Here is a 57473-nt window from a genome sequence, read left to right on the forward strand (position 1 = left end):
TCGTGACGATCGCGAGCCGCCCCTCATCCGCCGTGAGACGCGCGGAGTTAAATCACTGATTTGCCCGACGACGGAAGCGGATTGTTTTTCGCGCGAGGGGTGGACCGGGCAAATCATATTGATTGGCTTAAAGAAAATCCCGCCAACGATACGACGCCGTCACGCTCGGGCAAAAGCGCGAAGCGCGTCTTCGCGCAGATGTCCCGGGCATCCACGTCCTTTGCCTCCGCGCACGGGAGAGAACGTGGATGGCCGGGTCAAGCCCGGCCATGACGGAGGAGAGGATTGGGCAATGCGTCCCACTGTCATTCCGGGGCGATGCGAAGCATCGAGCTATGATGTCCAATTGCACATCAGAGAATCCATTTCTCCGCCTCCGCCTGCGGCTCGATAGATTCCGGGCTCGCGCCAAGAGGCGCGCCCGGAATGACGGCGGTGATTGTGGCCCCGCGAGCGGGCGGCTGATTGCGCCGCGGTGGTACAGTCAAAATTGGCAATCTTGGTACTGTTTTATGATCAGGGCGGACCGATCTATTTCCTGTAACCAGCGGCAGATAGGGAAGACGGGAGCTCGACAATGGCCGACGTTATTTCTGGCGTTAGGATCCCCGATAGCAAGATCGCCCGCGAGGCCGCCGAACTCGTGCGGCAACATGAAACCGAGTTGTTGTTCAACCACTCGGTTCGCGTGTTTGTGTTCGGTGCGATGAAGGGAATCCGCCAGAACCTAAAATTCGATTCTGAACTGCTTTACGTCGCAGCGCTGTTTCATGATCTGGGTCTTGTCCACCCTTACCATACCGAAACGAAGCGGTTTGAAGTCGACGGCGCCGATGCAGCCCGCGGATTCCTCAAGAGCCATGGCATCCCGGACCCGAAAGCGGATCTGGTGTGGGAAGCAATCGCCTTACATACCACGCCAGGCATTCCCCAATACATGCGGCCAGAGATAGCCCTCACGAACGCAGGTGTTCTAGTTGATGTCGTCGGCATTGGATATGACGACTATACGCCAGAGCAGCGCAACCAGGTCATTGCCGCGTTTCCGCGTGGTGATTTCAAGAATGAGTTCATCCAGGTTCAGACGTGCTCGGCCTTGAAGAAGCCCCAGACCACGTTCGGCACAGTCAATGTCGATTATATCGAAGATCGCGATCCCACATTTCGTCGGCCAAACGCCTGCGTTCGGATACGCAATACTCCGTGGCTTAGCTGAACCGTCATGCCATGAATTCACCCGCCGTGATGCCTACTATCTCGTAATCGAGCCGCAAGAGCGAGTTGAGAGATGCCAAACTTTGCTGATTTCCCGATCACACAGCGCTGGCCAGCGAAATATCCCGATCGCTTGCAACTCTATTCACTGCCGACACCCAACGGCGTAAAGGTCTCGATCATGTTGGAGGAGATCGGGCTGCCTTACGAAGCGCATCTGGTCGACTTCAACAAGGGCGACCAGCACACGCCCGAATTCCTTTCGCTCAACCCCAACGGCAAGATTCCCGCGATTCTCGATCCAAACGGTCCGGATGGTCAGCCGCTGCCTTTATTCGAATCCGGTGCCATCCTGCAATATCTCGCGGAGAAGACCGGCAAGCTTCTGCCGAGCAACGCAGCTCGCCGCTACACGACTATCCAGTGGGTGCATTTCCAGATGGGCGGGATCGGACCGATGTTTGGCCAGCTCGGCTTCTTCAACAAATTCGCAGGCCGTGAATACGAGGACAAGCGCCCACTTCAGCGGTACGTCAACGAGTCGAAACGCCTGCTGGGCGTCATGGAAACGCATCTCGCCGGGCGCGAGTGGATCATGGACGATGAATATACCATCGCCGACATTTCGATGCTTGGCTGGGTGCGCAACCTGATCGGGTTCTATGAGGCGCGCGAACTCGTCGACTTCGACAGTCTTCAAGCAGTGCCTGCTTGGCTCGAACGGGGACTAGCACGGCCGGCAGTGCAGCGTGGATTGAGTATCCCGCAGAGGCCGTGAGACGGTAGCTGGTCTTCTTGCCCCGCCAGACGCGTAGTTCGCTTTGAGCCACCTGTGGCGAGCGCGCGGCAGATCATGCTTTTCGCCTTCGCTCTTGGCGAAGGCGAAAAGCTGATTTCGCCCTACGTCATCACGCCGCCCTCTTGCCGCTGTCGGCGTCGAGGCCGGCATAGATGCCGCGCTCGAAGCCCGCAAAGGCTTCCAGGCATTTGCCGTCGGCGAACGGCAAGAGCTGCATCAGGATCACGCCGGTGACATCGCGCGCCGGATCGATCCAGTAATAGGTGTTGGCGAGGCCCGCCCAGGCGAGGCTGCCGGCGCTGCGTCCCTCCGGCGTCTTCAGAGTGTTGATGAGGAAGCTGAGGCCCCATTTCTTGTCCATGTCCGGATAGAGATCGACATGGTTGGACAAAGTGAGATCGGCCGAGATCATCTTGGTGACGTTCAGATCGCCCATGTGGTTCTGGCCCATCAGCGCCACCGTCTCCGGCTTCAGCACCTGGTTGCCGTTGCCGCGGCCTTTGCCCAGGATCATCTGCGTGAACTTGATGTAGTCGCCTGCAGTCGAATAGAGGCCGCCGCCGCCCATATGGAATTCCGGCTCCTGCTCGAGCTCGAACGGGATCGGTGCCAGCGTCCCGTCGGGGGCTCTCGCATGCATGCCGACAAGGCGCTGGCGCATCGCATCGGTGATCTTGAATCCGGTATCGCTCATGCCGAGCGGCGCGAACAGGTGATCCCGCAAGTAGGCGTCAAGCCGCTTGCCGCTCGCCGCCTCGACGGCCTTGCCGATGAAATCGATATTGATGCCGTATTCCCAGCGCGTGCCCGGATCTGTCGTCAGCGGCAACTTCAGCGCATCGTTCTTGCAGGTGGTGACGGCGGGCATCCCGGTTTTTGCGAGATACTTGCCCATGTCGTCGTTCCACATGTGGTAGCAGAAGCCCGCTGTGTGGGTCATCAGGTGGCGCAGCGTGATCGGCGTCCTGGCCGGCCGCAGCTTGGGCTCGCCGTCGGCATCGAAGCCTTCGAGCACTTGCGGTGAAGCCAGATCAGGCAGCACCTTGCCGATCGGTTCGTCCAGCGAGAGCTTGCCCTGCTCGACCAGTTGCATCGCGCCTGCGCTGGTCACCGCCTTGGTCATCGAGGCGATCCAGAACACGCTGTCCGTCGTCATCGCATCGTCTTTGCCGAGGTCGCGTTTGCCGAACGCGGTCTCGTAGATGATTTCGTTGCCGGTCGCAGCAATCGCGACCACGCCGGGGACTTCCTTCGCGTCGCATTTCTGACGGAGAAGCTGATCGATCTGAGCTTTGCTCTGCATGGGGCGCCTCCTGATTGTTGTTGTGGAGGCTTGATCTTCTTACCGTGTGGCGCGTCCCGCAAGCCGGCCGCTCGCGGATTTTGATGTCAGCGGAAATGCAGCGACGACAACCAGGAACCGTCCACGATAACGTGATTTGGTATTGCTTCCCGTCAATGGTTTCGTGATGTAACGCATTCTAATTCCAAGGCAAACTATGCTTCTGGTCTGAATGTTTTGAAGCAAATGGTTGCTTTCGAAGTTGCAGGATGTGGCGATGATCTCGACGTGGAGTGAGTGGAAACGGTATCCCCGGCCCGGCCGGGGCGAGAACATCGAAGCCCCGATCAGCCCCGGCCTTTACGAGGTCCGTTACGCCGGCACCGGCGCGTTGCACTCCTTCGAAGCGGTCGACAATGTCGCGCAGGCGCTGGCGCTGCTCCAGGTCGCGCCCAGGTCGTGGTTCGGCCGCCGTGACCCGGCCAAGTTGCCGGACCTCGAATATCGCACCTGCGCGACGTCCTCGAAGGCCGATGCCAAGGCGGCGGCGGAACGTATGATCGGGCGTCGCGAAACCTATCTGAACGGCGCGGCCTAGAGCTTCGGTTCTGATTGAATCAGAACCGAAGCTTGCTAGTTTTGGTGCGTTTTTTGCGCGGATAAGTCTACGCAGCGAACCGGTGTCCAGCCTCGGATCAAGTCCGAGGCTATGCTTCGCTCGAAAACGCTCCAGCGGCTCCCGCACACCCGCAAAATTGCTTGACGCATCCGCCCTCAGCGGACGATGCATTGCGACCGGTTTCGACTTATCTTTGGGCGACAACGCCCAGAAAATGCCAGGAGTGACGCCATGAATCCGCCCGTTGCCGCACGCGCTTCGCAATCAGGAACCTCGCTTCGCGATCGCCTGAAAGATCCTTCGCTGCTGCGCGAGCGCTGCTTCATCGATGGCGCCTGGGTCGGAACGCCCGTCTTCTCCGTGAACAATCCCGCTACGGGCGCCGAACTGGTGCAGATCCCGCAACTCAGCGCCGATGACGCCACCAAGGCCGTCGAAGCCGCCGAACGCGCGTTCCCGGCCTGGGCCAAGCTGACGGCCAAGCAGCGCTCCAACATCCTGCGCAAATGGTTCGAACTGATCATCGCCAACCGCGAGGACCTGGCGCTGATCCTGACCTCGGAACAGGGCAAGCCGCTGGCCGAGGCGCTGGGCGAGGTCGATATCGGCGGCGCTTATGTCGAGTTTTTCGCCGAGGAGGCCCGCCGCGTCTATGGCGAGACCATCCCAACCCAGCGGCCGGATGCGCGGCTGCTCGCGATCAAGCAGCCGATCGGCGTCTGCGGCGCGATCACGCCGTGGAACTTCCCGAACTCGATGATCACCCGCAAGGTTTCGCCGGCGCTTGCCGCCGGCTGCACCGTGGTGCTGAAACCTGCCAACGAGACGCCGCTGTCGGCGCTGGCGCTGGCGGCGCTGGCCGAGAAGGCCGGCGTGCCGAAGGGCGTGTTCAACATCATCACCGGCGATGCGCCGCCGATCGGCAAGGTCCTGTGCGAGCATCCTGCCGTGCGCTTCGTCGGCTTCACCGGCTCGACCGAGGTCGGCAAGATCCTGTACCGGCAGGCGTCGGTCGGCGTGAAGAAGCTCGGGCTGGAGCTCGGCGGCAACGCGCCCTTCGTGGTGTTCGATGACGCCGATATCGATGCCGCGGTCGAGGGCGCGATCGTCTCGAAATACCGCAACATGGGCCAGACCTGCGTCTGCGCCAACCGCCTTTATGCCCAGGACAAGATCTACGACGAGTTCGTGCAGAAGCTCTCGAAGAAGGTTGCCGCCATGAAGATTGGCGACGGCACCGAGCAGGGCGTGGTGCAGGGGCCGCTGATCAACATGGAAGCGATCGAGAAGGTCGAGCGGCACATTGCCGATGCGGTGAAGGGCGGCGCCAAGGTCGTCACCGGCGGCAAGCGCTCTTCGCTCGGCCGCACCTTCTTCGAGCCGACGGTGCTCTCCGACGTCAAGTCGGATGCGCTGGTGTCGCAGGAAGAGACATTCGGCCCGCTCGCGCCAGTGATCCGCTTCAAGGATGAGGCCGACGTGATCGCGATGTGCAACAAGTCGCCGTTCGGCCTCGCCTCGTACTTCTACTCACGCGACCTCGGCCGCGTCTGGCGCGTCGCGGAGGCGCTGGAATCAGGCATGGTCGGCGTCAACACCGGCCTGATCACGACCGAAGTCGCGCCGTTCGGCGGCGTCAAGGAGAGCGGCCTGGGGCGCGAAGGCTCGCATCACGGCATGGAAGAATATGTCGAGATCAAATACGTGATGATGGCGGGCGTGTAATCCGGCGTCGTCGGCACGAAGCCGCGTGGGGTGGGCAAAGCGAAGCGTGCCCACCATCCGCACTCCGCTCGTGGACGAAGTCGCGAGAATCTATCGGGCGTCAAAGCCAGGTGGATGAATGGATTCCGGGTTCGCGCTTCGCGCGCCCCGGAATGACAGCCCGAAGTCGCGTAGGGCGGGCAAAGCGAAGCGTGCCCACCTTCCGCATTCCACTCGTGATGGTGGGCACGCTTACACCTGCGTCTGTTTCAATGACGGTGCGTGAAAGTCGCTTTGCCCACCCTACAGGCTACTGTGAGACGGAAAAGTCGCTCTTTCCGGGCGGCCTTTTGCTGAGTGAGATCATACACACCCGGTAACACTCTGTTAACCAACGCAGCCTAGCCTGCGGTCATCGCCCGGTCATCATCAGCCGATTGCCGCCCGGTTCGTTCTAGGAGAACAGCCGATGTCCGTTGAGGCGCTGACATATGCCGCTCCAGGTGCCCGCCTGACAGTCCCGCCAGAGGCTGCTCGTTCGCTTGCCAAGCGACGTCAGGCAACATCGCCCATTAGCGGCGAAGATTGAGAACCAAAGTGGAAACAGACCGCAGGGCTTGTAGATAGCTGATCCTTACCCTCTCATTCCCGACTTGCCGGAGCAACGTGAGGCAAAAATGACCCAGACCATCGATATCAGGGAAATGAAGGCGCGCGTTGTCGTGTTTGGGGTCGGCGGCGCCGGCGGCAATGCCGTCAACAACATGATCGCGAGTGGGCTGAGAGGCGTCGACTTCATCGTTGCCAATACCGACGCGCAGGCACTCAGCATGTCGAAGGCCACGCGCATCGTTCAGATGGGCACCCAGGTGACCGGGGGTCTTGGCGCCGGCGCGCAGCCTGAAGTGGGCTGCGCTGCGGCCGAAGAGGCGACCGATGCGATCCGCGATCATTTGGCCGGCGCGCACATGGTGTTTGTCACGGCCGGCATGGGCGGCGGTACGGGCACTGGGGCGGCACCCGTTATAGCCAGGACCGCGCGCGAGCTTGGCATTCTCACCATTGGTGTCGTCACCAAGCCATTCCACTTCGAGGGTCAGCGCCGCATGCGCGTTGCCGAAGCAGGCATTGCCGAGCTGCTGAAGGCTGTCGACACGCTGCTGATCATCCCGAACCAGAACCTGTTCCGGGTCGCCAGCGAGAGAACCACATTCGCCGATGCCTTCGTCCTCGCCGATCAAGTGCTTTATTCGGGCGTGGCATGCATCAGCGATCTGATCGTCAAGGAAGGTCTGATCAATCTCGATTTTGCCGACGTTCTCTCGGTCATGCGCGAGAAGGGCAAAGCCATGATGGGCAGGGGCGAGGCTTCCGGCGAGAAGCGCGTGCTCAACGCCGCCGTGGCCGCGATCTCCAATCCATTGATCGAGGACCCCTCGATCAAGCGCGCCAGCGGCCTCATCGTCTCCATCTCCGGCGGCAGGGATCTGACGTTGTTCGAGGTCGACGAAGCCGCTACGCGCATTCGCGAACAGGCCGACCCGGACGCCAACATCATCATCGGCGCCACTTTCGACGAAAGCCTGGAAGGCATCGTCCGCGTCTCCGTGGTGGCGACCGGCATCGATAATCTTGGCCCGGCGCAGCGGGCGCAACGGGTGGAAAGCGCAGTTACCGAACTTGCGGGCCGGCTGCAGAACGACAACCGTCGCATTGCCAATGGGATCGAGCGTCGTGCACCGGTGCCTCAATCAGAGCGTTCGCCGCTCCGCCCGACGACCCGCCACCCTGAACCGGCAGCGCCGATTTCGGAACATGCGCGCCATGCGGCTCCGCAAGGCGTCGATCCGTACGGCCGCTCCGCTCCTGGGCGGAATTTGGTCGAGGAAAACCTTCTCGATATCCCGGCCTTCCTGCGCCGGAAGGCCACCTGAGCACGTCCAACTGCCGGAAGTAGACGGATTGCAAAAGTCCGTCACACGAGCATCGAGGGTCTTCCTTGAGGTGCGCAGCGCGCCGATGTTTTACGCGGCTGTGCTGCCCGGGTTCTCTGCTGCTTCTCTATTTCCAACCTCCTTGCTGCGCGACAGCCATGCTGGAAGACGGAGTAAGCCAAGCAGGCGATCGTTATTATCTTTTGGCAGCTCGGTCGGCGCCTCATTGGCCAGGCGCGGGAGATCCAGCGCAGCGTGGCCAACTCGCACCGCATCCGCGCGTCGGTCCAGTTCGCGCAACAAGGGATCGATGACGGCTTCGACTTCGGTCGCGACGGATGATAGAAAATTATTGAGCTCGCGAGCTTCGGGCACGACTGCCGCCGCCATCTCGGTCGCCTCGCAGAGCTCGCTGATGACAGGTGTAAACGCTTTGCCAGTTTGCGCGATTCGCTTTTTTATCGCTTCGATTTCGCCCAAAACGTGATTGCGTTCGCGCCGAACTCTTTCCTCAGAAAGGCGGGCCTCGATCTCGGCGATCTGAGCCGTCAGTGTCGTGACATCGGATGCAAGTGCGTCGCGCTTTCCGCGCGCGCGATCGAGATCGCGGCTGAGAGTGTCCACTAGATCGTTCTCTCCGGACATTTTTTGCTCCGCGTAGGACAGCCGTAACGCGAACCGTCAGCCTGGCAAAGGAACGTAAGATCGGCCGACAAAGGCATCGACTTCGTTCGCGTCGCCGGGGCGGTGGATCTAAATACCCCCCAAATCATTCGCATTAGGCGACCGTATGGTTAACAAGTGATTAATTTCCACCGGAGCCAAGCGCGAGAACCCCGGATTGCGCGGAGCCTGTCATCGGGCGCGCATTCGCGCGACCCGTTGGCTCCATCCGGGCTACGAACCTTGCTATCGCCGCAGCACCGCGATGGTGCGGTTGGCGAAGCTCAGGCGCTCGGCCATGATCGAGACGAAATAGGTCAGGAGCTTGTGGCTGAGCGCGGGGTCGTCGTCCCTGAGCGCTTCGAACTGATGCGTGTTCAGGACATAGAGCACGCTTGCGACCTCGGCCTGGATGGTGGCGCTGCGCCGCGTTTGCGAAACCAGGCCCATCTCGCCGATCGTGGTGTAGCGGCCGAGGCTGCGCACGCGGGTCGGGCGGCCATCATCGGCCGCAACCATCACGCCGACGCGTCCGTCCAGAATGAAATGCATGGATTCGGCGAGGTCGCCGGCGCGGACGATGGTCTCTCCGGCATCGACCTCGACGCGCTCGCAATAATGCATCAGCGCGCTCGCCTCCGGCTCGGAGCCGAGAATTTCGGTGAACCAGTCGCGCAGGCTCGCTTCCTCCTGCTCCAGCCCGCGGTGCTCGGCGATGATCTCGTTCTCGCACCATTCCAGCGCATGATCGAGCTCGGGCTCGATCCTGACCTCGCCGGAAATGAAGCCGCTCGCGCGCAACGTCTTTTCGGCCGCTGGCGCCAGATGCACCAGCAGCAGCTTGACGCCGCGCTCGTCGGCGCAGCGCTTGATCTGTGCAAAGCTGTAGGCTGCCGATGAATCGATGCCGGTGACGAGCTTGAAGTCGAACACCAGATAACGGCATTCCGGATGGCGCGCGAGCAGGGCCTTGACGTGCTGGTAGAGCCGGTTGGCCGAGCCGAAGAACAGATAGCTCTGCAGGTTCAGGCCCTGGATCGCGCTGCCATGGTCCGCCAGCAGGTCGAGATCATCGCGCGAGCGGTCCAGCGAGCTGCGATACTCGGTGCCGTCGAAACCATATTTGATCGATTCGATCCGCGCGGCGCTGAAGGCAAAGGTGGCGCAGCCGATCACGACGCCGATCAAGACGCCCGCGACGAAGCCCCATTGCAGGATGATCAGGATGATCGCGAGCAGCGACACATATTCGGTTTTCGACAACCGCCGTCGCGACTCGACGATCCATTTGTGGAGCTGATCGGCGCCGAGATAGATCAACAGGCCGCCGAGCACGAATTTCGGCATGTAGCCGAGCAACTCGGGCGCGACCGCGAGCATCAGCACCGAGAAGGCCGCGACTGTCACGCCGCAAAGGCGGCCAGTGCCGCCGCTGTTCAGACTGAGCAGCGAGCGGGTGGTGGAGGTGCAGCCGGCGTAACCGGCCAGGGCGCCGGTCAGGATGTTGGCAAGGCCGGTGATATTGAGTTCCCGTTCCAGGTTAGCCTCGCGATGCGCGGCGACCTCGATGCCGGTGGTGTTGAAGAGGGTGCTGGTTGCCGTCACGAACACGACGGCGACGAGATTGCCGAGCAGGTCCGGCACGGCATACCAGGGATAGTCAGCGAAATTCTCCGCGCTCCACGGCAGCATGAATCTGGTCGGAGGCGGCGGCTGAAAGGTCCAGCCCGCGGCCTGCGCCTCGGCGGGCGTGAGGCCGACGATCCAGAATGCGAGATGGCCGATGAGCACGCCGCCGACCAGGATCACCGGCAGCCCGAACGGGCTGCGCGAGCGGTGCCAAGTCAGGTACAGGATCAGCGCCATGGCGCAGGCGGCCGACAGCTCGGCGATGGTGACGACGTTTGCGAACTGAGGCAGCGTCGCAAACTTCAGCTCCATGCCCGTGATGACCCTGATGGCGCCGAGCACGAGCAGGCAGCCGGTGGCACCGAGGAAGCCGCCGACGACGGGATAGGGCACATAGCGGATGGCGCGGCCCATCCGCGTCACGCCGAAGCCGCACAGCACGATGCCGGTGATGATGGTGGCAAGCCCGAGCGTGATCAGGACCGGCGCCAGCATCGGCGCCGCCGGATTGACGGCCGCCACGCGCTCGACCAGCGCGGAGGCGAGGATCGCGGTCATCGCCGCGGTGGAACTCTCGGGACCCGCGACCGCAAATGGCACCGAGCTGCCGAGCGCGATCACCAGCGCCAGCACCGCCGATGAGATGAAGGTGGCGGCGACGCCGTAAGCGAGATAGGGCGACAGTGGGCCTGCGAAGATCAGGAGCGCATAGGACAGGCCGAAGGTGATCGAGAGCACGCTGGCGGCGCTGCCGCCGAGGATGTCGCTGAACGCGCGACCAATCCGCGGACCCGGTTTGACGTTTCGATGCACCACGCCTTACATTGCCCTCAACACCCGCGCCACTGGTAAACGAGCGCGGCCGGCCGCGACAACAAGATTCTTGTGTCAACGCGTGCATTCGTGGTTCCCGCGAAAGCCGGAACCGATAGCATATCCCTGCTCCACTTTCAGGAGCATCGGGATCAGGGGCAAGATCGGCAGGTGCTGTTTATCCAGGCTCTTGCAGGTTGGCGAGAAACCGAAGGGCTCGCTTGCCAGGCAGGAAGAAATAGCCGCCCCCCCGGACCCTGACGAAGTCAGTGATGTCTTTGATCCACATCGGGCCGTCCGGAGTAGGGATCGAAAAAATCTCCGACCCTTGTCGATTGCCGACCAGGGGATCGATTTCATTCTGCAGACCGTGGAAGCTCGGCCCCAGTACCCAACTCTGCTGGATGAATTCGAACTGACGTTCGATGTCAGCGTTCAGACACATGAATACAAGCCCAGGCTTGTCCAGTATGCCTTGCGCCTCGTACGGGCGTCCCACGCGAAGAATGCGATGGCGATTTACGATTCTTAGCTGCTCGTTGATCTGCTCGGAAAATTGCTGCTGGATTTGCTCCCTCGTGGCTCCCTCGGGCTCCTTTTCGATTCCGGAGACAAAGCTGTCGCGCGGATTGGCGCGGCGAATGTGAGCGCCGAGCGGACATCGCAGCCCGTTCGGATCTTCGATACGGAAGCTGAAGTCATTATCCGCCCGCCGACCTCGCCCTCTTGACCTCGAGGGGCCCGCCGTCGTTCCGGGACCGTCCGGATAGCGCACCAGGGACGTCCCATCTTGCCACCGGCCTACCATTTTTGCGGCGATCCATTCGCGACGCGTTGCGGAGATGTTTGTTGGCTCGCGGTTGCTGCTGATCAGCTGTTGCTCGGCAGCGTCCAGGAACTTGTGATATTCGGTGACATCCTGTTCGAGCTGCCGCACGACAAGAAACGTGCCGTTCATCCCCAGGTCGTGCCGGGCCGCTGCCGAGGGCTCGGAAAAGTCCGGCCGTTGTCGCAGCAGATCCGCGCCGGCGCTGGGAAGAACACTCTTCGGATCGTCGCCGGGAGCAACCGTAGGCGATGGAGGAGTGTACCCGAGGTTGTCGGGGTAGCCGAGAATGAACTCACCCGGCCCTACGAGGTGCGGAGCGTCTTCCGATGTCGTAGATCGGATGCCGCGGATAATGGGATTCGATATACCGTCTGCAAAGCCGAACGGCTCTTTTTGCCGCTGCGCGATCTGCGGTTCCGGGACCTCCTTGAATCTGATCCCGAAACCAACTCGCCCATGGCATCGTTCGATTTGATCAATATGCATACGCTCGAGATCACGCAGCTGCTCCGGGTCCCGCGCATAGATCAGCATCACGGCATCGACTTGCTTGCCGGCGTCAGTACCAGCGCTCATTGTCGCGGTTCGATCCGTGCTCTGATTTCCTGCACCCCAAAGCCAGTGTTCGGGATCATCAGCGCCGATATCGCCGAGGGTGCGCGCGCGCCAGGGTGCCGCATTTCCTTGCTGAAAAGCCACCGGGAATGTTGCCAGATGTTCTCCGGTCAGGCCGAGTTTCCGCAGTCCGCTCGGCGCGAACCCTACGACCAGCGCGTTCGATGCGTTCCGATGGTCGCCATAACTAATGTCATTGCTGACGCCGGTAAGCCATTTTCTACTCTCTTCCTTGTCAGGCGGCAGCCGCAGGAACAGGCATGTGCCGAAGCGCAGTCGGCCCAGCCCGCCGAGAACGAGAGTTGATATCTCCTCGAGTTGCAGTGCATTCGCAGGTCGTGGCGACGATCCGAAACACGACAGCCAATCGGCGGCGTCGGCTTCGGTCCGGGCCGCAGCGATGCCTTGGCGGATGGCGGCGTTGACGCGGATCCTGGCCAGCGACAGCTTCGGATAGGCAACGTACCAAAACCAGGAGGGATGCTGCTGGCGGCGCGTCCACCGCCGGAGCCGGTCGCCGTCGGTTGCGCCCTTCGAGAACAGATTCTCGGTTCTTGGAAATCCCAGCGTATTGCTCCATATGCCAGTCACTCCATCGTGTGCCTTCTCGATGAAGTCCTCCAGGTAGCTTTCCCAAGCCCCGTCGTAGTTCGACATAAAAAGCAGCTTGTTCGTTCCGGGCAGCAGAATCCAGCGTGCGAAATGAATGACGCCTGTCGATCCCAAAAAGCTCGGCCGGGAGCCGTATGCCGCGATGGCGCCGGCGCCCCAAAGTCCGACTCTTAGCGTCAGCCAGCGGAACCAGCCGGGTTTCATAATCGAGGATGCGGCCAGGTGATTTTGCGCGCCGAAGGTTTCACGCCTCATGAGCTTTTCGACGTGCTCTGCTGTCGGTGCGATGTCGTCGCAAACGTCGGTCTTCTCGCGATGGCGCAGCCAGGCATAGCCGGCGGCCGCTGCTACAAGAACAATGACAATGAGAGCGATCAGGATCGCTGCCAGGAAGCGGGTCGGGAGCTCGGGCACCACGAGCGACAGCAGGAAAATCAGCGCCGGGACGGCGATAACCAGCAGAAATGGCCACGCCAGACTGGCAATGGCGGACTTGGCCAAACCCCAGTAGAAGCCCCAGCTACTGAATCCGTTTGCCTGGAGGCAGGGAGCCGGCTCTTCGACAAACGCCCATTTTTCGCCGTTGTCCCAAAGCTTTGAACGTACGTCCTCGAGCACGCTCAATGCACTGCCTCCGCGAGGCCTGTCCTGGAGCATATCCTCTATCTGGTCTGCCAACTCCGCTTCTTGCTTGATACGTTGAACAGTCATTCCGGGCGTGCCGTCGTAGTTCAGGCCGGGTGTGGAGAACCATCCTTGACCGACATCATGACGGTGATTGCGAAGCAGATCGGAGATCTCCAGACCCTTATATGGGACGCCGGCTTCCGCCAGCATTGTTTCAAGCTCTGGCCTCATCGTCGCTGCGATTTTATCGATAGCGCGATCCATGCCCCCATCGACGCTCGCTTCTATGATGATGAAGGAGTTCTCGGGTTGCCGGTGCGCTCCCTGGATGCCGACGCTTCGCGCGTCATCGCCGCGCACGACGGTGATACTCAAGAAATGGATGATCTGAGTATTGTCGAGCCTGGCGCGCAGCGCGCTGTTGCCGCCGTTTGCCTGCCGCGGAGAAAGCGCGGACTTCACGTGGTCATCCAAAAGAGGAGTGCCAAGCGCGTCCAGGCATTTTTCTACGGCGTCCGACCATTGGACATCGAATGGAATTGCTATCGTTACGAACGAGTGGGGCACGGCACTTCCCCTTTTCTGGGTTCAGACGTCGTACTTGACCGATAGATGCCACGGGAACGGGCCTAGCGTCTTCAGCTTGCCGTTCCTGCCGTAGACAGGCCGGAGTCGCTTCTGCACCAGCAAGGCCTTGAAGGTCTGCGTGATCTGCGCCTCGGCGATGTAGGCGCCAACACACCAATGAAGCCCGTGGCCAAACAGCATGTAGTCGGTCTGCGGCCGGTCCGGATTGAAGCTGCGCGGTCGCACCACGCGGCGATTGTCGAACATCGCCGATTCCGTTCCCGCCAGCAGCTTTGTTCCCTTCTTGATCGTCGTTTGGCGCGCGGTTCCGGCGGCAACAGTATAATCTTCGGCGCAGATCCGGAACGGCCCAGGGTTGAGCGGCATGAAACGCATGGCCTCGAACAGGCAACGCGTCAGCCGTTTGTCATCGCCAGCGCGCGCTGCCTCGGTTGCTGCAGCCATGAATTTTGGGCGACCGAGCAGCATGACCAGCATATGCCCGGCCGCCATTGTGTTGGTCGGGACAAAGCCTGTGATCATTCCGATAAGGTACGCGCGGATAACCTTGTCGGTGAGACTTGGATCCGTGCGCTGCATCGCAAGCAGTCGGTCGAGCACGGTAGGGCGTATCCGCGAGTGCTTCCGGGCGCGCTGGATCGACCTATCGATGATCGCCCGGACGCGCATTCCGGCGGCAATCGCAGCCCTTTCATAGCGAGGATTGTCAAAGGGATTGCCGAACGTGTACAGGCTCATGGCTATCAGCCAGCGACCGAAATCGATCTCCTCTTGCTGCTGAATCTCAAGGCCGTAGTAATCCCTGCAGATCAGGATCGGGACGCGCGTGATCAACCCTTCGATGGCATCGAGCTCCATCGTCTGATCGTTGATTTTCGCGGCGTCGGCAACGATCCTGTTCGAGAATTTCGCGGCGAGTGGCGTGACAATTTTTGCCACATCATCACGTTGGAAAGCCTGCATCACCTGACGCTGGCACTTCCAGTAGTCGTTGCCTCGCTGCATGCCCAACAGAAAGTTGGGGCCGGCTCCTGGATGATCGTTAAGCTTCTGGATCTTGTCTCCGAACGGCACCTGAAAAACGACATCGTTCTCGAGAACTTCTGCGACATCATCGTATCGCGTAACGAAAGCCCATCCCCCGAGCTGCGGGATGGGCCAAAACTCCCTCAACAACCAAAAGAGCCAATGCGGCTCATCGTAAATCCACTGCAGCCACTTGGACCAGCCGGTAGGCTGGAGGTCTTGCAGATTGAATTGACCAGGTAGGGATTCGCGTACGACCGGCTCGGTCGCGGCCTCGGTTGTTAGCTCGCTCATCGCTATGTCCGCCCCGCGAAATCGTAGAACGGACCGAAGCATGGCCGGTCTGTCCGAACGACGGCGCGCTCTCAGTGTTGACCGAACTTCTGGGATATTAACCTACCGCAATTAAGTTCCCTCGCATGTGAACCAGTTCACAGTCTTCGAACATGGCTAGACGAGCGAGGCGGGATATGCAGTCTCTCGGGGCTTTTAAGAAATTGCTCGGCGGCTCCGAAATTCATCGCCTGTCGCGGCTCGTCGAGCTAGGTGAGGGCCTCGAGCAACATCTTGGCTTCCGTGAGCTCTGCTGTGCCACAGCCGTCCAAGCATCGTTCGAGAATTGGCACAAGGAGATGGCGTGCTTCCTCTCGGTCGCCTCTTCGGTCGAGCAACCGGCACAAATCGATCCCTGCCCGCAATTCCCAGGTTCTTGCACCTTGTCGCTCTGCGACAGCCAGGGCGTGGCGAAAACATTGCTCCGCCTCAGCTTCCCGCGCTCCATGATGTACGATTAGCCAGCGTCCCTTAAGTCGGCTCAGTTCGGCCTCGAACCACCTTTCGCCCCTTTCTTCGGTCATATCCAAGGCCCTGCAGATCAGAGCCTGCGCTTCCTCGGTTCGATTGGCCCGCTCGCATATTTGGGCAACGAGGCCCAGGAAGTAGGTGTGATTTCCAATTGATCCGGTCGCGGCAAGATCGGCCAGCGCTTTCTGGGCGAGCTGCAGTCCTCCTGCCGCATCGCCATCGGCCGCCAGGATAAAGCCGCGCAGCATATGCGCCACTTCAAGCCAGAAAGGATATCTCTCCTCGGTTGCCAATGAAATTGCTTCTTCCGTACGCGCCAGTGCAGTCCCTTCCTCACCGCACAGCAGGTTGACCAAAGCAGCAAAGGTCAGTTCACGGATCAGGATCTGCGGCGGACGCAGGGCGCGGCTGCGAACCAGCGCCTCCCCACTTGTCGATAGGGCGCGTTCGCGATGGCCAAGGACGAACAAAACAAGCGCGAGATAGGACGAGGCACCTATCTTCATATCCCAGGCCGCAATGGCGGCGTTGGACTGAAATTCTTCGGGGGCCGAAAAGCCGAGGACGCTCTCCAGATTGTCCTTGGCCTGCAGAAACTCACCGATCCAAAAAAGACTAATTCCCTTAAACAGGTGGCCGGATACGACACTGAACTGATCATGCTGCGAGTGACCGACACGCGTTAAGTCCTCGGCCACTCGGCACGCCTTGATATGCTCTCCTCGGCCCAGATAATATCGAGCCAGTTCACCCAGCACCCGGAGCGACATAGAGGTGTCGCCAAGATGCTCGCACAATTCGCGAGCGCGCAGGTAAGCCTCGCCGGTTTCCCGCGCTCCGATGCCTTTCGCAACGATCAACGCTCTCCCCAAAGCGCACTGTAGTCCCAGCTCCCGGCGCAGATTGTCTGCGCTGGACGGCAGGCTTGACAGCAGTTCGAGCGCTCTACTCAATTGCAAAATCGCCTCGAGCTTCGCGTATCGCGCGGCTGACATCCGGCCGGCTTTTTCGCAGTAGTTGATGGCTTTCTCTATCAGCCCGCCCTCGCTGCAGTGATAAGCGAGCATCTCCGGTTGCTGCTCTGCAATGGTCGGGAATTGCTCTTCAAGTATGTTGGCGATGCGAACATGCCAAGCTTGGCGTTTGCTCCGAAGCAATGTCGAGTACGCCGCATCTCTTACGAGAGTGTGTTTGAACGCGTATATTTCCTGGGAGGGATCATTGCGACGGACGATCAATTCCGAGCGCACGAGTTGCTGTAATCCGTCCTCGAGCCGAGTGTTTGACAGTCCGGATACCGCACCCAAGACCTCGACTGAAAATTCGCGGCCTATGGTAGCGCCGATTTGGGCGATCTCACGGATTTCGCCAAGTCGGTCCAGCCGAGCCACGAGAGAGTCCTGCAAGGTGTATGGAATTGCTGCTTGTCGGGCAGGTCTTTCAAGCACGAGGGATCCTCTTTGCATCTGGACCACGCCGCTCTCAAGGACGGTTTTCGTCAGCTCCTCGACGAATAACGGCACGCCATCGGTGCGATCCAGGATCTCTTCCAGCAGTTCATCTGGCAGTGTTCTGCCGCCCGTCACTTGCTCCACCAGGGCAGCTGATGCATCGCGGCTCAGCTTGCGGAGCGGCATGACCGTGACGTTGGGATAGTTGGACCAGTCGGCAGCAAATTCGAGACGCGCGGTGGAGATCACAAGCACCCTGAGACGCGCAATGCGCTCCACCAGCATCCCCACCAGCTCCAATGAGCTCGGGTCGATCCAATGGAGATCTTCGAGCACTATCAGAACCGGTCGTCTTGCGGCATGACGCGCGACCAGATCCAGCAGAACTTCCATGCTTCTCTGCTGACGCTGTTCGGGACTGAGTTCCGGCAGGGATGCGCGCTGATGGTTCCGCAGCGACATGACTTCAGCGACAAGGTCAACTTCTGCCGGCCCGACGTTGAGTCCAGAGAGGACCCTCTCAAGTTTGGCGAGCTTTTCGTCTCGCGTGTCCGAACGGGATAAGCCCGCCCCGCGCTGAATTTGGTCAATAATCGGATGCAGGGCGCTATCCTGGTGGTAGGGTGAGCAATAATAGTCCAGGAGGATGTGCTGTTCGGTAGCCAGTTGCTCCTGCAAGGCGCGTCGGATGCGCGACTTTCCGATGCCAGCTTCGCCCGTGAGCAGCACCACGCGGCCATTACCCGCCTTGCTCTGCTGCCAGCATCGCAGCAGAAACTCCGACTCCCTTTCGCGCCCCACCAGCCGCGATATGCCTGCCTTGCGCTTGGCCTCGAAACGGTTCTCAACGCCGCTTGTGCCGACCACCTGCCAAGCCTGAACGGGGTCGTCAAAGCCTTTGATCGCTCTGGGCCCGAGATTCCTGTACTCGAACACGCCTCCCGCAAGGTGGTGCGTACTGGACGAGACCAGCACGGTGTTGGGCTCAGCCAGGGCTTGCAGACGTGCGGCAAGATTTGGCGTTTCTCCCGCAACCTCCTGGCTGAGTGGCGTGCCGTCGACCACGAGATCACTCACGACAACCAGGCCCGTTGCCACTCCTATCCGTACCTGAGGCCTGTAGCCATACAGCAGTGTGAGGCCGGATATCGCATCCACCGCGTGTAGCCCGGCTCTGATCGCGCGTTCCGCGTCATCTTCGTGCGCCTGCGGATAACCGAAGTATACGAGGACACCGTCGCCCATATAACGAGCCACGACTCCTTCGAACCGAGCGACCACATCCGAAATACAACGATGGCAGGTATCGATGACCTCGCGCAAATCCTCCGGATCGAGTTGAAGAGAAAGCGCCGTCGACCCGACAAGGTCGCAAAACATGATCGTCATTTGTCTTCGCTGAATTGATCCACCGATCTGCAACGACGCCGGCAGTCTATCGGCCGGGGTCTTGGCCAGCTTCTGGGGACCATTTCCGCTCAAGCGATGGCCGCACTCCGAGCAAAACTTCGCATCTGGCCGATGTGCCGTACCGCACAAAGGACAGCGAGTTTCGGTTTCAGTTCCGGGCGCTCTATCTTCGCGAGATCTCATCTTGGGATGAACCCGACTCGCACTCTTGATGAGTAATGGCGGCGATAGCCAATTCCGGCCGAGCCGTAGCATTGGCTCGCTCATCGCTCGACGCTCGATAGAAAAATTCGTAAGTGCTGATCAACGCGGCAGGCGTGCCAATTGCCGATTGAAGCAGACCTTGGACGATGCATGCTGCATGCGCCTCAGGGCGGGGTCTGATGTGAGCGAGCATGCCAGCCGTGCGAAGAGCAGCGGCTTCCGGCTCACGCCGCACTCGCCACCCAGACCCGCTTCCCTTTGTCACTGGAAGACCGGACATGCCAACGCCCGTCCCATTGCCCCGGCTGCGCTTTCGGTAGTGTAGATTTGGCCAGACACGACGTCCAGCCCTGGGTTGATAAATGTCGCCGAGCACTGTGTTGTGCCGGTCTGGCCACGGGCGCCAGGCCGCTGCCACAAGGCCGGTCAGTGGCAGCCTGGACCGGCTAGCGTTATTCTGCAAAATCGCGCCCACCGGCGCCGAAACCATCGTGACCTCGCTGCTCGCAATGATGGCGAACTTGTAGCCCAGATGGAGCGACGCACGATCCGGGCTACGGTCAATCGTCCTTTCCGCCGAAGGCGCCATGGCGGCCGGCGCCGGAGGCGAAGCGGGTGGCGCCCGCGAGCGTTTCGCCTGAGGCGATGACTTCGAGCCCGCCGCGTACTTCATTGACGATTGCTTCTTCCTCTTCGAGGTCCCATTGCCGCAGCGCCGACAGGCGGTCCGCGCGCAGGCATTGTTGTGGGAAGCGTGCGATTTCCCTGGCGAGCGCAATCGCCTGCGCGCCGGCCTCGCCCTTGGGCGCCAGGCGATTGACGAGGCCCAAGCGAAGTGCCTCCGGGCCGCCGACCGGGCGTCCGGTCAGGATCAGGTCCATCGCCTCGGAATCGTCGATCAGGCGCGGCAGGCGGATGGTGCCGAGATCGATCAGCGGCACGCCGAAGCGGCGGCAGAACACACCGAAGGTCGCGTCTTCCGCTGCCACCCGCATGTCGGCCCACAGCGCCGGCTCCAGGCCACCTGCAACCGCATAGCTTTCGACCGCGGCAATGACCGGCTTCGAAAGGCGCAGCCGGCTCGGCCCCATCGGCGCGATCGATTGTTGGCCGCCGATCTTGCGCTTTCGTGCGGGATCGCCCGCGGCAACCGCCTTCAGGTCGGCGCCGGCGCAGAAGGTGCCGCCGGTGCCGGTGAGCACTGCCACCGACGCATTCTCGTCGGCATCGAAGGCAAGGAAAGTGTCATAGAGCCTGCGCGCGGTGGCTCCGTCGACGGCGTTGCGGCAATGCGGACGGTTGATCGAGACGATGGTCACCGCACCATCCTGTTCGACGAGCACGCTGTCGGCCTCGCTCATGTTTTGCTCCTCCCCGGATTTTGTCTGGCTAGGAGATTGGCACTGGAGACGGCGCCGACGCAATCGCACCACCGTCATTGCGAGCGCAGCGAAGCAATCCATCTCACCGCTTGCGGGGGCATGGATTGCTTCGCTGCGCTCGCAATGACGGGATAGAATCGCGACGGCGGTTAGATCTTCAACTCGCTGCCCGTTACCCGCCGATAAGCCTCCAGGTAGCGCTTGCTGGTCGCGTCCACCACGCTGGCCGGCAATGGCGGCGCCGGCGCGTCGCCGTTCCAGCGGCCGGCGCGGCGCTCAGTGTCGAGATAGTCGCGCAAGGGCTGCTTGTCGAAGCTCGGCTGCGGCTGGCCCGGTCTGTAGACATCGACCGCCCAGAAGCGCGAGGAGTCCGGCGTCATCACCTCGTCGATCAGGATGATCCGTCCATCCTTATCGCGACCGAATTCGAACTTGGTGTCGGCGATGATGATGCCGCGCTCGCGGCTGACCTTTTCGCCGTAAGCGTAGACCGTGCGTGCCATCCGCTCCAGCGTGTCGGCAACATCAAAGCCGACGATCTCGCGCACGCGGGCGACCGTGATATTCTCGTCATGCCCGGTCTCGGCCTTGGTCGCCGGACTGAAGATCGCAGGCTCCAGCTTGGCGCTCTCGACGAGGCCTGCCGGCAGCTTTTCGCCGGCAAGCGTGCCGTGCGCGGCATATTCCTTCCAGGCCGAGCCGGAGATGTAGCCGCGGATCACGCATTCGATCGGGAAGACGGTGGTGCGCCGGCACAGCATCGCGCGCCCGACGATATCGGCGCGATGGTCTTTCAGCGCGGGCACCTCGCGGATGATTTCATCGGCATCGGCGCTGATCATGTGATGCGGCACGGTGCTTTCGAGCTGGCGAAACCACCAGGCGCTGATCTGGGTCAGCACCGCGCCCTTCATCGGGATGGTCTCGGCCATCACCACGTCGAACGCCGAGATGCGATCGGTGGTCAACAGCAGCACGCGGTCCTCGCCCACGGCATAGATATCGCGGACTTTGCCGCGGCCGATTTGCGGCAAGGGCAGGTCGCTGGCGCGCATCGCATTCATCTGGTCAGACCTTCAAAGCGGCCGCCCGCGAGATTGCGGGCGGCGTAGAGCGATGGGGAGATAGCTCACTCAGGCAGCGGAATGAACTCATGTTCCTGCGGGACCGGCTCGAAACGTCCGGTTTTCCAGTCCTGTTTGGCCTGCTCGATCCGCTCCTTGCTGGACGAGACGAAATTCCACCAGATGTGGCGTGGGCCTTCGAGCGCGTCGCCGCCCAGGAACATCATCCGCGTCGGCTGCAGCGCTTTCACGGTGATGCGATCGCCGGGCCGGAAGATCAGGAGGCGCGGTCCCTCATAACGCTCGTTCGCGATCTCGACCTCGCCGTCGACGAGATAGATCCCGCGTTCCTCATGATCGGGATCGAGTGGCACGCTGGTGCCGGCTTCTGCGGCGACCTCGGTGTAGAACCAGGGCGAGACCATCTCGACCGGCGAAGAGATGCCGAACGACGAGCCCGCGATGACGCGCGCGGTGAAGCCGCGTTCGCTGATCATGGGCAGGTCGCCGGCGGCATAATGCTGGAACGAGGGCGCGATCTCTTCCTTGGCCTGAGGCAGCGCGATCCAGCTCTGCAGGCCCAGCATCTTCTGGCCGTCGCGGCGCTGGACGTCAGGCGTGCGTTCGGAATGGGCGATGCCGCGGCCTGCGGTCATCAGGTTCATCGCGCCGGGCTGGATCTCCTGGATGTTGCCCTCGCTGTCGCGGTGCATGATGCTGCCGTCGAACAGATAGGTGACGGTGGCAAGCCCGATATGCGGATGCGGCCGCACATCCATGCCCTTGCCGGCGAGAAACTGCATCGGCCCGAAATGGTCGAAGAAGATGAAGGGGCCGACCATCTGCCGCTTGCCATGCGGCAGCGCGCGCCGCACGGCAAAGCCGTCGCCGAGATCGCGGGTGCGCGGCACGATGACGAGCTCCAGCGCGTCGCAGGTCTTGGGATCGCCGAGGATCGGATCGTTGGAGGGAAGCCAGCTCATGAGGGGGACTCCTTATTTCGTGGCTTCAATGATAGCAGGAATCCGCCGCCTGCACGCCATCATCCCGGACGTGCACGCCGGGTGCCGGCTTTTGGCATCATCGTGGCTTGACTCCGGAATCGCCAATGGGGCATGCCATGGGCTTCAAGGTTCCTGCGAGGCCCCCGGAACATGACTTTCACGTCGTGGCAATTCGGCTTGTTTGCCGCGATCGTATTTGTGGCCTACTACCTCCCGCCGCTCCGGCGGTTCCAAGTCCTGCTCCTGGTGGTCGCGAGCCTGTTCTTCTATGGATACGGCCAGCCCGAGCTGCTGCCGCTGCTCGCGGTCGCGGTCGGCGGGACCTATCTGTTCCTGGTGCTTTCGCTGCACGACCGGCGCTGGCTGCCGGCCGGCATCGTCTTCAACCTCGCGCTGCTCGCCTTCTTCAAATACAAATTCCTGTTTCTTGATCCGAAGGCGCCGGTGCTGGTCGACAATGCGGCGATCGACTTCCTCTTGAAGCTGCCGCTACCGATCGGCATCTCCTTTTTCGTCTTTCACAATATCAGCCTGTTGGTCGACCTCACGCGCAGCAAGGCCTTGCGGCCGCCTCTGACCGACGTCTTCCTCTACATCATCTTCTTTCCGCAGCTCGTCTCCGGTCCGATCACGCGCGCCGGCAATTTCATGCCGCAGATCGTGCCGAAGCGGCTTGCCGACGTGCCGTTCGTCGAAGCCACGAAATGGATCATCGCGGGCTTCTTCTTCAAGCTCTACGTGGCCAACAATCTCAACGAGATGACGGCCTATATGGACTTCCCGCTCTACGAGACGCTGCAAACCCAGGACCGCTGGCTGCTCGTTTTCCTCTACGGCTATCAGATCTATGCCGACTTCTTCGGTTATTCTGCAATCGCGATCGGTCTCGCGCTTCTGTTCGGCTACCGCCTGCCGATCAATTTCGACCTGCCCTATACGTCGCTGTCGTTCTCGGAATTCTGGACCCGCTGGCACATCTCGCTGTCAACCTGGCTGCGCACCTATCTCTACATCCCCTTAGGGGGAAACCGCCATGGGCGTGTCAGAACCTATCTCAACCTGATGATCGTGATGGGGCTGGGCGGCCTCTGGCACGGCGCAGGCTTCAGCTATCTGGCGTGGGGAGTGCTGCACGGGCTGTTCCTCGTGATCGAGCGGCCGTTCCTGCGCCTGCTGCAGGCGATCGATTCCGTGCCGCTGCGCCTGTTGCGGATGGGGGTGGTGTTCTTCTGCGTCACCATGGCATGGATCTTCTTCAAGCTGCCGAATTTCGATCATGCGCTCGCCTATCTCACCGGCATGTTCACGCCGACCACCAACCCGAATCCGCCCAAATTGTTCTACAATCTTGCGCTGCTCTACGCGCTTCCGGTCCTGCTGCAGCATATGCGCATCACATCGCTGTTCGAGACCGCGCTGACGCGGTGGGAGCCATATGCCTATGGTGCGCTGGTCGCGCTTGCCTATCTGGAGGCGGGGCCGGACAGTGCCTTCATCTATTTCCAGTTCTGATCGCATGGAGCAGCAGCCCAAACCCACCGCCTGGTTGATCAAGAGCGCCGTTGCGGCGGCGCTCCTGCTGCTCGCCTGCGGTATCGCAACCGCGCGGTTCGGACACACGCTGCAACTGCCGGCGACGACCGCGCGCGATGGCGCGCTCGTCATCGTGAACCGCTATGTCGACAATCCTGTTCCGGATGTCGTGCTGGTCGGCAGCTCGCTGACCTTCCGGCTCAGGGAGGAATATTTCGAAACGCCGCGCGTGGGGAATCTGGCGTTCGCGGGCGGCTCGCCCGTCACTGCGCTCGAGATCCTCGCGGGCCAGCGGCAGCTTCCCAAGCTGATCGTCGTCGAGACCAATATCTTGTCCCGCGCGCCGGATGCGGAGCTGGTGAAGCGCTTCTCCACCAAGGAAGGGCACGAGGCGCTGTTCTTGCGCCCGATCCGGACCGCCGTTGCGGCCTATGAGAACCGGGTGCATGCCCCGGTCACCCACGCCCAGATTGCGGCGCGGCTGAAAAGCCTGCTCGCGCAGCCGCCAGGCAATTTCGACAACCACGTCTATCTGCAGCGGGCGATCGGGGAGATGGAGTCCGAAGACCCGAGCGCCGCCGCCAAGGTCAATATCGAAATGATCGGCCGGCTGATCGAGGTACTGGAACAGCGCGGCGCCCGCGTGCTGCTGATGGAAATGCCCTACGCCGCGCCGATCGAGACATCGCTCTATGTCAGGACCACGCGCGAGATCGTCCATCGCGCGTTCCCGGATCAGAGCCGCTGGCTGCCGATCGACGTCGACCGCAGCGAACTGCGATGGGACGACGGCGTGCACCTGGACGCACGGTCGGCGGTGCTGGTGAGCCGCTACCTGGATGAACGCTTTTCCGCTAGATTGAAGTGATATCCGCGGATCTTCTCATTCTGGTCAGTAGGGTGCAGGAGCAATGGTCGCTTGGCTCAAGCCCGGCTCAGCGCCGGCGCAATTTCACGGTCCCACAATCGAGACGCCGCGGTTGATCCTGCGCTCGTGGAAGGCTTCCGACATCGCGCCGAACACCGCCATGCTCGCCGATCCCGAGACGGCGCGATTCATCACGCCCGACCATAAGGCGGTGACCAACGAAACGACTGGCTGGCGCAATGCGGCGGTCATCGCCGGGCACTGGGCGCTGCATGGTTTCGGCATGTTTGCCGTCGAAGAAAGATCATCCGGCCGCTACGTGGGCCGCGTGGGTCCTTGGTACCCGGCAGGATGGCCGGGGTTCGAGGTCGGCTGGGGCATCGCCAAGGATTGTCGCGGCAAAGGCTATGCGGTCGCGGCCGCGCGCGCGGCCATCGACTGGGTGTTCGCCAATCTTGCAGTCGATCGCATCATTCATTGCATCGATCCGGTCAACGCCGCCTCGCAGGCGGTGGCGCGCCGGCTTGGTGCGAAAATCGACGGCCAGGCCGAACTCAATGGCGATGCCGTCGATATCTGGGTGACCGAGCGCAATCGATGGACGGCTTGAGAGAGCCTACTGCCGGCCCAATTGCGTCGCCTGTTCGACCCGGTCGAAACGTTCCAGCGACAGGATCGCGTCGGCGAACTGGTCGGCGCGGCCGTTCAGGACCGGACGGGCCAATGTGAGGAATTTCTGCTGCATGGCCTGCGCATCGGGGAACGAGGTCGGCTCGCCCGAGGGATCGGCATAGAGCCGCTCATGCACGCCGTCATCGGTGGTGATGCTGACGCGCGCGCCGAATGGATGGGTGCGGCCGATCTCCAGCCGATCGTCCTGCACCACGTCGAACTTGTCGGCGAGCGCGTCGATTGCGGCATCGCCAAGCCGGCTGTAGTCGTCCCAGCCGAAGCGGCCCTGGTCGAGTGCGATTGCACCGGTGAAGAACATCGAGAACTGGCCGCCGACGATCGAGGTCGGGTGCCGCTTGGTGGCGGCGTCGCCGGTCAGCGTGATACCGTTGCGGTGCAGGCCGATCTCGACCCGCTTCACCTGGTCCGGCGTCAGATTGTGCTCGCGCCGCATCGCGATCAGCGCATCGATCGCGGCATGGGTGTAGCGGCAGCTCGGATAGGGTTTGACGCCGATCTTCATGGTTTCAAAGATGCTGCCGAGCCCCGCAATCGCCTTGTCCGGATGTGCATCGTCGCTGTAGCCGACCAGCAGGCCATGCTTGCCTTCCACCGATTCGACCGAGCCGACGAAATCGTTGCGCGCCAGCGTTGCGGCGATGACGCCGTTCATCGCGGCGGCGCCGACCTGGTAGCGCTTGTTCCAGGCGCCGTTGATCAGGAACTGCAGCGAGCCCGCGGCCTGGCTGCCGGAGACGCCGAAGGCTGCGATGATCTGCTCCTTCGATAGCCCGAACAGTTTCGCGGCCGCCGCTGCCGCGCCATAGGTGCCGGCGGTCGCGGTCGGATGGAAGCCGCGCGCATAATGCGAGGTCGGATCGAGCGCATTGCCGAGCCGGCAGCAGACCTCATAGCCCGCGACAACAGCGGTCAGCACGTCGCGGCCGGAGGCGCCGACCATCTCGCCGACCGCAAACGCAGCAGGCACCACGGGCGCGCTCGGATGCAGCGAGGAATCGGCGTGCGTGTCATCGAAGTCGAGGGAATGGCCGAGCGCGCCGTTGAGCAGCGCCGCGACCGCCGGCGTCCAGGTCTTGCCGTCGCCGAACACGGTGGCTTCGCCCTTGCCATCAAGCGCCAGCGCTTCCAGCATCTTGAGCAGCGAGGGCGTGGATTCGGCTTCGCGCCGCGCCCGGATCGTGCTGCCGAGGAAGTCCAGCGTCAGCACCTTGGCGCGCTGCAATACTTCCGGTGGAATATCCGCGAATTTCAGGTTAGCGACATAGGCGGCGAGCGTTGCGGTTTCGTTGGCCATCGTGTTTCCTCGTTCTGTCGCGCAGGGTAGGCGGGCCGGTTTCACGTTTCAAGCCGCCTTCACGCCGCGGGCATCAGCCATGCCGAACGTCAGCCATAGGATCGTCGTGAGCAGCAGAGATTTGGTCGCATGACAGCCGCCGCGAAACGTGTGCTCGGCTGGATTCGCAGCCGAAAGGGCCAATTGGCGCTGGCAGTCAGGGTCACGGTGGCGGCCGCGATCGCCTATGCGGTGGCCGTCGCGCTGCACCTCCTGCTGCCGCTCTGGGCGGTGCTGACGTCGCTGATCGTGACCCAGATGAGCGTCGGCCGATCGCTGAAGGCGACCCGCGACTACATGCTCGGCACCATCGGCGGCGCGATCTATGGCGGCGCCATCGCGGTGCTGATCCCGTATTCCGGAGAGAGCGGCCTGCTGGGCTTGCTGGTGCTGGCGGTTGCGCCACTGGCCTTTGTCGCGGCCATCAACCCCAGCCTCAGTGCGGCCACCGTGACGGCCGTGATCGTGCTGCTGGTCCCGACCATGCATCACGCCGATCCGCTGGCATCCGCAATCGACCGCGTCAGCGAGGTCGCGGTCGGCGCGGTCACCGGGCTTCTGGTGTCGTTCCTGGTGTTGCCGTCGCGCGCGGTGAGCCAGATCCGGGTCAACGCGGCGCGCCTGCTGGAACTGATCGCGGCCGCCTTCACTGAGCTGCTCGCCGGCCTGACGCGCGGCCGTGACAATGACGCTCTCCACCGCATCCAGGACGGCATCGGCACCGCGCTGGTCGGCCTGGACGCAACCGGGGCGGAGGCCGAGCGCGAGCGCTCCGCGCATCTATCGTCCGGTCCGGATACCGGGCCGCTGCTGCGGACCATCTTGCGACTGCGCCATGATGTCGTGATGATCGGCCGCGCCACTGTGGTGCCGCTGCCGGCGAATGTACAGGCGCGACTTGCGGCGCCCTTGTCCGACGTCAGCAAGGCGATCACGCTCTATTTGCGTTCTGCCGCCGCAGCGCTGCGCATGGGCGCGGGCGCACCGCCGATCGCGCCTGTTCATGCCGCCCTGCAGCGCTATGCGAACGAAGTCGCCGCCGTTCGCAGCGAGGGCCTGATCCGCGGCCTTCCGGGCGACATGGCGGAACGTTTCTTCGCGCTCGGCTTCTCGCTGGAGCAGATGCGGCAGAACCTGCTCGATCTCGATCGCGTCGTCGGCGAGTGGTCGGAGACGTCGGCAGCGGCGAAAGAGGCGGCCGAAGAATAGGGCGTGCGCTCTGTAGGATGACATAACAACGAGATCGCGGCCCCTGTCCTTTGCTGCTGCGATGATGGCTTGATAGGGTTGCCCGTTCTCCACTGAATCGTCTCGCAGGAAACACCGGCCTCCTTGGCCGCATTTGCCGCGCGATCCAATGGGCTTGTGGCTTGTTCCTTGCGCCCTCGGCAGAACGCTTGCTCCTGCGCACGCGCTGTCATGCTGCTGACGCAATCTCTGTCTTAGTCGATGAGAACTAAAACACTGTGTGAGAACCACCCCGGTTCCCACAGCGGTTCCATCGCCCAGGTTGGCGCGAATCCGCAAAAAATTGGCACGAGTTCGTAAACGCCTCCGCGTTCGCTTGGCCATGCGTTGCGGCATCGGGAACCGAACGATCGAAGAAAATCAATCAAGGAGTTATGATGCTCTTCCGCTCGAGCGCCGCAATTTGCGGCGCCCTAGTTGCACTTGTCATTTCTGTTACCATTGCTCGCAGTGAAACCCGCGCGGTTTATTCAAGCGCTGTCGTCGATGTCGCTTCTGGGGATGCGATCGTTGGCGCAGCATCCATGTACAATCCGTTCCGGCCCGGATGGCGGGAGGGCGGCCCGAATACAGCCTCCGGCGAGCGCTATGATCCCTCTGGCTGGGCGGCTGCCATCAAGACAAGTTTGCGTCAGAAATTCGGTGGGGTGCAGTATGGCGCGAAGCCGAAGTATGCCCTCGTTGAGGCTGTAGGCAAGAAGGTCATCGTCAAGATAAATGACGTGGGGCCACTGACGCCTGGCCGCATCATTGACCTGAATGAGCGGACGATGCGCCATTTCGATCCAAGCCTGCAGCTCGGAGTCATCAATGACGTAACGGTCAGGCCGCTCTCAGGGGACGATTGGACTCCCGGACCGGTCCGCGATGGCCTCCTCGCCGCTGATTCTTGAAGCGATTGCACCTCTGGCGACAAGACGCCGGCGGGCGCAATTTGCACGCCGGCGATCGCGCCTGTTTATGCTGCCCTGCAGCGCGACGTCGGCGAAGTCGCCGCCGTCCGCAGCGCTCGTGACCAAGGCGGAAGTTACACCTTAAGCTATCGTTTACTCTCGAAAGCTGCACTTTACCGCCTCGCGCTCAACCGCTCTTAAATCTTAGGAGGTATCGTCCGGAGACAGGCTTCATCTCCATTATCGTGCGGCCATGCGATGAATGATACCGAATCCGAAGAAAGCAAAGCTCAGCGCTTTGCGGCATTACCGAGATGGAAAAGATGGCTCGTCTGCTTCGGCATCTTTAACCGCCGCTTCTTGCTTATGAGCGAAGCCGAACGGCAGACATTCAGGACTGAGCAGCTCAGGCGATTTGCCGATTGGCCGATGTGGAAGAAGTTGCTCGCGACGGCAGGGCTTGCGGTCGGCGCGATTGCGGGACCTTTGCATTCCTACTTATTCGGACAATTGACAATCGGATGGAAAAAGCTCGGTTTTACCAGGACGATTGTTGCCTCCGAAGAGCCCTTGCTTTTCGTTGCGACGTTGCTGTTTCTCGAGTGCACCGTCATCTTGATGCTTTGTCTCACGACCAAAGTTTTCTTCTTCCATCGCGACTAGGTTCAGTTCACGCCCGAGCGCGCGATGCGGTTAGGCTGGCTCTAAAGCGCGACCTGCCGCAGCATCGCGGCCACGACCAGACGGTGAAAGGGCAGGATGATCGCGAGGTAGGTCCGGCCGAGTCGATTATGCGTCCGCACCAGCGTGGTGGTGGTGACCTCCTGGCTGCCAGCATGGGCGGTGACATCGACCACGACACGAAAATCGAGATGGCTGTCGTTGAAGCCCGCCACCAGCCGTTCCGGCGTCTCGCTGAGAACCGGAAACATGCCGACCATGCCAAGCGATGCCCTATCGCCTTCGCCCGACGTCTTCAGGCCAAGCGGCGCGACGATCAAATTGCGTAGCCGCAATAGCGCTTCAATCCAGCGCTGCCGGCGCGCGAACATCTTCTCGGCGGCCTTGCGCGCATCGAGCGCGGTGCCGTCGACGGCGATACGAAAGGCGTCGATGAACTCGGCGCCGGCGAGGAGCGGGCCGGGATCGATATCGGGCGTGACTTCGCGCGCTTTCATCACATGGCCAGTCTGTTGCTCAGCAGGCGGAAACGCAAGATGAGCAGAATGGCATAGGCCGCGGTTCCGGCCGATAGCCCGATCCAGATGCCGACCGCGCCGAGCGTGGTCGCGAAGCCGAGCAGGCATGCGGAGGTGAACCCGATCAGCCAGTAGCTGATCGTGGCGAACAGCAGCGGCAGGCGCGTATCGTTCATGCCGCGTAGCGCGCCGGCGGCCACCGTCTGCACACCATCGGCGATGAAGAACGTCGAGCCGACCAGGAGCAGCGAGGCCGTCAATTGCACGGTCGCTTCGGCTGCTTCGCCGAGGAAGATTTCGGCGATCGCGGATCGTCCGAGAATGACAAAGAGCGTCATCGTCGACATGAAGGCGATGCCGAGCCCGGTTGCGACGAGCCCCGCGCGCCGGACCGCTTGCGCATCGGTGCGTCCGACAGCATGGCCGACGCGGACCGTCGCCGCCATGCCGATGCCGAACGGCACCATGAACAGGATGGCTGCGATCTGCAGCGCGATCTGATGCGCGGCCAGCGCGGCCGTCGAGATCAGGCCCATCAACAGCCCCGCTGCGCCGAACAGGCCAAATTCCAGCAGGAACGAGACCGAGATCGGCGCGCCGACAATGACGAGCTGCCGCATCAGTGGCCAATCGATGCGCCAGACGCGGCCGAGCACCTGGTATTTCCGGAACGGCCGGCGGCGGTAGGCGAACCACAGGCCGGCGAGGAAGGTCCCGAGATTGACGATCGAGGTGGCAATGCCGACCCCGAACAGCCCGAGCGACGGCAATCGCCAAGCGCCATAGGAAGCACCATAGAGCAGGAGATAGACCAGCAGCGCATTGGCCGGGATCGCCGCGAGCGTGATCCACAGGATCGGCTCGGGCCGGTTGACCGCGCTCATGAAGCCGCGGATCGCAATGAACCACAGCGCCGGCAGGATGCCCCAGGCGAGGCCGAACAGATACTGCTGCGCGAGCTGCGCGGCCGTGGCGGACTGGCCGAGCGCGAGCAGGATCTGCTCGCCGCGGAACGGCAGCACCATCAGCGGCAATGTGATGAACAGCGCGGCCCACAGCCCGACGCGGAGCGAGCGCCGCACCATGCGCGGATTGCGCGCGCCAAAGGCTTGCGCCGCCAGCGGGGCGACGGCGGACATCAGGCCCATGCCGAAGGTGAAGCTGACAAAGTAGACCGTGCCTGCCAAGGCTGCGGCGGCGACAGCCTCGTCGCCGAACCGGCCGATGAAGGCGAGGTCGGTCGTCATCATCGCGATCTGGCCGAGCTGCGTCAGCGCCATTGGCACTGCCAGGCGCAGGGTCTCAGTGAACTCGTCGCGCAAATGGTGACGAGGCGCACGCGCAGCCACGCGCGGCGCCATCGAAGCGCGTTCGATGTTCTCGGTTGAGGTCATGACGTGAGATTAGCACTGCCGCGCGCCTAAAAGGTGGCGGAACAGCCACTGCGGTGGCCCGGGTGGAGCGCAGGCGTAACCCCCGCCCCCTCGCGAATGCCGATGCGGCTGTCCCGGGTTGGCTTCGCTTCACCCGGGCTGCGGCCCGGTTTACGGCTGGCCCTGCCTGATCGCGTTGATTTCGCGCTGCTGGGCCTCGATGACGCCGTCGGCGATCTGTCCGACGCGGGGATCGCTGACATGGGCGCGCTCGCTGGTCAGGAGCGCCGCCGAATGGTGCGGGATCACGACCGGGATGCCCGCGACGCCGCTCGGGCTCTCGTTGCTATGCGCGAGCCAGAGCGCAATCGTCAGCACCGCGACTGCTGCCGCGGCAATGGTGAGATTGGCGGCATCGCCGCCGGTGATCTGGAGAAAGCTGGGCAGACGAACGCGCATGGTCGCACCTGCCTATGGGGGATTGGCAGTGCAACGGACCGGTCGGCCGATTGTTCCAATTTACCGCACGCGTTCGGGCACGCGGGTGATCTTGGCGCCGAGCGCGTTCAGCCGCTCTTCGATCCGCTCGTAGCCGCGCTCGATCTGGTCGGCATTGTTGATGGTGGAGGTGCCCTCGGCGCAGACGGCCGCAAGCAGCATCGCCATGCCGGCGCGGATGTCGGGGGAGGTCATCGGCGCGCCGCGCAGGCGGCTCGGACCGGCGACGATGGCGCGATGCGGGTCGCACAACACGATGCGCCCGCCCATTGCGATGAGCTTGTCGACGAAGAACATCCGCGATTCGAACATTTTTTCGAACATCAGGATGACGCCATCGCATTGGGTCGCGGTGACGATCGCGATCGACATCAAATCGGCGGGGAAGGCCGGCCAGGGCTGGTCCTCCAACTTCGGCACATGGCCGCCGAAATCATCATGGATCTTCATGGTCTGGCCCGAGGGCACCACGAGGTCGTCGCCCTCGACGCCGCAGACGATGCCGAGCCGCTCAAAACCCATCCGGATCGAGCGCAGATGCTCGACGCCGGCACGCGCGATGCGCAGCGGCGAGCGCGTCACCGCGGCAAGCCCGATCAGCGAGCCGACCTCGATGTGATCGGGCTGGATCGCGTAATGCGTGCCGCCGAGCGTGGCCGGGCCGTGCACGACGATGGTATTGGTGCCGATACCCTCGATCTTGGCGCCGAGCGCGACCAGGAAATGCGCGAGATCCTGCACATGCGGCTCGGACGCGGCGTTGCGCAGGTAGGTGGTGCCGCGCGCGGCCACGGCCGCGACGAGCGCGTTCTCGGTCGCGGTGACGCTGGGCTCGTCGAGGAACACGTCGGCGCCTCTCAGGCGGGAGGCGCGGAACTCCAGCCGATGGGTCGCGGTGACGCTCGCGCCCAACTGCTCGAAAGCGAGGAAATGCGTGTCGAGACGGCGGCGGCCGATCACGTCGCCGCCGGGCGGCGGCAATGCGACTTCTCCGCAGCGGGCGAGCAGGGGTCCCGCAAGCAGGATCGAAGCGCGGATCCGCGCACACAGTTCCGGATCGAGATCGGCGGCGCGGATCTCCTTGGCGTGGATTGCAAGCGTGTTGCGCTCGGTCCACTCGGCCGACGCGCCGACGGAGCGGCAAAGCTCAACCAGCGTCTCGGTGTCGCGGATCCGCGGCACATTGGTCAGCGTGACCGGATGCTCGGTCAGTAGCGCCGCCGCAATGATCGGCAGCGCCGAATTCTTGTTGCCGGACGGCTCGATCGTGCCGGAGAGCCGGTGGCCGCCCTCGACGATATATTGGATGGGCGCCACGTTGTCCTCGACGGGTTGGTTGGTTCGCTCGTGGAAGATTCCGTAACGGAATCAAAGGGCAGTCAGAGCGACATAGCACACAAGGCTCGTCCAAGTCATGCCCTTAGCATCCACTGCCCGGCCATCAGGCCGGGACTGGGGCGGCCTGTTCGATGAGCCCGCTTTCCTTCAGCTCCTGCCAGAATTCCGCGGGGATCTTGGCCTGCATTGAATTGTAGTCCTCGAGGATCTGCCGGTGGCTGCTCGCGCCCACGACCAAGGCGACGACAACGTCAGGGGCTGATGAGAACTGCAACGCCGCGGTCCGCAGATCGACGCCGTGGCGGGCGGCTGCTGCGCGCAGCTGGTCGCGTTTCTCGATATGGGCCGGGGAGATCTTGTAGTTGTTCGGCCCGTAATTGTAGCGCGGACTGCCGGAGATGAAGCCTGCGTTCAGCGCCGAGCCGATCACCAGCGACACGTTCTTTTTCCGCACCGCCGGGAAAACCTGATTGACGGCGTTGGCATGATCGACCAGCGAGTACTGCGACGCGCACAGGCAGACGTCGGGATCGGCAACGTCGATGACGCGCAGGATCGGCTCGGGACAATTCACGCCGATGCCCCAGGCCTTGATGATGCCTTCCTCGCGCATGCGCGAGAGTGCCGGGAACGCGCCGCGTTCGGCGATCGCGAACTGCTCCTGCCATGATGTCGGGAAGTATGGAAAATCAGGCGAGATGTCGTGGACGAACGCCACATCAAGGCTGTCGACGCCGAGCCGCTGCAGGCTGTCCTCGATTGAACGGCGAACACCGTCAGCGGTGTAGTCGTAGGTGACGTCATTCGGCGAGTCCGAGAGTGGAAAGATTTCCGCATGCCGGTTGTTCTTCGAGGCCTTGAACAGCTTGCCGACCTTCGACGACAGTACGTAATCGCCGCGGGGCTTGTTGTGCAGGAAATGGCCGAAGCGGCGCTCCGACAATCCGAAGCCGTACCAGGGAGCCACGTCGAAATAACGCACGCCGGCGCTCCATGCGGCCTCGAGCGTCGCCTCGGCGTCCTCGTCGGTGACCTTGTTGAACTCGTTGCCGAGCGGAACACCGCCCAGCCCGAAGCGGAACCCCGGCTTGAAAAGTTGTGTCGCCCGATTTGCCTGTGCCATGCGATTGTCTCCTTTGCTGTCGGTGTTGGCTGTCACCAATGACGGCGCTGCGAGGGCGCCGACCGCTGCCGCGGCGACGGTGAGAAAATCCCTGCGGCTGCCAGTTCGTTTCGTCATCACGTGTCTCCTTCGGTCATGCGGGGAAGGCGCCGGGAGCGCGGCTCCATGCGCGGCGCCTCTTCCTTGAAACTTGAGTATGGGTCGTAAAACCGCGGCCACCAGGATAGGTTCGTTGAGTGCAGCTCAACGACGCCTTGAGAAGCGGTTCATGAAAACGTTCGACCGAAACATGCTGGCGGACTTGAACGTGTTCCTGACGATCGTGCGCCGCGGCAGCCTTGCCAAAGCGGGCATCGAACTCGGCGTGAGCACGTCCGCCTTGAGCCATCGCCTGCGCAAGCTGGAGTCCGATTTAGGCGTGAGGCTCCTGCATCGCTCGAGCCGTTCCGTCAGGCCGACCGACGCTGGCGCCTCGCTCGCGGCTGAACTGGAGAGCGGATTTCGCGCCATCCGCGATGCCTTGACCGGGCTGGAGAACCATCGACGTGTCCCGGTGGGGCGGCTTCGTCTCAACGTTCTCCGTGATGCCGCGCGGCTTGTGCTTGGTCCCGTGCTGCCGCGTTACTGCAAGGAATTTCCGGGCATGCATGTCGACGTAACCGTCGAGGATCGCATGGTCGAGATCATCGCGGAGGGCTTTGACGCCGGCATCCGCTATGGCGATCGCGTGCCGCTGGACATGGTGGGGATAGCGCTGACGAAACCGTTGAAGTGGGTCGTGGTCGGCTCACCCGAACTGATCGCGCGTGCTGGCCGTCCCGATACTCCCGGCGATCTGCTGCAGCTTCCGTGCGTCGAGATGCGCGTCGGCGATCACCGCAACTTCCCGTGGGAATTGGGCAATGGCGATTCGATGATCCGGCTCGATGTCCGCGGGCCGGTATGCGCCAACGAGACGGAACATGCGGTCGACATGGCGCTGCGTGGCGTGGGCTTCGTCTATTGTCTGGAACGGCGGATCGAAGCGGAGGTCGTATTGGGCGCGTTGGAAATCCTGCTGCCGGAATGGGCCTCGGAAGGCCCGCCATTCACCATCTACTATCCGAGCCGCCGCCAACCGCCGCCCGGTCTGCGCCAGCTTATCGACCTCACGCGTAGGCGCGAAAACCTGCCGCCATTGGCAGCGACCGACGCCGGCGCCTGATGCGCTCGGGCTGGCAGCGTCGCGGCCTCAGATGTCGATGTTTGCGCTGAGCGAGTTTTCCTGGATGAAGTCGCGGCGCGGCTCGACCACATCGCCCATCAGCTTGGTGAAGATGTCGTCGGCCTCATCGACCTCCTTGACCTTCACCTGCAACAGCGAGCGCGCGTCGGTATCCAGCGTGGTCTCCCAGAGCTGCTCCGGGTTCATCTCGCCGAGACCTTTGTAGCGTTGCAGGGTCAGGCCCTTGCGGGCCGTGTTGGTTACGGCTTCGAACAGGTCGACGGGGCCGTAGATGAGTTGCTCGCTGTCCTTGCGGCGCAGCTTGCCGGAGCGGGCATAGACGCTCTGCAGCCGCTCCCGGTATTCGTGGAGCTTGCGGGCGTCGGCCGAACCGAGGAAGGCGTCGTCGATGACGGCGACATCCTTGACGCCGCGCACGGTGCGCTCGAACATGAAGCCCTGGCCTTCGACGAATTGTCCGGCCCAGCCGCGTTCGACTTCCTCGGCCTGATTGTCCAGCCGTCCCGCCATGTATTCTGCCGCGGCAGCGGCCGTTTCCGGATTGCTGTAGATATCCTTGCCAAACAGACCTGCGATGGCAGCCTGCTCGACGACCTTCCGATTGTAGCGGCTATGCAGGTTGCGCAGCACGGCGCGAATGACGCGGGCGTCGTCGATCAGGGAGCGCAGATCGCGGCCCGAGCGTTCCTCCCCGGTGCCAAGCGTGAACACGCAATCGTCGAGCCCGGCCTCGATCAGATAATCTTCCAGCGCGCGCTCGTCCTTCAGATACTGCTCGGACTTGCCGCGCGTGACTTTATAGAGCGGCGGCTGCGCAATATAGAGATAACCGCCGTCGATGATCTCGCGCATCTGGCGATAGAAGAAGGTCAAGAGCAGCGTGCGGATATGGGCGCCGTCGACGTCGGCGTCCGTCATCACGATGATCTTGTGATAGCGCAGCTTGTCGATCGAGAAGTCGTCGCTGATCCCGGTGCCGAGCGCCGTGATCAGCGTACCGATCTGCTCAGAGGACAGCATCTTGTCGGGGCGGACGCGCTCGACATTGAGGATCTTGCCGCGCAGCGGCAGCACCGCCTGGAATTCGCGGTTGCGGCCCTGCTTGGCGCTGCCGCCTGCCGAGTCACCCTCGACGATGAAGAGTTCCGACTTGGCGGGATCCTTCTCCTGGCAGTCGGCCAGTTTGCCCGGCAGCGAGGAGACCGCGAGCGGATTCTTGCGGGTCAGTTCGCGCGCCTTGCGCGCGGCCTCGCGGGCGGCCGCGGCCTGGATCACCTTGCCGACGATGACTTTCGCCTCGCTCGGATGCTCCTCGAACCAGGCGGCAAGGGCCTCGTTGATGACGTTCTCGACAACGGGACGCACTTCCGAGGACACCAGCTTGTCCTTGGTCTGCGATGAGAACTTCGGATCCGGCACTTTCACCGAGAGCACGGCGGTCAGGCCCTCGCGGCAGTCGTCGCCGGTCAGCGTGATCTTTTCCTTTTTCGCGTTGGCCTCGGCATAGCCGTTGACCTGACGCGTCAGCGCGCCGCGGAAGCCGGCCAGATGGGTGCCGCCGTCACGCTGCGGGATGTTGTTGGTGAAGCACAGCACGTTCTCGTGGTAGCTGTCGTTCCACCACAGCGCGGCTTCGACCCCGATGCCGTTCATCTCCGAACGGACCATGATCGGATTGGCGACGACCGCCTTCTTGTTGCGGTCGAGATATTTGACGAATTCCTCGACGCCGCCGACATAGTGCAGTTCCTCGCGCTTCTCGACCGCATGGCGCATGTCCGAGAGCACGATGTTGACGCCGGAATTGAGGAAGGCGAGCTCGCGCAGGCGGTGTTCCAGCGTCGCGAAATCATATTCGATGTTCTTGAAGGTCTCGGTGGAGGCGAGGAAGGTGACCTCGGTGCCGCGCTTGCCATTGGCGTCGCCGACCACCTTCAACGGGGCGAGCGAATCGCCATGGGCGAACTCGACAAAATGTTCCTTGTCGTCGCGCCAGACGCGGAGCTTCAACGAACTCGACAGCGCGTTGACGACGGATACGCCGACGCCGTGCAGGCCGCCCGAAACCTTGTAGGAGTTCTGGTCGAATTTACCGCCGGCATGGAGCTGGGTCATGATGACCTCGGCCGCGGAGATGCCTTCGCCCTTGTGGATGCCGACGGGAATACCGCGGCCGTCGTCGCGCACGGTGACGGAATTGTCGGGATTGAGCACGACTTCGACGCGCGTCGCATGGCCCGCGAGCGCTTCGTCGATCGCGTTATCGACGACTTCATAGACCATGTGATGCAGGCCGGAACCGTCATCGGTGTCGCCGATATACATGCCCGGCCGCTTGCGCACGGCATCCAGGCCCTTCAAGACCCGGATCGATTCCGCACCATATTCCACGGGAATGGGATGCTCGCTTTCGGCAGGGGTCTGCCGGGCTGGTTCTGTCATGTGAGGCCTTAGGATGTCCCGAATCAGCAGCGCAAAACTGAGGGCTGATTACACTATTTGTGCCACGAAAGATGCATCGCGCCTAGCGCAAAGTCTGTCTCCGCAAGCTGTTGAATAACTAGTATTTTTCTGCCTTTTTTCAAGGCGGTTTAAGGCTGTTTCAAAGGCCGCGAAAAAGCGCGATTCGAGGTCCATTTCGAGCGCTCGAGAATCCCGATTTGGATCGCTCGGCGAGCTCCCTCTGGCAGCGCTTCGCGGACCTGCTAGAGAGGGCATCGAAGCGGGCTGACTTCGATGCCTTCTCCTAGTTCCGCGATTTCCGGATTATTTGCCCTTGTCCCTGCCGTCCCAGCTTTATCGGCCCGATATCGATGGCCTCCGCGCCATCGCCGTGATGCTGGTGCTGATCTTTCACGCTTTTCCTGAAGCCGCGCCGGGCGGGTTGGTCGGCGTCGATGTCTTCTTCGTGATTTCCGGCTTTCTGATCACCGGTATCATCGCGCGCGAGCTCGGCGAGCAGCGCTTCAGTCTCGCCGGCTTCTATGCCAGGCGCATCCGGCGGATTTTTCCAGCGCTGATCGTCGTGCTCGCTGTCGCGCTGGTGGCGGGCTGGCTATTGATGCTGCCGTCCGCCTACGTGCAACTGGGCAGCGACGTCTTTGCCAGCGCTGCGTTTCTCGCCAACATCGCGCTATTGCTGCAGTCAGGCTATTTCGACGTCGAATCGGCGAAAAAGCCGCTGCTGCATCTGTGGTCGCTCGGCATCGAGGAGCAGTTCTACCTGTTCTGGCCGCTATTGCTGATCCTGGTGGCGCGGCTGCGGCTGAAACTGTTCTGGATCGCCGCAATCCTCGGCGCCGCCTCCTTCGCCCTCAATCTGGTGCTGATCGGCGCAAACCCGGTCGCAACCTTCTATCTGCCGTTCACGCGCGCCTTCGAATTGCTCGCCGGCGCCTTGCTGGCGCTGGGCTGGAGCCAGACCGGCAAACCGACCGTCGCGAGTGATTGGCGTGCGTTCGCAGGGTTCGCCCTGATCGCGCTCGCGGTCGGCCTGTACGACAGTCACAGCCAGTTTCCGGGTTGGCGCGCGGCGCTGCCGGTAGTTGGGTCCGCGCTGCTGCTGTCGGCTCCCGCTGCCTGGCTCAATCGCAGCCTGCTCGCCAGCCGACCGATGGTATGGATCGGGCTGATCAGCTATCCGCTCTATCTCTGGCACTGGCCGCTGCTGGTGTTCTTCGCGCTGATCAAGTTCAGTCCGCTGACGCTGCTCGAGCGCGGCCTGATCCTGCTGCTCAGCGTGCTGCTCGCCTGGGCGACCTACCGCTTCATCGAGAAGCCGCTGCGTTTCGGCCGGCCGCAGCCGCGCAAATTGGTTGCGCTGGGTGCCAGCATCGTGCTCATCGCCGCGCTCGGCGGCACTGTCGTTTGGGGGCGTGGCTATGATTTCCGCCTGCCGCCGGAAATCCGCGCCATGGCCGGTGTGTCGACACAATCAGCGCAATGGCGGTACCACCGATGCCTGCTCGATCTCGGCCGCGACACATCGTTCGCAGATGATTGCGTCGATCAGGGCCACCGTCCGCTGGTCGTGATCTGGGGCGACTCGACCGCGGGCGCGCTGTTGCCCGGGTTGCGGAAAGTGCAGGAGACGAAGAATTTCGGCATCGCGCAGTTCACCTCGGCATCCTGCGTCCCCATCCTGAATATCGATGTGCCCGGCACGCCCAACTGCCGCGCGATGAATGACAAGGTGTTCTCACTGATCCGCGATATCAGGCCCGACATCGTGCTGATGCACGGCACCTGGGATCGATATCCGGATAAGATCGCCGAGACCGCCGCCGCGCTGAAGCGTGAGACCGGCGCGCGCGTGGTCGTGCTCGGTGCGGTGCCGACCTGGCGGCGCGGGCTGCCGAATGAAGTGCTGCGTTATTTCCTGCTCTATCACGACCTGCTCCCGGCGCGCTGGAGCGGCGGCGTGACCAGCGGATGGTTCGACGCGGTGATGCGTGACAAGCTTGCGCCCACCGGTGTGGACTTCGTCTCCGCCTGGGATGTGCTGTGCAATGGCGAGGGCTGCCTGACCCGGATCGGCGACAGTGCCGGCGATATCACCGCAAGCGACGGCATTCACCTCACCGAGAAGGGTTCGGCCTATCTCGTCGACGCGGTGATTGACCGTGTGCTCGACGGGCGCAAAGCAGGCGATCCGGGAAAGTAGCGTCAGCCGCGGCGGTTGATGCGGCCTGCCTCGACGTCGAAGATCTCGCCATTCGCTCCGATATCGACGAATGCGGCGGGATCGGCGCCGGTCATCCAGACCTGCGCGCCGAGCTTTGCCAACTCGTCGAACAGCGCCTTGCGCCTGTTCGGATCGAGATGCGCCACCACTTCGTCGAGCAACAGCAACGGCACGATGCCGGTCATCTCGGCGACCAATGTCGCATGTGCCAGCACCAGCCCGATCAGAAGCGCCTTCTGCTCGCCGGTGGAGGCGTCGCGTGCCGGCATGTTCTTCGGCGCGTAGACGACCTGCAGATCGGTCAGATGCGGGCCGTCGAGCGTGCGTCCGGCGGCGGCATCCCGCGCGCGGCTGAGGCGCAGGATCTCGCGGTAGCGGTCCTCGACGGCCGTTGCGGGCTCGCTGAGCAGCGCATTCTCCATCCAGCCGTCGAGCGCGATCTCGGCCGAAGGAAACGCTGAGCCCTGCGCGCGCTTACGCAGCATCGCCGACAGTCTTGCGGCGGTCTGGCCGCGCGTCGCCGCCACCGCGACCGCAAGCTCAGCGGTCTCGCGTTCGATCGCGCCGCACCAGTGGTCGTCATAATTGCGCACTTCCAGGAGGCGATTGCGCGAGCGCAGCGAGCGCTCCAGCGCCGAGACGCGGCTGGAATGCTCGGAGTCGATCGCAAGCACCAGCCGATCGAAGAACCGCCGTCGTTCGGAGGCCGCGCCCATGAACAAGCCGTCCATCGCAGGCGTGAGCCACACCATGCGCAGATGGTCGCCGAACGCCGCGGCCGAACCCACCGGCTCGCGATCGATGCGGCAGCGCCGGCTGACGCTCTCGCCGCCTTGCGCGGGCGCTTCGATCCCGGTGCCGAGCGTCGACAGTCCCAGCGCGCCCTCGACCTCGGCGGAGACCGCCCAGGAACCTTCGCCCTGGTTGTCGGCGACGTCTTCCAGCGTCGCGCGGCGCAGGCCCCGCCCCGGCGCCAGAAACGAGATCGCCTCGAGGCAATTGGTCTTGCCGGCACCGTTCGGCCCGACCAGCACCACCACGTCACCGCGCGTCGAAACGCTCGCCGCCCGATAACTGCGGAAATGCGTCAGCGACAGCCGATGGATGCGCGAAGGGGTCATGTCGTTCGTCGTCCTTCCCCTCTCCCCTTGTGGGAGAGGGTGGCGCCTCGCGAAGCGAGGCGACGGGTGAGGGGTATCTCACAGCTCGGCAAGCTTTGCGAGTATGTCCTCCAATATCGCCCCGGGTTGCAGCAGCACATCGTTGTTCCAGTAACGTGCGACACGAAAGCCTTCCGCGATGAGGGCGGCTTCTCTCACCGCATCTCGTGTCGATGACGCGTGCTGACTGCCGTCTATTTCGATGACGAGGCGCTTCTCGAAACAGACGAAGTCGAGAATATAGGTCTGAAACGGGACTTGGCGACGAAACTTCAGGTGTGAAAGGCGTCGATCGCGGAGCAATCGCCACATCTTCGCTTCGGCATCGGTCGGCTCCAGCCGCATCTTCTTTGCGAAGGTGCGGATGCGCTTGGCGATCGGTCGATGGTGTGGTGTTTGCGGCGCAAACCCCTCACCCGGCGCCTCACTTCGTGAGGCGCCACCCTCTCCCACAAGGGGAGAGGGTACGTCGGAGCGCGTTTCGCGGGACGAGGTCACACCCGCATGGGCATCAGCACGTACAGCGCGCTCTTGTTGTCCTTGTCCTGCACCAGCGTCGGCGAGCCGGGATCGGCGAGTTTCAGGACTGCGACTTCGCCCTCGATCTGGGCGGCGATGTCGAGCAAATAGCGCGAGTTGAAGCCGATATCGAGTGCGTCGGAGGCGTATTCGACCTCCAGTTCCTCGGTGGCGCTGCCGGAATCCGGGTTTGTCACCGACAGCACGAGCTTGCCTGCCGACAGCGACAGCTTGACCGCGCGGCCGCGCTCGCTGGAGATGGTCGAGACGCGGTCGACGGCGGCTTCAAAATCCTTCTTGTCGACCACCAGTTCCTTGTCGTTGTTCTGCGGGATCACGCGGCCGTAATCGGGGAAGGTGCCGTCGATCAATTTCGAGGTCAGCACCACATTGCCGAGCGTGAAGCGGATCTTGCCCGGCGAGAGCTCGATGGTGATTTCCGCCTCCGTATCCTCGATCAGCCGCTGCACTTCGCCGACGGTCTTGCGCGGCACGATCACGCCGGGCATGCCGGCGGCACCCTTCGGCTGCACCAGGTCGACCTGCGCCAGGCGATGGCCGTCGGTCGCGACGCCACGGAGCGTCGCCTGTTGGGCGCTGCCCGCCGAATGCAGGTAGATGCCGTTGAGGTAATAGCGTGTCTCTTCGGTCGAGATCGCAAACTGCGTGCGGTCGATCAGGCGCTTGACGCCGGCGGCGGGAAGCGAGAACGAATGCGTCATGTCGCCGGCGGCCAGATCCGGGAAATCGCTCTCCGGCAGCGTTTGCAGGGTGAAGCGCGAGCGGCCGGCCCGGATCGCCAGCACCGAGCGGTCGCCGTCCGCCTCCAGCACGATCTGGGAGCCGTCGGGCAGCTTGCGCACGATGTCGTAGAACATGTGGGCGGGCACCGTCGTCGAGCCGGCGGTGGCGGTTTCCGCGGCCAGCGTCTCCGTCACCTCGAGATCGAGGTCGGTCGCCTTCAGCGAGAGTTTGGCATTTTCGGCGCGGACCAGCACATTGCCGAGGATCGGGATGGTGTTGCGACGTTCGACCACGCGATGCACGTGGCCGAGCGACTTCAGGAGTTGCGCGCGCTCGACGGTGACCTTCATTGCAATACCCGCCAGATCCCTGAGTTGAGCATGGTCTGTCCGAAAACCGGTAACCCACCGTGCTCTGAGATGGAAAGGCCGGGCGGCCATGGGGCGCGCCGCGGCGTTTGAGGCCCGAAAGCCGATCAATCCATGGGATTTGACCAAACCGTCGGGGGGACCGCAAGGTGGCGCGGATAACGCGCGAGCGCAAGGGAGTGGGACGCCGTTCCCCACGTTTTCAGGCATTAAAGGCCGTTCCCGCCCCGGCTAGAGCATGATCCGGAAAAGTGGAAACCGGTTTTCCGAAAAGATCATGCTCAAACAAAAGGATGGGACCATGATCCGGGATCGGATCATGGTCTGGGCGGGAGGGAAGAATTCATTCCTGCAATTGGCGCTTCAGGGATTCGACCTCTTCGGAGAGCGAGTTGTCCTTGGCGACCAGTGCTTCGATCTTGCGCACTGCATGAAGCACCGTGGTGTGGTCGCGCCCGCCGAAGCGCCGGCCGATCTCGGGCAGCGAGCGGAGCGTCAGCGTCTTGGCCAGGTACATCGCGACCTGGCGCGGGCGCACCACGTTCGCCGTGCGGCGCGAGGACAAGAGGTCGGAACGGCTGACATTGTACTGCCGGGCGACCACGCGCTGGATGTCCTCGATCTTGATGCGCTTCGGCTCCTGCGGGCGGATCAGATCGCGGACCTCGCGCTCGGCCATCTCCAGCGTCACCGGCTGGTTGTTCAGCTTGCTGTGCGCGAGCAGGCGGTTGATCGCGCCCTCGAGGTCGCGGCCATTATGGGTGATGGTGCGTGACAGATAGTCCAGCACCTCGTCCGGCACGTCGAAGCTTGCGTGATGGACGCGGGCCGCGGCCACGCGCGATTTGAGGATGCCGAGGCGCAGCTCCTCGCCGAGCGATCCCATTTCGACCACGAGCCCGCCGGCAAGCCGCGAGCGCACGCGATCGTCGAGGCTTTCCAGATCGGACGGCGGACGATCGGCCGCGATCACGACCTGGCGGCCGGCATCGATCAGCGCATTCAGCGTGTGACAGAACTCGGCCTGAGTCGATTTGCCTTGCAGGAATTGCAGGTCGTCAATCACCAGCACGTCGATGCCGCGCAGCGCTTCCTTGAACGCCAGCGCCGTCTGCGTCTTCAGCGCCGCGACGAACCCGTACATGAATTTTTCCGCGGTGAGATACAGCACCTTGCGCTCGCCACCGGAATTGCCGGCCCAGGTCACTGCCTGCAGAAGATGGGTTTTACCGAGCCCCACGCCGGCATGGATGTAGAGCGGGTTGAACATCACCGGATCGCCGCGACGACCTTCCGCAACCTGGCGCGCCGCCGCATGCGCGAGCGTATTCGAGCGGCCGACCACGAAGCTCGCAAATGTCAGCCGCGGATCGAGCGGTGAACCACCGAGCGCATCGTGGCTCGCCGATACCGGCGCGGTCGCGGTGGAACGCAGTTCGACGGAAGGCCGTCCTTCCGGACGCTCGACGCGGCGCGTTTCTGCCGGCGCGGGAGTCTCCTTCACCGTGGCCGAAGGCCGCACTGCCGTGCGCACGGTCAGATCGATGCGATGAACCTCCGGCATCTCGGCCTGCCAGCAGGAGAGCACGCGATCGGCGTAGTGCGCCTGGATCCAGCTCTTCAGGAATCGGGTCGGAACCGACAGGCGGACGCTTTCGTCCTGCACGCCCTCAAGATCCATGCGTGCAAACCAGCTCGTATAGACATCCTCCCCTACGCTCGTCCGCAACCGTCCCTTCACCCGCGACCAGCGATCCTGTTCCGTGTTTGTCATTGCCTGAAGACTTTTCTCAAGAGTAGTGCCGTTGATTGTGAAAGCGCCGTGCATGTTTCTTGCCACGGCGCGACCTCTAGCGAGGCCTTCTGTTCCGGGCACATCTCTCCCGTTCGGCGAAACCGCCGCAGGGCAGATTATGTGCTGGAACAGACGTGCGTTCGCGAGGTCAGCGCGTACTCGAAGGAGTATCCGGAGTTCGCGTGAAGCTGTTTGCGGAAGAGCAATTCAAGGTGTCGAATACGGACTTGTCTGAAATGCGCAATTCGAATGCTGCGATGGTTCCGTAAATCATACTGCCTCCCCCTCTCGCCGCGATTGCGCGCGGCGAGCAATCCGCTCGCAAGTGGTCCAAATTCAGTGTGCCGCTCCCAAACATCGAAATGTCCAGTGCTGCGCCGCCGCGTAGTTCAGTCCTTGTCAACCCAGTCACGGGCTCCGCGTTCCCCGCTGCTTAAGGCCGCGGCTGTTGCGTGTCTCCCCAGTTCGTCTCTCCCGCAGCGCGGACGCTGCGATCGAGAAATCCAGACACAGAACAGCCGTTCTCATACTGCTATGAGTTGCCAACTCAGCTTCGCTTGGAAAGCGTCGCTAACGCGCACACCGCCGCCGATTTGCACGTCCGCCCGTGGGTCTAAAATCGCGCTGATCTTAAGAGCCGTGGGCGCCGCGAACGCATAAACAAATACACCAAGCGTGATTTCTGACAATCCGTTGTTTGTGGCTCGTGAGTTGAGTCTTCGCCGGTGTTGCGGCATTGCAATTGCGAAACCGGAAAGCAAGTTTTTGAATCACCGCGCAGATTCGCGCGTGTCACAAAGCGCGGTGTAACGGAAAAAAAAGTTCATAAAATATTTACGTAGCATCTCGGCGGCGCCAATTTTCAAACAAGTTGGCTTCGCTATGTGGGTAAGTGATTAGCGAGACGGAGTTTTTCGCGATTGCTTTTGGAGGGTAACCCTTCGCGGCTTTTCGCCGAGGAAATGTTTAGTGCTATTCCATTATGTGGCGCACGCGTGCGTATTTAATCGCGTCGTCGCGTGTAAAGCGCAGCAAGAACTGCAGGTCCGGTAAACTACGGGCACACTGAATACGGCACACGCGCTGTCCTGCAACAGCGAGTCACTTCGAGAGCACAGTCGTTCGAAGCTTCGCAAAAGAAAAAGGCCCGGCATAAAGCCGGGCCTTTGACGAAAATGTTTTTCCGTCAGTTCACTTCGCCAGCTTGGCGATCTGATGCGTCAGGCGCGAGACTTTGCGGCTCGCAGTATTGCGGTGAACGATGTTGCGCTGTGCGGCCTTCATCAGTTCTGGCTCGGCATGCGCCATCGCCTTCAGCGCTGCATCGCGGTCGCCGCGCTTGATCGCTTCTTCGACCGAGCGAACCGCACCACGCATCTGGGTGCGGCGCGACTTGTTGATGATGGTGCGGCGGGCAATCTTGCGGGTCGCCTTCTTGGCGGAAGTGGTGTTGGCCATGGTCTCAATTGTCCTTCGGCGTTGGTCGCTCTGTTGGTCGGGCTCGAGCGCGCCGGCCGTTGAAATCGCGTGATCTACTCTGCTGTGTTGTCGAGATGTGTTCTTGAGGGAGCCGTGCCCAGAAGCAAAAGTCCCGGCGGCCGCCCGTCCAAAGAACAGCGGCGGCAGGATTGCGCCCGCCGCCATTGCGCGGTCTTATAGAGGGACCGGCCCCCAGCGTCAACGTTTTCCACCCGGTTCGGAGGGCCGAAACCGGCAGAAAATGGCCGCCAAGGTGCTGAACAGGTTGAATTTCCGCCCTTCCTGCCGTTAATGGGCCTTGGCGCGCTTGGGGCGGACAGGGACTAGGGTGAGGCATGATCCGCGGGTTTTTTCGGTTAATCGGCCTGCTGCTCCTGGCCGGCGGATTTGTTTTCATGGTCTATGACGGCGCCCGCTTCGTCGCCGATCAGACCCTGCGCTTCACCCGCTTCGGCCAGTTCTGGAACGACATCCACCAGTCCAGCCAGGCGGCCTTCCGTGCCTGGATCGAGCGCACCGCGCCTTTTCTCTGGGACAGCGTGATCAAGATCATCCTCGACCAGCCGGTTTTCGTCGTGCTCGGTGTCGCCGGCATCCTCTTGATGATCCTGTTCCGGCCGCGCAAGCCGCTGATCGGCTACGCGCGCGATTGATCCGAACTTTGCTCCTTCGGGTTGTGGGGACGTAACAGGGGTGCCAGATTGCGCGTAAATACCTATATTGAGGGCCAAGCCGGCCGAAGCCGCTCTCGGCTTCAGGCCGATATGCCCGCCTGGAGGTAATCCATGTTGTTCATGCGCAAGACCACCGCGTTGCCGAGTGCAGCCGAAGCGCTGCCGGGACGCGCCACGCCGATCCCGACCGCCACCACCCACTTCGTCAAAGGCAGCAAGCTGCAGCCGCCTTATCCTGAAGGTCTGGAGCAGGCGGTGTTCGGGCTCGGCTGCTTCTGGGGCGCGGAGCGCAAATTCTGGGAGCTCGGCGATGGCATCTACACGACCGCCGTTGGCTATGCCGGCGGCTACACGCCGAATCCGACCTATGAGGAGGTTTGCTCCGGTCGTACCGGCCACACCGAAGTGGTGCTGGTCGTGTTCGATCCGAAGAAGATCTCCTACGAGCAACTCCTGAAGACATTCTGGGAAAATCACAACCCGACGCAGGGCATGCGTCAGGGCAACGATGTCGGCACGCAATATCGCTCCGCGATCTACACCTTTGGCGACGCGCAGCGGAAGGCCGCGGAGGCCTCGAAGGCCGCCTATCAGAAAGCGCTTTCAGCCAAGGGCCTCGGTCCGATCACCACCGAGATCGCAAAGGCCGGCGAGTTCTATTTCGCGGAAGACTATCATCAGCAATATCTCGCCAAGAATCCGGCGGGCTATTGCGGCCTTGGCGGCACCGGCGTGTCGTGCCCGATCGGGGTCGGCGTCACCGCCTGATCGCGTTTTCCCTCGCCCCGCAAGAGCGGGGCGAGGGAGTTCTCTCTAACAAACCATTTGTTAACCATAACCGGTGCAAGACTAGGCTGTCTCGCTTTTCAGGGATGGCCAGGGTGCGGGTTGCACGCGCGTTTCGATTGCCGATCACTGCCGTTATGACTGCACTCGTGCTGTCAGGCTGCATGCACGCGAGCGGCCCGGTCGCGGTCGCTCCAGCGCCGGCCGATCTCGACTCCATGGCTTATGGCGGGCCTGCCAGCCCTGCGCCGGTCGCGGTCGCCAGCAGCGGCGGTGGCGCCGTCGGCGCGCTTCGCTCCGCCTTTGCCGCTTCACCCCGCGCGGCCTATGCAGCGGCGCCGGTTGCTGCGGTCCGCTACGACTCGGCCTATCATCTCGATGCCGGCGACCGGCTGCGTGTCGTGGTCTACGGCCAGGAAGGGCTCACCAACACCTACGCGATCGATGCTGCCGGCTCGATCACCATGCCGCTGATCGGGCAGGTGCCTGCGCGCGGCCGGACGACGTCGGGGCTCGCCGGCGAGATCGCGGCAAAGCTGCGCAGCGGCTATATCCGCGAGCCTTCGGTCGCCGTCGAGATCGAGGCGTACAGGCCGTTCTTCATCCTCGGCGAAGTCGCCGCGCCCGGACAATATCCGTACGTGCCCAATATGACCGTCGAAAGCGCCGTAGCGATTGCGGGCGGCTTCTCGCCGCGCGCCAAGCGCGACATGGTGACGCTGACGCATACCGACGCTGGCGGCTCGGGGCGCTACACCGTGCCGCTCGGCACGCCGATGAGTCCCGGCGACACGGTGTTCGTCGGCGAGCGGTGGTTCTGAAAGCATCACCTTGTCATGCGCGGACTTGACCCGCGCATCCATCGAAAGTGAGTTTTCCGAAGTTGATGGATTGCCGGGTCAAGCCCGGCAATGACGATCAGCGTAAATGCTTCGCGAAGAACGCTAGGCTGCGCGGCCAGGCGATGTCGGCGCTGGCCTTGTCGTAGCTTGCCCGTTCGTCGCAGTGAAAGCCGTGCTGCGCGCCGGGATAGATGTGGATCTCGACCTCGGGCCGCTTGGCCTTGATGGTCTCCACATCGGTCAACGGAATACCTGAGTCCTTCTCGCCGAAGTGGAGTTGCGTCGGCACCGTCGGCTTGTCGTCGGCAAAGCGGACGATAGCGCCGCCGTAATAGCCGACGGCTGCCTTCAGGCCCGTCAGCTTGGTCGCCGCGACATAGGCGACGCTGCCGCCGAGGCAGAAGCCGATGATGCCGACCGGGCCGACGCGCTTCACGGCATCAATCGCAGCCTGCGTGTCGCGCAGTATCGCCGTCCAATCCGGATTGGCGACGAACTTTCGCGCGACGGCGATTTCATCAGGGGAATAGCCGCTCTGGAAATTCGGCTCGCTGCGGTCGAAGATCGAGGGTGCGATCGCGACATAGCCTTCCTGCGCGAGGCGGTCGCAGACCGAGCGGATGTGGTGGTTGACGCCAAAAATCTCCTGGATCACCACGATCGCGCCCTTTGGCGCGCCGGCAGGGTCCGCGCGGTAGCCGCCGAGTTTGAAGCCGTCCGAAGCCGTCAGCGTGATATCTTGTCCCATGGGTCATCCCTTCTGGTTTGAGGGTTGCAATTGCGGTTCGCGAAAGAGGAGCGGGTAGATCATGATCCGATTACGGAATCGGATCATGATCTCCTCTCTTGTTTGAGCATCATCTTTTCGGAAAACCGGTTTCCACTTTTCCGGATCATGCTCTACCGCCACATCCAGTTCTGGCCCCAGTCGGCTTTCCAGCCGGCGAGCCGTCCTTTGCGGAACTGCAGGAACAGCCGGTCCGTGTGCGGGAACAGGCCGCTGCCACCGAGGTCACGGAAGGTGAGATAGATCTCGTTGCCGGGACGTCCGCTAATGTAGGTGAGGGGCGTGCCGAGCGCGCGCGACGTCTCTTCCACATCCATCCCGAACACCAGCGGCGTAATGTTCGACAGCGTCGTCACGAAAGTGGATGGCGCAGGAGCAGGACCGCCAAATGGCGGCAGGTGTTGCGCGCAGGCCGGTTCCGCGGCAGCGGCGAGCACGAGCAGTGTCGCGGTCATCCTCCTCATGACGCGGCCTTCTGCTCCGACTTGACTTCGAGGCTATCGAGGAACGGCAACACCGTCTCGATGAAGGCTTGCGGCTGATCGATATTGACGGCGTGGCCGGCGGCCGGGATCACGACCTTCTGCGCGCCGGGGATCTTGGCCGCCATATAGTCGGAGGCGGCGAGGAACGGCGTGTCGTCAGCGCCGACCACGATCAGCGACGGCACCTTGATCTCGGGCAGCGACTCGATCACGCGCGCGTCGCGCTGGGTCAGCATGCCGCGGGCGGCAAGCGCAAGACCGGTGGCATCGCGGTGCGTTACCGTGGAGCGCTCACGGCTGAACGACTTTAAAAGGTCCAGGCCTTCGCGCTCGAACTTCTCTGCGGTGTCGTAGGCGCGCTTGTTCCAGGCATCGCGGGCGTCGTCTTTCTTGAAGCCGGGTCCGGTGTCGATGATCAGGAGCGCGCGCACCCGCTCCGGGTAGGCGCGATAGAATGCAAGCGACATATAGCCGCCGAGCGAGAGCCCGCCGACGATCGCCTTTTCCGCGCCGACCGTATCGAGCAGCGCGGCCATGTCGGCGACCGTCAGGGCTTGGCTATAGGACGCGGGATCGCTCGGATAGTCCGACTGGCCGTGGCCGCGCATGTCCCACAGCACCAGCCTGTGGCGCTTCGACAGCGCCCCGACCTGGCCCTGCCACATCGCGGAGGTCGATGAATAGCCGTGGGTCAAAAGCAGGGGAGGGCCATCGCCATGGATCTCGTAGTAAATCTCGACCCCATCTCGCTTGATTTTCGGCATTGCGTTTCCCCGACCAGATTTTCCGCAGCGATGCTGCGCAATCATCCTAGCGCGATCCGTTCGCGGGTGGGAAATGCGGAAATCGAAGGTCCGATCGTTAAAATTCGAGCATTTCCGCTAGACCGCTGTTCATCACGCCCATTAAGCCGGAGGGAACCCCTTTTCCGCTAGCCTTCGCTGTCGATCGTCATTGCGAACGCCCAGGAATTTCATGACAGCGTTAGCCAACAAGAATTCGCTAAGACGCCGCCTGTTGCTGGCGTCGGATCGCGGCGACCAGAGCAGCGAACTGGCGAGGATTTTGCGGTCCGTCGGCGAGGTCGATACCATCTCGACCGCGGAGATTCCCGAGAACCCCGCGGATAATCTTTCGGGCATCGTGGTCGACATCAACCTGCGCTCGCCCGAGAGCGTGCAGCTCGTGCGCAACAAGCTCAGGACGGAAGCCTATCGCGAAATGCCGCGCCTGTTCGTGCTGCAGGATGCATTGCACCACGCGACCATGCAGGCCTGGGCGCTCGGGGCCACCGACACGATCTCACGTCCGTTCGACGCTGCCGGACTGTTGCAGCGCATTCGCGCCGCGTTTCCGGACGCCGACGGCTACGATGAAACCGATCGCGGCAAGGCGCTGAATCGCGGCGTCGAGGCGGCGCACGCGGTCATGGTCAAGATGTTCGAAAAGCTGCCGGCCGGCGTGCCCCTGCAATTCAGCGACATCGTCGCCGCCGAGCGCAAGATCCTGAAGGCGATCAAGCACTCATCCTTGCGCGAATGGCTGACCATGGTCGGCTGCCATCACACCGACACCTATCGTCATTGCCTGTTCGTGACCGGCTTTGCGGTGGCGTTCGCGCAGCACCTCGGCATGCGCGAGGACGACCAGCGCCGCCTCGCCCGCGCGGCGCTCTTGCACGATGTCGGCAAGGCGTTCATCCCGACCTCGATCCTGGACAAGCCGACCGAATTGACGGCGGACGAGATGGCCGAGATGCGCGAGCATCCGCGGCGCGGCTACGAGGCGCTCTTGGTCCAAGGCGGCTTTCCGCCCGAGATGCTCGACGTGGTGCTGCACCATCACGAGATGCTGGACGGCTCCGGCTATCCGAATGGCCTCCACGGCGGCCAGATCAGCGACATCGTGCGGGTCACCACCATCGTCGATATCTATGCCGCGCTGGTGGAGAGGCGCGCCTACCGGCTGCAGTTCACCCACGCCAAGGCGTTCGCGATCATGGAAGATATGGGCGCCAAGCTCGACCAGCAATTGCTGCAGGCGTTCCGCCCGGTCGCGTTCGGGCATTATTGATTGTCACCGTCATTCCGGGGCAACGCGCAGCGTTGAACCCGGAATCTCAAGATTCCGGGTTCGCGCGATGCGCGCCCCGGAATGACAGCGTTCACCTCACTCCAGCATCTTCCGCAATTCCGCCTTCGCGACCTTCTCCAGCGTCGAGCGCGGCATGTCGTCGACGAAGCGGATTTCGCGCGGCACCTTGAAGTCGGCGAGCGCGTTGCGGCAGGCGGCCATGACATCGTCGTGCAGGCCTGCGGGTGCGACGCCGCCCTGCGGAATGATGAAGACCACCGGCACCTCCTCGAGCATCGGGTGCTTCTTTGCAACCACCGCCGCCTCGCGCACGCCTGCTACCACCGCGATCACCTGTTCGATCTCGGACGCCGCGACGTTCTCGCCGCCGACCTTCAGCATGTCCTTGGCGCGGTCGCCGAACTTGACGAAGCCGTGCTCGAGCAACGTGACGCGGTCGCCGGTCAGGAAATAGCCGTGCTCGTCGAAGCTTTCCTGGGTAGCCTTTTCGTTGTGCAGATATTCCTTGAACAGCGACAATCCGGGAATGCCCTTGATCGAGAGATTGCCGGTGCCGCCGACTTCCGTCGCCGAGCCGTCATCATTGGTGATCCGGATCGAGTATTCGCTCGCCGCGCGGCCGATCGACATCGGCGCGTTCGGCTGGTCGACCTCGCCGACGATGCCGTGGGTGATGGTCTCCGTCATGCCCCACCAGCCGATGGTCCTGACGCCGAACGCGGCAAAGGCCGGCGGCTCGCACACCGCCGTGCCCCAGAGCCGGAACTTGTGATTCTTCGGGATCTCGTGCTCCAGCAGCGCCTTCATGCAGAACGGGATGGTCGAGGTCCAGGTGCAGCCATGCTCCAGCGCGACGCCCCAGAACCGGCTTGCGGAAAAGCGCGGCTGGATCACGCAGGAGGCACCGACCCAGAGCGTCGCCAGCATCGAATAGGCCAGCGCATTGGTATGGAACAGCGGCAGGTAGGTCTGGTGCACATCGCCGGCATGCAGGTCTTCGTGCGCGGCATTGACCTTGGCGCCCCACAGCGCATTAGCATGGGTCCACAACACCGCCTTCGGGCGCGATGTCGTGCCGGACGTGTACTGCACGCTGCAGGGGACGAGCGGGTCGGTGGCGCGGCGCGGCCGGTCGGCGCTGTCAGCGAACAGCGCGTCAAAACTGTCGCCGCGTGAGGTGGCCTGTGCCGGCGCGGCGCCGGCGTTATGCGAGATCACGGCGATCCAGCGTAGCTCGCGACAATTGGCCGCGATCAGTTCCGCGTAGGCCGGCTGGGTGATGGCGGCGACCGCGCCGCAATGCCCGGCGAAATATTCCATCTCGGCGGCGGCCGAGCGCGTGTTGGTGGTGACCGCGATCGCGCCAAGCTCGACGCAGGCGAACCAGGCCAGCATCGCCTCGATGCAATTGTCGAGATGGATCAGCACATATTCGCCGGGCCTGATGCCGCGTCTCGCAAGTCCGGCGGCCAGCGCGCCGACGCGCTCGTGAAATTCGCCGTAGGTCCATTTCCGCGCCGGCGCCTCGAACGGCGCCCAGATCAGGAACGGGTGATCGCGCCGGACCTCGGCGCGCATCCGAAGCAGCCACGGCACGTCAAGGCCTGCGAACGGTCCCACGATAGCCGGTGCTGCGTGTGAATTGGTCATGCTTCCTCCCGTGCAACCTTGCCGGCTGCTTTCGTCTTGCTTGTTCGGAGGACAATTTTGCCACTGGATCGTGAGGTGATCAAATGGCGCTATTTCCTCCGTCATGGCCGGGCTTGACCCGGCCATCCACGAAACCGCGGCAAGAAAGACGTGGATGCCCGGGTCAAGCCCGGGCATGACGACTGAGGGCGTGCTCGGAAGGGTGCGCTTGCTTCGCGCTTACTTGCCGCCATCCTCATACGACGAAATCTCAATCAGGCTGCCGTCGGGATCGCGGCAATAGACCGAGCGCAGCATGCCGCGCGCGCCATGCCTGGCCACCGGGCCTTCCTCGATCTTGACGCCGTTGGCGTTCAGATGCGCGACCACCTGATCGGGCGTGCTGGAGGTGAGGAAGCAGAGGTCCTCGCTGCCGGGCGTCTCGTGGTCGGCCGTGAACCACTCGATCTTGGAGGCATCGCGCGGCCGCACATTGATCTTCTGGTTGCCGAACTCCAGCGATGTCCGTGGCGCCTTGCCTTCGCCGGGATCGAACACCTTGATCTCCATGCCGAGGATCCTGCTGTACCATTCGGTGGATCGCGCCACGTCTGATACGTTGATCACGAGATGGTCGAGCGCGTTCACCTTGACGGCCATGGCCTCATCCTTTCGTCGCGGTCCAGCGCGCAGGCCGCGCACTGGCTGTCCAATGCGTAGTTTGTTACAACGCGCGCCGTCACTAATTCAATAGAAACGGACCGGAGTGTGAACCCGGCCATATCGGAGGAAACTACATGATTTCACGCCGTACTGCGCTTGGCCTGATCGGTTCCGGGATTTCGACATTTGCGATCGGCCGCGCTTCGGCAGCGGCGGACTATCCGGCTCGGCCGGTCCGCTGGATCGTCGGCTATCCGCCGGGCGGCGCCACCGATATCCTGGCGCGCCTGATCGGGCAGCGGCTGTCGGAAAAGCTCGGACAGCAATTCGTGGTCGAGAACAAGCCCGGCGCCGGCAACAATATCGGCACGGAGGCCGCCATCAACGCCGAGCCGGACGGCTACACCGTGCTGCTGGTCAATCCCGCGAACTACATCAACGCCACGCTGTATGCGAATTTGAAGTTCAATTTCGTTCGCGACATCGCGCCGGTCGCCTCGTTCCAGCGGGTGCCGAACGTGATGACCGTCAACAAGGATGTCCCGGCCAAAAACGTCGCCGAGTTCATCGCATATGTGAAGGCCAATCCCGGCAAGGTGAACATGGCCTCATCGGGCAATGGCACTTCGGTGCATCTCTCCGGCGAGATGTTCATGGCGATGAGCGGCGCCAAGATGCAGCACGTGCCCTATCGCGGCGCGGCGCCGGCCATCACCGACCTGCTTGCCGGTCAAGTGCACGTGATCTTCGACAACATGCCCTCGATCATCCAGCATATCCGCTCCGGCTCATTGCGGGCGCTCGGCGTCACCACGGCGGAGCGTTCATCGCAACTGCCCGACGTGCAGGCCATCAGCGAGACCGTGAAGGGCTATGAGGCGAGCGCCTTGTTCGGCATGGGAGCGCCAAAGAACACACCGAAGGAGATCATCGCTAAGCTCAACAGCGAGATCAACGCTGTGATGGCCGAGCCCGCGATGAAAACACGTTTGGTTGAACTGGGCGGCGAGCCGCGCATCCAGACGCCGGAGGCGTTCGGCGCGGAGATCGTCGCCGAGACCGAAAAGTGGAGGAAAGTCGTCGAGGGCGCCGGGCTCAAGGTGGAATAGGACACAAGCGCGCACCAGCCAGAACCTTCCTGCGGCAAACGCGTTCTGAACCTTGACGCCGGCGATGCGACTACGAAGATGCGGGGCAATGGTCAGCTTGGCCCAGGCGAAGGAGAACGACGATGCGCAAACTGATGTTGGCAGTGCTGGCCGCGACGGCCGTCGGGGCGGGTGTCACCGCCGGCTCCGCTCCTGCCGCGGCCTATGACTATCCCTGGTGCGCCCAAGGCAGGGGCTTTGGTATTCCGGGCGACTGCTCGTATCAAACCTATGGCCAATGCATGGCGAGCGCGTCCGGCCGCAACCTCTATTGCAACATCAATCCACGCGTCGCGTTCGGCCAGCAACAGCCGCCGCGCCGCGGTCGCGTGCATAGGGACTATTATTATTACAACTGAGCTTGCGAACGGCGCGCTTCACGCGGTGCGCCTTCGCGGCGCGAGTTGATGTGCCCTCTCCCCTTGTGGGAGAGGGCTGCGACGGCGCCAGCAACAGACCCGCTAGGGTGAGGGGTTGTCTCCACAATCACCGTCACTCGCGGAGACAACCCCTCATCCGTCGCGCATTGCATGCGCGCCACCTTCTCCCACAAGGGGAGAAGGAAAGAACGGCGCGCGCTAGTCGCCTCTGTCCCGTTCTCTTGCGCGCCAGATTTTCGTGAATGTTCTCGCGATACGCGCCATTGACTCGTGATCGATCGCGTCTATACTAAACCACATGGTTAAGTATCTAGACGAGACGCTGGACCGCACTTTCGCGGCGCTTTCCGATCCCACCCGCCGTGCGCTTCTGGCACGGCTTGGCGAGAAGGACGGCTTGTCCGTGAGCGAGCTCGCGCAGCCATTTCAGATGTCGCTGCCCGCGATCATGAAGCATCTCGACGTGTTGTCGGACGCCGGCCTGATCACGCGGGAGAAGACCGGCCGCACGGTGGCGTGCCGGCTGACCGCGCAGCCGATGGAGCAGGCGATGGACTGGCTCAATCGCTATGCGCGCTTCTGGTCTGACAATTTCGATCGCCTTGCCGCCTTCGTGGAGGAAGACCCATGGCCATCAGCACCGCCAGCCCCGGCGCCGCCGCGCGCCCCGGCCTCACCCTTACGCGCCGCCTCCGCGCGCGGCCGGAAAAAGTCTACGCCGCGTGGACCGAACCGGAAAACCTAGTGCAATGGTTCGGGCCGGCGAATGTGAAGCCCGGCTCGGTGCAGGCCGAACTCGACGTTCGCGCCGGCGGGCGCTACCGCGTCAGTTTCACGGGCAACGACGGCGAATATCACCAAGTCGGCGGCGTCTATCGCGAGGTCGTGCCAAACGAGCGATTAGTGTTCACCTGGGCCTGGCATTCGACGCCCGAGCGCGAGTCGCTGGTGACCGTATCGCTGAGGTCAGATGGCGCCGGCACGCTGCTGACCTTCCATCACGAACAGTTCGTCGACGAGACCGCGCGCGACGACCACGAACGGGGCTGGAGCGAGTCCCTCGGCAAGTTGGAAAAGTTCGTCACCTCAACGTTGTCATAGGAGCATGCCATGCAGCCACACAAGACCGTATCACGTGAGGAATGGCTCGAAGCCCGCAAGGTCCATCTGGCGCATGAAAAGGAATTCACCCGTGCACGAGATGCCCTCAGCGCGGAGCGCCGGGCATTGCCGTGGGTCAAGGTCGATAAGGCCTACATGTTCGACGGAGCGAACGGCAAAGTGGCGCTCGCCGACCTGTTCAAGGGCAGGCCGCAACTCGTCGTGCAGCACTTCATGTTCGCACCCGATTGGGACGAAGGTTGCAAGAGCTGTTCGTTCTGGGCCGACGGATACGAGCGCCTGATCCCGCATCTTGCAGCGCGCGACACCACGCTGGTGGCGATCTCGCGTGCGCCATTCGAGAAGCTGGAAGCGTTCAGGAAACGGATGGGCTGGACGTTCGACTGGCTGTCCTCGGCCAACAGCGACTTCAACCATGATTTCGCCGTGTCGTTCACGCCGGAAGAAGTGAAGTCGGGCGCTAAGATCTACAATTTCGGCACGTCCGGCTTTGGTATCGAGGAGGCGCCTGGCATC

At 62.7% G+C, this 57473-nt stretch carries 48 protein-coding genes and 1 pseudogene (1 of these 49 running past the window's edge); 22 read left to right on the forward strand and 27 right to left on the reverse strand.

Going from position 1 to position 57473, the window contains the following annotated elements; translation table 11 throughout:
- Window positions 1-577: 577 nt before the first annotated feature.
- Together ACZXDY_RS23550 and ACZXDY_RS23555 are read left to right on the forward strand one after the other, a co-directional pair.
- Window positions 578-1216, forward strand: a complete 639-nt coding sequence (locus ACZXDY_RS23550; protein WP_464347130.1) for an HD domain-containing protein — start codon at window positions 578-580, stop codon at window positions 1214-1216.
- 72 nt (window positions 1217-1288) lie between these two features.
- Window positions 1289-1993, forward strand: a complete 705-nt coding sequence (locus ACZXDY_RS23555; protein WP_464347131.1) for a glutathione S-transferase family protein — start codon at window positions 1289-1291, stop codon at window positions 1991-1993.
- 130 nt (window positions 1994-2123) lie between these two features.
- Here the strand turns inward: ACZXDY_RS23555 and ACZXDY_RS23560 are convergent, their stop codons facing one another.
- Window positions 2124-3317, reverse strand: a complete 1194-nt coding sequence (locus ACZXDY_RS23560) for a serine hydrolase domain-containing protein (RefSeq protein WP_464347132.1) — start codon at window positions 3315-3317, stop codon at window positions 2124-2126.
- A 256-nt stretch (window positions 3318-3573) separates the two neighbouring features.
- Here ACZXDY_RS23560 and ACZXDY_RS23565 point away from each other — a divergent pair, with 256 nt between their 5' ends.
- The 3 genes from ACZXDY_RS23565 to ftsZ all read left to right on the forward strand — a co-directional run bounded on the left by ACZXDY_RS23565 (window position 3574) and on the right by ftsZ (window position 7553).
- Entirely contained in the window at window positions 3574-3894 is a 321-nt protein-coding gene (locus tag ACZXDY_RS23565) for a hypothetical protein (protein WP_028162550.1), read from the forward strand.
- Window positions 3895-4146: 252 nt separating this feature from the next.
- Complete coding sequence (locus ACZXDY_RS23570) at window positions 4147-5640, forward strand: NAD-dependent succinate-semialdehyde dehydrogenase (protein WP_464347133.1); 1494 nt, start codon at window positions 4147-4149, stop codon at window positions 5638-5640.
- A gap of 656 nt (window positions 5641-6296) precedes the next feature.
- Window positions 6297-7553, forward strand: a complete 1257-nt coding sequence (gene ftsZ, locus ACZXDY_RS23575) for a cell division protein FtsZ (RefSeq protein WP_464347134.1) — start codon at window positions 6297-6299, stop codon at window positions 7551-7553.
- Between the two features lie 90 nt (window positions 7554-7643).
- Here the strand turns inward: ftsZ and ACZXDY_RS23580 are convergent, their stop codons facing one another.
- The 9 genes and pseudogenes from ACZXDY_RS23580 to ACZXDY_RS23620 all read right to left on the reverse strand — a co-directional run bounded on the left by ACZXDY_RS23580 (window position 7644) and on the right by ACZXDY_RS23620 (window position 22253).
- Window positions 7644-8198 carry a hypothetical protein gene (locus tag ACZXDY_RS23580; RefSeq protein WP_464347135.1) on the reverse strand — a complete coding sequence of 185 codons (555 nt, stop codon included), beginning with the start codon at window positions 8196-8198 and terminating at the stop codon, window positions 7644-7646.
- 264 nt (window positions 8199-8462) lie between these two features.
- Window positions 8463-10661, reverse strand: a complete 2199-nt coding sequence (locus ACZXDY_RS23585; protein WP_464347136.1) for an SLC26A/SulP transporter family protein — start codon at window positions 10659-10661, stop codon at window positions 8463-8465.
- Window positions 10662-10836: 175 nt separating this feature from the next.
- Entirely contained in the window at window positions 10837-13803 is a 2967-nt protein-coding gene (locus ACZXDY_RS23590; RefSeq protein WP_464347137.1) for a Dyp-type peroxidase, read from the reverse strand.
- A gap of 126 nt (window positions 13804-13929) precedes the next feature.
- A complete protein-coding gene (locus tag ACZXDY_RS23595) occupies window positions 13930-15249 on the reverse strand; it encodes a cytochrome P450 (RefSeq protein WP_464347138.1) in 1320 nt (439 codons plus the stop codon).
- Between the two features lie 248 nt (window positions 15250-15497).
- Window positions 15498-18599 (reverse strand): ATP-binding protein, encoded by a 3102-nt coding sequence (locus ACZXDY_RS23600; RefSeq protein WP_464347182.1) that lies wholly within the window; start codon window positions 18597-18599, stop codon window positions 15498-15500.
- A 96-nt stretch (window positions 18600-18695) separates the two neighbouring features.
- Window positions 18696-18887 (reverse strand): annotated as a pseudogene (locus ACZXDY_RS23605) (zinc ribbon domain-containing protein); the annotation flags it as partial.
- A 497-nt stretch (window positions 18888-19384) separates the two neighbouring features.
- Window positions 19385-20185, reverse strand: a complete 801-nt coding sequence (locus ACZXDY_RS23610) for a crotonase/enoyl-CoA hydratase family protein (protein WP_464347139.1) — start codon at window positions 20183-20185, stop codon at window positions 19385-19387.
- A gap of 170 nt (window positions 20186-20355) precedes the next feature.
- The gene (locus tag ACZXDY_RS23615; protein WP_464347140.1) at window positions 20356-21270 is read right to left on the reverse strand and encodes a phosphoribosylaminoimidazolesuccinocarboxamide synthase; all 915 of its coding nucleotides are present in this window, start codon (window positions 21268-21270) and stop codon (window positions 20356-20358) included.
- Between the two features lie 65 nt (window positions 21271-21335).
- Complete coding sequence (locus ACZXDY_RS23620; RefSeq protein ID WP_130229485.1) at window positions 21336-22253, reverse strand: pirin family protein; 918 nt, start codon at window positions 22251-22253, stop codon at window positions 21336-21338.
- A gap of 171 nt (window positions 22254-22424) precedes the next feature.
- Between ACZXDY_RS23620 and ACZXDY_RS23625 the strand changes: the two genes are divergently transcribed.
- The 3 genes from ACZXDY_RS23625 to ACZXDY_RS23635 are packed head-to-tail and all read left to right on the forward strand — an operon-like array spanning window position 22425 to window position 25285.
- Complete coding sequence (locus tag ACZXDY_RS23625; RefSeq protein ID WP_464347141.1) at window positions 22425-23786, forward strand: MBOAT family O-acyltransferase; 1362 nt, start codon at window positions 22425-22427, stop codon at window positions 23784-23786.
- Between the two features lie 4 nt (window positions 23787-23790).
- Window positions 23791-24675, forward strand: a complete 885-nt coding sequence (locus ACZXDY_RS23630; RefSeq protein WP_464347142.1) for a hypothetical protein — start codon at window positions 23791-23793, stop codon at window positions 24673-24675.
- Between the two features lie 43 nt (window positions 24676-24718).
- The gene (locus ACZXDY_RS23635) at window positions 24719-25285 is read left to right on the forward strand and encodes a GNAT family N-acetyltransferase (RefSeq protein WP_464347143.1); all 567 of its coding nucleotides are present in this window, start codon (window positions 24719-24721) and stop codon (window positions 25283-25285) included.
- Between the two features lie 6 nt (window positions 25286-25291).
- On the opposite strand, the gene ACZXDY_RS23640 is transcribed toward ACZXDY_RS23635, so the two are convergent.
- The gene (locus ACZXDY_RS23640; protein WP_464347144.1) at window positions 25292-26662 is read right to left on the reverse strand and encodes an MmgE/PrpD family protein; all 1371 of its coding nucleotides are present in this window, start codon (window positions 26660-26662) and stop codon (window positions 25292-25294) included.
- 129 nt (window positions 26663-26791) lie between these two features.
- On the opposite strand from ACZXDY_RS23640, the gene ACZXDY_RS23645 reads away from it, so the two are divergent.
- The 3 genes from ACZXDY_RS23645 to ACZXDY_RS23655 all read left to right on the forward strand — a co-directional run bounded on the left by ACZXDY_RS23645 (window position 26792) and on the right by ACZXDY_RS23655 (window position 29505).
- On the forward strand, window positions 26792-27910 hold the full coding sequence (locus tag ACZXDY_RS23645) for an FUSC family protein (protein WP_464347145.1): 1119 nt from the start codon (window positions 26792-26794) through the stop codon (window positions 27908-27910).
- Window positions 27911-28323: 413 nt separating this feature from the next.
- A complete protein-coding gene (locus ACZXDY_RS23650; protein WP_196237229.1) occupies window positions 28324-28842 on the forward strand; it encodes an RlpA-like double-psi beta-barrel domain-containing protein in 519 nt (172 codons plus the stop codon).
- A gap of 258 nt (window positions 28843-29100) precedes the next feature.
- Window positions 29101-29505 (forward strand): hypothetical protein, encoded by a 405-nt coding sequence (locus ACZXDY_RS23655; RefSeq protein ID WP_464347146.1) that lies wholly within the window; start codon window positions 29101-29103, stop codon window positions 29503-29505.
- Between the two features lie 41 nt (window positions 29506-29546).
- Here the strand turns inward: ACZXDY_RS23655 and ACZXDY_RS23660 are convergent, their stop codons facing one another.
- The 5 genes from ACZXDY_RS23660 to ACZXDY_RS23680 form a co-directional block, all read right to left on the reverse strand.
- Complete coding sequence (locus tag ACZXDY_RS23660; protein ID WP_130229526.1) at window positions 29547-30020, reverse strand: DUF2867 domain-containing protein; 474 nt, start codon at window positions 30018-30020, stop codon at window positions 29547-29549.
- A complete protein-coding gene (locus tag ACZXDY_RS23665; protein WP_464347147.1) occupies window positions 30020-31435 on the reverse strand; it encodes an MATE family efflux transporter in 1416 nt (471 codons plus the stop codon). Before ACZXDY_RS23665 ends, ACZXDY_RS23660 begins: the two co-directional genes overlap by 1 nt.
- A 150-nt stretch (window positions 31436-31585) precedes the next feature.
- Window positions 31586-31873: a hypothetical protein gene (locus ACZXDY_RS23670; RefSeq protein WP_464347148.1), complete on the reverse strand. Its 288-nt coding sequence runs from the start codon at window positions 31871-31873 to the stop codon at window positions 31586-31588.
- A 60-nt stretch (window positions 31874-31933) separates the two neighbouring features.
- Complete coding sequence (gene murA / locus ACZXDY_RS23675) at window positions 31934-33229, reverse strand: UDP-N-acetylglucosamine 1-carboxyvinyltransferase (RefSeq protein WP_464347149.1); 1296 nt, start codon at window positions 33227-33229, stop codon at window positions 31934-31936.
- A 124-nt stretch (window positions 33230-33353) separates the two neighbouring features.
- Complete coding sequence (locus tag ACZXDY_RS23680; RefSeq protein WP_464347150.1) at window positions 33354-34490, reverse strand: aldo/keto reductase; 1137 nt, start codon at window positions 34488-34490, stop codon at window positions 33354-33356.
- A gap of 151 nt (window positions 34491-34641) precedes the next feature.
- Between ACZXDY_RS23680 and ACZXDY_RS23685 the strand changes: the two genes are divergently transcribed.
- Window positions 34642-35577 carry a LysR family transcriptional regulator gene (locus ACZXDY_RS23685; protein ID WP_464347151.1) on the forward strand — a complete coding sequence of 312 codons (936 nt, stop codon included), beginning with the start codon at window positions 34642-34644 and terminating at the stop codon, window positions 35575-35577.
- Window positions 35578-35604: 27 nt separating this feature from the next.
- Here ACZXDY_RS23685 and gyrB read toward each other — a convergent pair whose 3' ends face one another.
- A complete protein-coding gene (gyrB, locus tag ACZXDY_RS23690) occupies window positions 35605-38040 on the reverse strand; it encodes a DNA topoisomerase (ATP-hydrolyzing) subunit B (RefSeq protein WP_028162530.1) in 2436 nt (811 codons plus the stop codon).
- 334 nt (window positions 38041-38374) lie between these two features.
- On the opposite strand from gyrB, the gene ACZXDY_RS23695 reads away from it, so the two are divergent.
- Complete coding sequence (locus tag ACZXDY_RS23695) at window positions 38375-40261, forward strand: acyltransferase family protein (RefSeq protein WP_464347152.1); 1887 nt, start codon at window positions 38375-38377, stop codon at window positions 40259-40261.
- A 2-nt stretch (window positions 40262-40263) separates the two neighbouring features.
- Here ACZXDY_RS23695 and recF read toward each other — a convergent pair whose 3' ends face one another.
- From recF to rpsT, 5 genes are all read right to left on the reverse strand, one after another.
- Window positions 40264-41403, reverse strand: coding sequence for a DNA replication/repair protein RecF (gene recF / locus ACZXDY_RS23700; protein ID WP_464347153.1), 1140 nt, complete (start codon window positions 41401-41403; stop codon window positions 40264-40266).
- A 78-nt stretch (window positions 41404-41481) separates the two neighbouring features.
- The gene (locus ACZXDY_RS23705) at window positions 41482-41787 is read right to left on the reverse strand and encodes an endonuclease domain-containing protein (RefSeq protein WP_051396563.1); all 306 of its coding nucleotides are present in this window, start codon (window positions 41785-41787) and stop codon (window positions 41482-41484) included.
- A gap of 149 nt (window positions 41788-41936) precedes the next feature.
- Window positions 41937-43055, reverse strand: coding sequence for a DNA polymerase III subunit beta (gene dnaN / locus ACZXDY_RS23710; RefSeq protein WP_130229516.1), 1119 nt, complete (start codon window positions 43053-43055; stop codon window positions 41937-41939).
- 361 nt (window positions 43056-43416) lie between these two features.
- Window positions 43417-44847 (reverse strand): chromosomal replication initiator protein DnaA, encoded by a 1431-nt coding sequence (gene dnaA, locus ACZXDY_RS23715; RefSeq protein WP_028162525.1) that lies wholly within the window; start codon window positions 44845-44847, stop codon window positions 43417-43419.
- A gap of 1212 nt (window positions 44848-46059) precedes the next feature.
- Window positions 46060-46326 carry a 30S ribosomal protein S20 gene (gene rpsT, locus ACZXDY_RS23720; protein WP_028162524.1) on the reverse strand — a complete coding sequence of 89 codons (267 nt, stop codon included), beginning with the start codon at window positions 46324-46326 and terminating at the stop codon, window positions 46060-46062.
- A gap of 356 nt (window positions 46327-46682) precedes the next feature.
- Between rpsT and ACZXDY_RS23725 the strand changes: the two genes are divergently transcribed.
- From ACZXDY_RS23725 to ACZXDY_RS23735, 3 genes are all read left to right on the forward strand, one after another.
- Window positions 46683-47000, forward strand: coding sequence for a hypothetical protein (locus tag ACZXDY_RS23725; protein ID WP_028162523.1), 318 nt, complete (start codon window positions 46683-46685; stop codon window positions 46998-47000).
- A gap of 132 nt (window positions 47001-47132) precedes the next feature.
- A complete protein-coding gene (msrA, locus tag ACZXDY_RS23730; protein WP_464347154.1) occupies window positions 47133-47789 on the forward strand; it encodes a peptide-methionine (S)-S-oxide reductase MsrA in 657 nt (218 codons plus the stop codon).
- 104 nt (window positions 47790-47893) lie between these two features.
- Window positions 47894-48628, forward strand: a complete 735-nt coding sequence (locus ACZXDY_RS23735) for a polysaccharide biosynthesis/export family protein (RefSeq protein ID WP_464347155.1) — start codon at window positions 47894-47896, stop codon at window positions 48626-48628.
- Window positions 48629-48725: 97 nt separating this feature from the next.
- On the opposite strand, the gene ACZXDY_RS23740 is transcribed toward ACZXDY_RS23735, so the two are convergent.
- From ACZXDY_RS23740 to ACZXDY_RS23750, 3 genes are all read right to left on the reverse strand, one after another.
- Complete coding sequence (locus ACZXDY_RS23740) at window positions 48726-49397, reverse strand: dienelactone hydrolase family protein (RefSeq protein WP_464347156.1); 672 nt, start codon at window positions 49395-49397, stop codon at window positions 48726-48728.
- Between the two features lie 152 nt (window positions 49398-49549).
- Window positions 49550-49900, reverse strand: a complete 351-nt coding sequence (locus ACZXDY_RS23745) for a hypothetical protein (RefSeq protein WP_464347157.1) — start codon at window positions 49898-49900, stop codon at window positions 49550-49552.
- Window positions 49897-50685, reverse strand: coding sequence for an alpha/beta fold hydrolase (locus ACZXDY_RS23750; protein ID WP_464347158.1), 789 nt, complete (start codon window positions 50683-50685; stop codon window positions 49897-49899). Before ACZXDY_RS23750 ends, ACZXDY_RS23745 begins: the two co-directional genes overlap by 4 nt.
- Before the next feature lie 211 nt (window positions 50686-50896).
- Here ACZXDY_RS23750 and ACZXDY_RS23755 point away from each other — a divergent pair, with 211 nt between their 5' ends.
- Window positions 50897-51994 carry an HD-GYP domain-containing protein gene (locus tag ACZXDY_RS23755; RefSeq protein WP_028162517.1) on the forward strand — a complete coding sequence of 366 codons (1098 nt, stop codon included), beginning with the start codon at window positions 50897-50899 and terminating at the stop codon, window positions 51992-51994.
- 96 nt (window positions 51995-52090) lie between these two features.
- On the opposite strand, the gene ACZXDY_RS23760 is transcribed toward ACZXDY_RS23755, so the two are convergent.
- On the reverse strand, window positions 52091-53665 hold the full coding sequence (locus tag ACZXDY_RS23760; RefSeq protein ID WP_464347159.1) for an AMP-binding protein: 1575 nt from the start codon (window positions 53663-53665) through the stop codon (window positions 52091-52093).
- A 219-nt stretch (window positions 53666-53884) separates the two neighbouring features.
- The gene (locus ACZXDY_RS23765; protein ID WP_464347160.1) at window positions 53885-54304 is read right to left on the reverse strand and encodes a VOC family protein; all 420 of its coding nucleotides are present in this window, start codon (window positions 54302-54304) and stop codon (window positions 53885-53887) included.
- 137 nt (window positions 54305-54441) lie between these two features.
- Between ACZXDY_RS23765 and ACZXDY_RS23770 the strand changes: the two genes are divergently transcribed.
- The 5 genes from ACZXDY_RS23770 to ACZXDY_RS23790 all read left to right on the forward strand — a co-directional run.
- Window positions 54442-55416 (forward strand): Bug family tripartite tricarboxylate transporter substrate binding protein, encoded by a 975-nt coding sequence (locus ACZXDY_RS23770; protein ID WP_464347161.1) that lies wholly within the window; start codon window positions 54442-54444, stop codon window positions 55414-55416.
- Between the two features lie 122 nt (window positions 55417-55538).
- Window positions 55539-55814, forward strand: a complete 276-nt coding sequence (locus tag ACZXDY_RS23775) for a DUF3551 domain-containing protein (protein WP_464347162.1) — start codon at window positions 55539-55541, stop codon at window positions 55812-55814.
- Between the two features lie 319 nt (window positions 55815-56133).
- Window positions 56134-56580 (forward strand): ArsR/SmtB family transcription factor, encoded by a 447-nt coding sequence (locus tag ACZXDY_RS23780; RefSeq protein WP_464347163.1) that lies wholly within the window; start codon window positions 56134-56136, stop codon window positions 56578-56580.
- Window positions 56463-56936, forward strand: coding sequence for an SRPBCC family protein (locus ACZXDY_RS23785; protein ID WP_464347164.1), 474 nt, complete (start codon window positions 56463-56465; stop codon window positions 56934-56936). Before ACZXDY_RS23780 ends, ACZXDY_RS23785 begins: the two co-directional genes overlap by 118 nt.
- Before the next feature lie 9 nt (window positions 56937-56945).
- Window positions 56946-57473, forward strand: partial view of a DUF899 domain-containing protein gene (locus ACZXDY_RS23790; protein WP_464347165.1) — the 5' portion only. 210 nt of this gene lie beyond the right edge of the window; the window shows 528 of its 738 coding nt (coding positions 1-528); its start codon is at window positions 56946-56948; the stop codon falls past the right edge of the window.

The sequence above is a fragment of the Bradyrhizobium sp. LeoB3 genome, assembly GCF_055456055.1.

Excerpts from the sequence above, each read along its gene's own strand:
- ACZXDY_RS23550 (WP_464347130.1), top strand. The coding sequence starts at position 578 with ATGGCCGACGTTATTTCTGGCGTTAGGATCCCCGATAGCAAGATCGCC.
- ACZXDY_RS23555 (WP_464347131.1), top strand. The coding sequence starts at position 1,289 with ATGCCAAACTTTGCTGATTTCCCGATCACACAGCGCTGGCCAGCGAAA.
- ACZXDY_RS23560 (WP_464347132.1), bottom strand. The coding sequence starts at position 3,317 with ATGCAGAGCAAAGCTCAGATCGATCAGCTTCTCCGTCAGAAATGCGAC.
- ACZXDY_RS23565 (WP_028162550.1), top strand. The coding sequence starts at position 3,574 with ATGATCTCGACGTGGAGTGAGTGGAAACGGTATCCCCGGCCCGGCCGG.
- ACZXDY_RS23570 (WP_464347133.1), top strand. The coding sequence starts at position 4,147 with ATGAATCCGCCCGTTGCCGCACGCGCTTCGCAATCAGGAACCTCGCTT.
- ftsZ (WP_464347134.1), top strand. The coding sequence starts at position 6,297 with ATGACCCAGACCATCGATATCAGGGAAATGAAGGCGCGCGTTGTCGTG.
- ACZXDY_RS23580 (WP_464347135.1), bottom strand. The coding sequence starts at position 8,198 with ATGTCCGGAGAGAACGATCTAGTGGACACTCTCAGCCGCGATCTCGAT.
- ACZXDY_RS23595 (WP_464347138.1), bottom strand. The coding sequence starts at position 15,249 with ATGAGCGAGCTAACAACCGAGGCCGCGACCGAGCCGGTCGTACGCGAA.
- ACZXDY_RS23600 (WP_464347182.1), bottom strand. The coding sequence starts at position 18,599 with ATGACGATCATGTTTTGCGACCTTGTCGGGTCGACGGCGCTTTCTCTT.
- ACZXDY_RS23610 (WP_464347139.1), bottom strand. The coding sequence starts at position 20,185 with ATGAGCGAGGCCGACAGCGTGCTCGTCGAACAGGATGGTGCGGTGACC.
- ACZXDY_RS23615 (WP_464347140.1), bottom strand. The coding sequence starts at position 21,270 with ATGAATGCGATGCGCGCCAGCGACCTGCCCTTGCCGCAAATCGGCCGC.
- ACZXDY_RS23620 (WP_130229485.1), bottom strand. The coding sequence starts at position 22,253 with ATGAGCTGGCTTCCCTCCAACGATCCGATCCTCGGCGATCCCAAGACC.
- ACZXDY_RS23625 (WP_464347141.1), top strand. The coding sequence starts at position 22,425 with ATGACTTTCACGTCGTGGCAATTCGGCTTGTTTGCCGCGATCGTATTT.
- ACZXDY_RS23630 (WP_464347142.1), top strand. The coding sequence starts at position 23,791 with ATGGAGCAGCAGCCCAAACCCACCGCCTGGTTGATCAAGAGCGCCGTT.
- ACZXDY_RS23635 (WP_464347143.1), top strand. The coding sequence starts at position 24,719 with ATGGTCGCTTGGCTCAAGCCCGGCTCAGCGCCGGCGCAATTTCACGGT.
- ACZXDY_RS23640 (WP_464347144.1), bottom strand. The coding sequence starts at position 26,662 with ATGGCCAACGAAACCGCAACGCTCGCCGCCTATGTCGCTAACCTGAAA.
- ACZXDY_RS23645 (WP_464347145.1), top strand. The coding sequence starts at position 26,792 with ATGACAGCCGCCGCGAAACGTGTGCTCGGCTGGATTCGCAGCCGAAAG.
- ACZXDY_RS23650 (WP_196237229.1), top strand. The coding sequence starts at position 28,324 with ATGATGCTCTTCCGCTCGAGCGCCGCAATTTGCGGCGCCCTAGTTGCA.
- ACZXDY_RS23655 (WP_464347146.1), top strand. The coding sequence starts at position 29,101 with ATGAATGATACCGAATCCGAAGAAAGCAAAGCTCAGCGCTTTGCGGCA.
- ACZXDY_RS23660 (WP_130229526.1), bottom strand. The coding sequence starts at position 30,020 with ATGAAAGCGCGCGAAGTCACGCCCGATATCGATCCCGGCCCGCTCCTC.
- ACZXDY_RS23665 (WP_464347147.1), bottom strand. The coding sequence starts at position 31,435 with ATGACCTCAACCGAGAACATCGAACGCGCTTCGATGGCGCCGCGCGTG.
- ACZXDY_RS23670 (WP_464347148.1), bottom strand. The coding sequence starts at position 31,873 with ATGCGCGTTCGTCTGCCCAGCTTTCTCCAGATCACCGGCGGCGATGCC.
- ACZXDY_RS23680 (WP_464347150.1), bottom strand. The coding sequence starts at position 34,490 with ATGACGAAACGAACTGGCAGCCGCAGGGATTTTCTCACCGTCGCCGCG.
- ACZXDY_RS23685 (WP_464347151.1), top strand. The coding sequence starts at position 34,642 with ATGAAAACGTTCGACCGAAACATGCTGGCGGACTTGAACGTGTTCCTG.
- gyrB (WP_028162530.1), bottom strand. The coding sequence starts at position 38,040 with ATGACAGAACCAGCCCGGCAGACCCCTGCCGAAAGCGAGCATCCCATT.
- recF (WP_464347153.1), bottom strand. The coding sequence starts at position 41,403 with ATGACCCCTTCGCGCATCCATCGGCTGTCGCTGACGCATTTCCGCAGT.
- ACZXDY_RS23705 (WP_051396563.1), bottom strand. The coding sequence starts at position 41,787 with ATGCGGCTGGAGCCGACCGATGCCGAAGCGAAGATGTGGCGATTGCTC.
- dnaN (WP_130229516.1), bottom strand. The coding sequence starts at position 43,055 with ATGAAGGTCACCGTCGAGCGCGCGCAACTCCTGAAGTCGCTCGGCCAC.
- dnaA (WP_028162525.1), bottom strand. The coding sequence starts at position 44,847 with ATGACAAACACGGAACAGGATCGCTGGTCGCGGGTGAAGGGACGGTTG.
- rpsT (WP_028162524.1), bottom strand. The coding sequence starts at position 46,326 with ATGGCCAACACCACTTCCGCCAAGAAGGCGACCCGCAAGATTGCCCGC.
- ACZXDY_RS23725 (WP_028162523.1), top strand. The coding sequence starts at position 46,683 with ATGATCCGCGGGTTTTTTCGGTTAATCGGCCTGCTGCTCCTGGCCGGC.
- msrA (WP_464347154.1), top strand. The coding sequence starts at position 47,133 with ATGTTGTTCATGCGCAAGACCACCGCGTTGCCGAGTGCAGCCGAAGCG.
- ACZXDY_RS23735 (WP_464347155.1), top strand. The coding sequence starts at position 47,894 with ATGGCCAGGGTGCGGGTTGCACGCGCGTTTCGATTGCCGATCACTGCC.
- ACZXDY_RS23740 (WP_464347156.1), bottom strand. The coding sequence starts at position 49,397 with ATGGGACAAGATATCACGCTGACGGCTTCGGACGGCTTCAAACTCGGC.
- ACZXDY_RS23745 (WP_464347157.1), bottom strand. The coding sequence starts at position 49,900 with ATGAGGAGGATGACCGCGACACTGCTCGTGCTCGCCGCTGCCGCGGAA.
- ACZXDY_RS23750 (WP_464347158.1), bottom strand. The coding sequence starts at position 50,685 with ATGCCGAAAATCAAGCGAGATGGGGTCGAGATTTACTACGAGATCCAT.
- ACZXDY_RS23755 (WP_028162517.1), top strand. The coding sequence starts at position 50,897 with ATGACAGCGTTAGCCAACAAGAATTCGCTAAGACGCCGCCTGTTGCTG.
- ACZXDY_RS23760 (WP_464347159.1), bottom strand. The coding sequence starts at position 53,665 with ATGACCAATTCACACGCAGCACCGGCTATCGTGGGACCGTTCGCAGGC.
- ACZXDY_RS23765 (WP_464347160.1), bottom strand. The coding sequence starts at position 54,304 with ATGGCCGTCAAGGTGAACGCGCTCGACCATCTCGTGATCAACGTATCA.
- ACZXDY_RS23770 (WP_464347161.1), top strand. The coding sequence starts at position 54,442 with ATGATTTCACGCCGTACTGCGCTTGGCCTGATCGGTTCCGGGATTTCG.
- ACZXDY_RS23775 (WP_464347162.1), top strand. The coding sequence starts at position 55,539 with ATGCGCAAACTGATGTTGGCAGTGCTGGCCGCGACGGCCGTCGGGGCG.
- ACZXDY_RS23780 (WP_464347163.1), top strand. The coding sequence starts at position 56,134 with ATGGTTAAGTATCTAGACGAGACGCTGGACCGCACTTTCGCGGCGCTT.
- ACZXDY_RS23785 (WP_464347164.1), top strand. The coding sequence starts at position 56,463 with ATGGCCATCAGCACCGCCAGCCCCGGCGCCGCCGCGCGCCCCGGCCTC.